This window comes from Aureimonas sp. SK2 (genome assembly GCF_029813115.1).
Classification (GTDB): domain Bacteria; phylum Pseudomonadota; class Alphaproteobacteria; order Rhizobiales; family Rhizobiaceae; genus Aureimonas.
In genome coordinates this window covers 112,450-167,258 of record NZ_JAPZDS010000002.1, presented here as the reverse complement: position 1 = coordinate 167,258, position 54,809 = coordinate 112,450, and the positions used below count along the sequence as shown (strand labels likewise).

Annotated in this window: 55 protein-coding genes and 2 tRNA genes (2 of these 57 only partly in view); 30 read left to right on the top strand and 27 right to left on the bottom strand. The window is 70.2% G+C overall.

Annotated features, from left to right (window positions below):
* Together O5O54_RS03295 and O5O54_RS03290 are read left to right on the top strand one after the other, a co-directional pair.
* Window positions 1-694 carry the 3' portion of a DNA recombination protein RmuC gene (locus O5O54_RS03295; protein WP_279478942.1) on the top strand. It extends 434 nt beyond the left edge of the window, so the window shows 694 of its 1,128 coding nt (coding positions 435-1,128); its start codon lies beyond the left edge, outside the window; the stop codon is at window positions 692-694.
* A gap of 173 nt (window positions 695-867) precedes the next feature.
* Window positions 868-2,355, top strand: a complete 1,488-nt coding sequence (locus tag O5O54_RS03290; RefSeq protein WP_279478941.1) for a serine protease — start codon at window positions 868-870, stop codon at window positions 2,353-2,355.
* Between the two features lie 65 nt (window positions 2,356-2,420).
* Here O5O54_RS03290 and O5O54_RS03285 read toward each other — a convergent pair whose 3' ends face one another.
* On the bottom strand, window positions 2,421-2,789 hold the full coding sequence (locus O5O54_RS03285) for a hypothetical protein (RefSeq protein ID WP_279478940.1): 369 nt from the start codon (window positions 2,787-2,789) through the stop codon (window positions 2,421-2,423).
* A gap of 186 nt (window positions 2,790-2,975) precedes the next feature.
* On the opposite strand from O5O54_RS03285, the gene O5O54_RS03280 reads away from it, so the two are divergent.
* Both O5O54_RS03280 and galE read left to right on the top strand, forming a co-directional pair.
* On the top strand, window positions 2,976-5,000 hold the full coding sequence (locus O5O54_RS03280) for a PhoX family phosphatase (RefSeq protein WP_279478939.1): 2,025 nt from the start codon (window positions 2,976-2,978) through the stop codon (window positions 4,998-5,000).
* Window positions 5,001-5,166: 166 nt separating this feature from the next.
* Window positions 5,167-6,156: a UDP-glucose 4-epimerase GalE gene (gene galE, locus O5O54_RS03275; protein ID WP_279478938.1), complete on the top strand. Its 990-nt coding sequence runs from the start codon at window positions 5,167-5,169 to the stop codon at window positions 6,154-6,156.
* A 9-nt stretch (window positions 6,157-6,165) separates the two neighbouring features.
* Here galE and O5O54_RS03270 read toward each other — a convergent pair whose 3' ends face one another.
* The 4 genes from O5O54_RS03270 to ffh all read right to left on the bottom strand — a co-directional run bounded on the left by O5O54_RS03270 (window position 6,166) and on the right by ffh (window position 10,209).
* On the bottom strand, window positions 6,166-7,455 hold the full coding sequence (locus tag O5O54_RS03270) for a DUF6030 family protein (protein WP_279478937.1): 1,290 nt from the start codon (window positions 7,453-7,455) through the stop codon (window positions 6,166-6,168).
* Window positions 7,456-7,459: 4 nt separating this feature from the next.
* The gene (gene rimM, locus O5O54_RS03265) at window positions 7,460-8,002 is read right to left on the bottom strand and encodes a ribosome maturation factor RimM (RefSeq protein WP_279478936.1); all 543 of its coding nucleotides are present in this window, start codon (window positions 8,000-8,002) and stop codon (window positions 7,460-7,462) included.
* A 157-nt stretch (window positions 8,003-8,159) separates the two neighbouring features.
* Window positions 8,160-8,558 (bottom strand): 30S ribosomal protein S16, encoded by a 399-nt coding sequence (gene rpsP / locus O5O54_RS03260; RefSeq protein WP_279478935.1) that lies wholly within the window; start codon window positions 8,556-8,558, stop codon window positions 8,160-8,162.
* A 91-nt stretch (window positions 8,559-8,649) separates the two neighbouring features.
* The gene (gene ffh / locus O5O54_RS03255) at window positions 8,650-10,209 is read right to left on the bottom strand and encodes a signal recognition particle protein (protein ID WP_279478934.1); all 1,560 of its coding nucleotides are present in this window, start codon (window positions 10,207-10,209) and stop codon (window positions 8,650-8,652) included.
* Between the two features lie 374 nt (window positions 10,210-10,583).
* On the opposite strand from ffh, the gene O5O54_RS03250 reads away from it, so the two are divergent.
* The 5 genes from O5O54_RS03250 to pyrC all read left to right on the top strand — a co-directional run bounded on the left by O5O54_RS03250 (window position 10,584) and on the right by pyrC (window position 17,549).
* Window positions 10,584-10,853, top strand: a complete 270-nt coding sequence (locus tag O5O54_RS03250) for a hypothetical protein (RefSeq protein WP_279478933.1) — start codon at window positions 10,584-10,586, stop codon at window positions 10,851-10,853.
* A 121-nt stretch (window positions 10,854-10,974) separates the two neighbouring features.
* The gene (locus tag O5O54_RS03245) at window positions 10,975-11,592 is read left to right on the top strand and encodes a TetR/AcrR family transcriptional regulator (protein WP_279478932.1); all 618 of its coding nucleotides are present in this window, start codon (window positions 10,975-10,977) and stop codon (window positions 11,590-11,592) included.
* Window positions 11,593-11,654: 62 nt separating this feature from the next.
* Window positions 11,655-12,851, top strand: coding sequence for an efflux RND transporter periplasmic adaptor subunit (locus tag O5O54_RS03240; RefSeq protein ID WP_279478931.1), 1,197 nt, complete (start codon window positions 11,655-11,657; stop codon window positions 12,849-12,851).
* Window positions 12,848-16,351, top strand: a complete 3,504-nt coding sequence (locus O5O54_RS03235; RefSeq protein ID WP_279478930.1) for an efflux RND transporter permease subunit — start codon at window positions 12,848-12,850, stop codon at window positions 16,349-16,351. The genes O5O54_RS03240 and O5O54_RS03235 overlap by 4 nt, the downstream gene beginning before the upstream one ends.
* A gap of 109 nt (window positions 16,352-16,460) precedes the next feature.
* Window positions 16,461-17,549, top strand: a complete 1,089-nt coding sequence (gene pyrC, locus O5O54_RS03230) for a dihydroorotase (RefSeq protein ID WP_279478929.1) — start codon at window positions 16,461-16,463, stop codon at window positions 17,547-17,549.
* An 84-nt stretch (window positions 17,550-17,633) separates the two neighbouring features.
* Here pyrC and O5O54_RS03225 read toward each other — a convergent pair whose 3' ends face one another.
* From O5O54_RS03225 to O5O54_RS03215, 3 genes are all read right to left on the bottom strand, one after another.
* Window positions 17,634-19,022: an ammonium transporter gene (locus O5O54_RS03225; protein WP_279478928.1), complete on the bottom strand. Its 1,389-nt coding sequence runs from the start codon at window positions 19,020-19,022 to the stop codon at window positions 17,634-17,636.
* 17 nt (window positions 19,023-19,039) lie between these two features.
* The gene (locus O5O54_RS03220) at window positions 19,040-19,378 is read right to left on the bottom strand and encodes a P-II family nitrogen regulator (protein WP_055891859.1); all 339 of its coding nucleotides are present in this window, start codon (window positions 19,376-19,378) and stop codon (window positions 19,040-19,042) included.
* A 246-nt stretch (window positions 19,379-19,624) separates the two neighbouring features.
* A complete protein-coding gene (locus tag O5O54_RS03215) occupies window positions 19,625-20,497 on the bottom strand; it encodes an acyl-CoA thioesterase II (protein ID WP_279478927.1) in 873 nt (290 codons plus the stop codon).
* A 155-nt stretch (window positions 20,498-20,652) separates the two neighbouring features.
* Here O5O54_RS03215 and O5O54_RS03210 point away from each other — a divergent pair, with 155 nt between their 5' ends.
* From O5O54_RS03210 to cysN, 7 genes are all read left to right on the top strand, one after another.
* The gene (locus tag O5O54_RS03210) at window positions 20,653-21,900 is read left to right on the top strand and encodes a ubiquinone biosynthesis hydroxylase (RefSeq protein ID WP_279478926.1); all 1,248 of its coding nucleotides are present in this window, start codon (window positions 20,653-20,655) and stop codon (window positions 21,898-21,900) included.
* 177 nt (window positions 21,901-22,077) lie between these two features.
* Entirely contained in the window at window positions 22,078-22,416 is a 339-nt protein-coding gene (locus tag O5O54_RS03205; RefSeq protein ID WP_279478925.1) for a DUF2849 domain-containing protein, read from the top strand.
* Window positions 22,417-22,508: 92 nt separating this feature from the next.
* Window positions 22,509-24,194 (top strand): nitrite/sulfite reductase, encoded by a 1,686-nt coding sequence (locus O5O54_RS03200; RefSeq protein WP_279478924.1) that lies wholly within the window; start codon window positions 22,509-22,511, stop codon window positions 24,192-24,194.
* The gene (locus O5O54_RS03195) at window positions 24,191-24,706 is read left to right on the top strand and encodes a DUF934 domain-containing protein (protein WP_279478923.1); all 516 of its coding nucleotides are present in this window, start codon (window positions 24,191-24,193) and stop codon (window positions 24,704-24,706) included. The genes O5O54_RS03200 and O5O54_RS03195 overlap by 4 nt, the downstream gene beginning before the upstream one ends.
* Window positions 24,703-25,479 (top strand): phosphoadenylyl-sulfate reductase, encoded by a 777-nt coding sequence (locus O5O54_RS03190; RefSeq protein ID WP_279478922.1) that lies wholly within the window; start codon window positions 24,703-24,705, stop codon window positions 25,477-25,479. The genes O5O54_RS03195 and O5O54_RS03190 overlap by 4 nt, the downstream gene beginning before the upstream one ends.
* 47 nt (window positions 25,480-25,526) lie before the next feature.
* Window positions 25,527-26,453: a sulfate adenylyltransferase subunit CysD gene (gene cysD / locus O5O54_RS03185; protein WP_407061654.1), complete on the top strand. Its 927-nt coding sequence runs from the start codon at window positions 25,527-25,529 to the stop codon at window positions 26,451-26,453.
* The gene (cysN, locus tag O5O54_RS03180; protein WP_279478920.1) at window positions 26,453-28,228 is read left to right on the top strand and encodes a sulfate adenylyltransferase subunit CysN; all 1,776 of its coding nucleotides are present in this window, start codon (window positions 26,453-26,455) and stop codon (window positions 28,226-28,228) included. Before cysD ends, cysN begins: the two co-directional genes overlap by 1 nt.
* A gap of 36 nt (window positions 28,229-28,264) precedes the next feature.
* Here the strand turns inward: cysN and O5O54_RS03175 are convergent, their stop codons facing one another.
* The 3 genes from O5O54_RS03175 to trxA form a co-directional block, all read right to left on the bottom strand.
* Window positions 28,265-28,456: a Trm112 family protein gene (locus O5O54_RS03175; protein WP_279479410.1), complete on the bottom strand. Its 192-nt coding sequence runs from the start codon at window positions 28,454-28,456 to the stop codon at window positions 28,265-28,267.
* Window positions 28,457-28,490: 34 nt separating this feature from the next.
* Window positions 28,491-29,171, bottom strand: a complete 681-nt coding sequence (locus O5O54_RS03170; RefSeq protein WP_279478919.1) for an LON peptidase substrate-binding domain-containing protein — start codon at window positions 29,169-29,171, stop codon at window positions 28,491-28,493.
* A 69-nt stretch (window positions 29,172-29,240) separates the two neighbouring features.
* Entirely contained in the window at window positions 29,241-30,221 is a 981-nt protein-coding gene (trxA, locus tag O5O54_RS03165; protein WP_279478918.1) for a thioredoxin, read from the bottom strand.
* A gap of 310 nt (window positions 30,222-30,531) precedes the next feature.
* On the opposite strand from trxA, the gene O5O54_RS03160 reads away from it, so the two are divergent.
* Window positions 30,532-30,606 (top strand) — tRNA-Gly (locus O5O54_RS03160).
* A gap of 60 nt (window positions 30,607-30,666) precedes the next feature.
* Here O5O54_RS03160 and O5O54_RS03155 read toward each other — a convergent pair.
* Entirely contained in the window at window positions 30,667-31,728 is a 1,062-nt protein-coding gene (locus O5O54_RS03155; RefSeq protein WP_279478917.1) for a hypothetical protein, read from the bottom strand.
* Between the two features lie 241 nt (window positions 31,729-31,969).
* Between O5O54_RS03155 and O5O54_RS03150 the strand changes: the two genes are divergently transcribed.
* Window positions 31,970-33,685, top strand: a complete 1,716-nt coding sequence (locus O5O54_RS03150) for a methyl-accepting chemotaxis protein (RefSeq protein WP_279478916.1) — start codon at window positions 31,970-31,972, stop codon at window positions 33,683-33,685.
* A 52-nt stretch (window positions 33,686-33,737) separates the two neighbouring features.
* Here O5O54_RS03150 and O5O54_RS03145 read toward each other — a convergent pair whose 3' ends face one another.
* From O5O54_RS03145 to O5O54_RS03130, 4 genes are all read right to left on the bottom strand, one after another.
* The gene (locus O5O54_RS03145; RefSeq protein ID WP_279478915.1) at window positions 33,738-33,935 is read right to left on the bottom strand and encodes a hypothetical protein; all 198 of its coding nucleotides are present in this window, start codon (window positions 33,933-33,935) and stop codon (window positions 33,738-33,740) included.
* The gene (locus tag O5O54_RS03140; protein ID WP_279478914.1) at window positions 33,932-34,135 is read right to left on the bottom strand and encodes a hypothetical protein; all 204 of its coding nucleotides are present in this window, start codon (window positions 34,133-34,135) and stop codon (window positions 33,932-33,934) included. The genes O5O54_RS03145 and O5O54_RS03140 overlap by 4 nt, the downstream gene beginning before the upstream one ends.
* Window positions 34,136-34,205: 70 nt before the next feature.
* On the bottom strand, window positions 34,206-35,063 hold the full coding sequence (locus O5O54_RS03135; RefSeq protein WP_279478913.1) for an MBL fold metallo-hydrolase: 858 nt from the start codon (window positions 35,061-35,063) through the stop codon (window positions 34,206-34,208).
* A 13-nt stretch (window positions 35,064-35,076) separates the two neighbouring features.
* On the bottom strand, window positions 35,077-35,466 hold the full coding sequence (locus tag O5O54_RS03130) for a hypothetical protein (RefSeq protein ID WP_279478912.1): 390 nt from the start codon (window positions 35,464-35,466) through the stop codon (window positions 35,077-35,079).
* 237 nt (window positions 35,467-35,703) lie between these two features.
* Between O5O54_RS03130 and O5O54_RS03125 the strand changes: the two genes are divergently transcribed.
* A complete protein-coding gene (locus tag O5O54_RS03125) occupies window positions 35,704-36,723 on the top strand; it encodes an LLM class flavin-dependent oxidoreductase (protein WP_279478911.1) in 1,020 nt (339 codons plus the stop codon).
* Between the two features lie 6 nt (window positions 36,724-36,729).
* Here O5O54_RS03125 and O5O54_RS03120 read toward each other — a convergent pair whose 3' ends face one another.
* The 4 genes from O5O54_RS03120 to aroA form a co-directional block, all read right to left on the bottom strand.
* On the bottom strand, window positions 36,730-37,329 hold the full coding sequence (locus O5O54_RS03120; RefSeq protein WP_279478910.1) for a GNAT family N-acetyltransferase: 600 nt from the start codon (window positions 37,327-37,329) through the stop codon (window positions 36,730-36,732).
* A 149-nt stretch (window positions 37,330-37,478) separates the two neighbouring features.
* A complete protein-coding gene (gene rpsA / locus O5O54_RS03115; protein ID WP_279478909.1) occupies window positions 37,479-39,179 on the bottom strand; it encodes a 30S ribosomal protein S1 in 1,701 nt (566 codons plus the stop codon).
* Window positions 39,180-39,436: 257 nt separating this feature from the next.
* Window positions 39,437-40,081 carry a (d)CMP kinase gene (cmk, locus tag O5O54_RS03110; RefSeq protein WP_279479408.1) on the bottom strand — a complete coding sequence of 215 codons (645 nt, stop codon included), beginning with the start codon at window positions 40,079-40,081 and terminating at the stop codon, window positions 39,437-39,439.
* A gap of 440 nt (window positions 40,082-40,521) precedes the next feature.
* Window positions 40,522-41,877, bottom strand: a complete 1,356-nt coding sequence (gene aroA / locus O5O54_RS03105) for a 3-phosphoshikimate 1-carboxyvinyltransferase (protein WP_279478908.1) — start codon at window positions 41,875-41,877, stop codon at window positions 40,522-40,524.
* Window positions 41,878-42,115: 238 nt separating this feature from the next.
* On the opposite strand from aroA, the gene O5O54_RS03100 reads away from it, so the two are divergent.
* The 7 genes from O5O54_RS03100 (at window position 42,116) to O5O54_RS03070 (ending at window position 46,079) form a co-directional block, all read left to right on the top strand.
* A complete protein-coding gene (locus tag O5O54_RS03100) occupies window positions 42,116-42,541 on the top strand; it encodes a TIGR02300 family protein (RefSeq protein WP_279478907.1) in 426 nt (141 codons plus the stop codon).
* 156 nt (window positions 42,542-42,697) lie between these two features.
* Window positions 42,698-42,773, top strand: a tRNA-Ala gene (locus tag O5O54_RS03095).
* Window positions 42,774-43,190: 417 nt separating this feature from the next.
* Entirely contained in the window at window positions 43,191-43,400 is a 210-nt protein-coding gene (locus O5O54_RS03090; protein ID WP_279478906.1) for a cold-shock protein, read from the top strand.
* Window positions 43,401-43,670: 270 nt separating this feature from the next.
* Window positions 43,671-44,165, top strand: coding sequence for a DUF4142 domain-containing protein (locus tag O5O54_RS03085; RefSeq protein WP_279478905.1), 495 nt, complete (start codon window positions 43,671-43,673; stop codon window positions 44,163-44,165).
* 75 nt (window positions 44,166-44,240) lie between these two features.
* Window positions 44,241-44,741 (top strand): ferritin-like domain-containing protein, encoded by a 501-nt coding sequence (locus O5O54_RS03080; RefSeq protein ID WP_279478904.1) that lies wholly within the window; start codon window positions 44,241-44,243, stop codon window positions 44,739-44,741.
* A 34-nt stretch (window positions 44,742-44,775) separates the two neighbouring features.
* Entirely contained in the window at window positions 44,776-45,657 is an 882-nt protein-coding gene (locus O5O54_RS03075; protein ID WP_279478903.1) for a manganese catalase family protein, read from the top strand.
* 131 nt (window positions 45,658-45,788) lie between these two features.
* On the top strand, window positions 45,789-46,079 hold the full coding sequence (locus tag O5O54_RS03070) for a hypothetical protein (RefSeq protein WP_279478902.1): 291 nt from the start codon (window positions 45,789-45,791) through the stop codon (window positions 46,077-46,079).
* A 42-nt stretch (window positions 46,080-46,121) separates the two neighbouring features.
* Here O5O54_RS03070 and O5O54_RS03065 read toward each other — a convergent pair whose 3' ends face one another.
* Window positions 46,122-46,385: a hypothetical protein gene (locus O5O54_RS03065; protein WP_279478901.1), complete on the bottom strand. Its 264-nt coding sequence runs from the start codon at window positions 46,383-46,385 to the stop codon at window positions 46,122-46,124.
* A gap of 126 nt (window positions 46,386-46,511) precedes the next feature.
* Between O5O54_RS03065 and O5O54_RS03060 the strand changes: the two genes are divergently transcribed.
* The 3 genes from O5O54_RS03060 to O5O54_RS03050 all read left to right on the top strand — a co-directional run bounded on the left by O5O54_RS03060 (window position 46,512) and on the right by O5O54_RS03050 (window position 49,418).
* Entirely contained in the window at window positions 46,512-47,012 is a 501-nt protein-coding gene (locus tag O5O54_RS03060; RefSeq protein WP_279478900.1) for a hypothetical protein, read from the top strand.
* A 90-nt stretch (window positions 47,013-47,102) separates the two neighbouring features.
* Complete coding sequence (locus O5O54_RS03055; RefSeq protein ID WP_279478899.1) at window positions 47,103-47,639, top strand: GAF domain-containing protein; 537 nt, start codon at window positions 47,103-47,105, stop codon at window positions 47,637-47,639.
* Window positions 47,640-47,849: 210 nt separating this feature from the next.
* On the top strand, window positions 47,850-49,418 hold the full coding sequence (locus O5O54_RS03050; protein WP_279478898.1) for a DUF882 domain-containing protein: 1,569 nt from the start codon (window positions 47,850-47,852) through the stop codon (window positions 49,416-49,418).
* Between the two features lie 6 nt (window positions 49,419-49,424).
* Here the strand turns inward: O5O54_RS03050 and O5O54_RS03045 are convergent, their stop codons facing one another.
* Genes O5O54_RS03045 through O5O54_RS03025 form a run of 5 tightly spaced genes read right to left on the bottom strand, consistent with a single transcriptional unit; the run spans window position 49,425 to window position 54,180 of the window.
* Entirely contained in the window at window positions 49,425-50,021 is a 597-nt protein-coding gene (locus O5O54_RS03045; protein ID WP_279478897.1) for an ABC transporter ATP-binding protein, read from the bottom strand.
* Window positions 50,014-50,793, bottom strand: a complete 780-nt coding sequence (locus O5O54_RS03040; protein WP_279478896.1) for an ATP-binding cassette domain-containing protein — start codon at window positions 50,791-50,793, stop codon at window positions 50,014-50,016. The genes O5O54_RS03045 and O5O54_RS03040 overlap by 8 nt, the downstream gene beginning before the upstream one ends.
* The gene (locus O5O54_RS03035) at window positions 50,790-51,638 is read right to left on the bottom strand and encodes an ABC transporter permease (protein ID WP_279478895.1); all 849 of its coding nucleotides are present in this window, start codon (window positions 51,636-51,638) and stop codon (window positions 50,790-50,792) included. The genes O5O54_RS03040 and O5O54_RS03035 overlap by 4 nt, the downstream gene beginning before the upstream one ends.
* On the bottom strand, window positions 51,635-52,618 hold the full coding sequence (locus O5O54_RS03030; protein ID WP_279478894.1) for an ABC transporter permease: 984 nt from the start codon (window positions 52,616-52,618) through the stop codon (window positions 51,635-51,637). Before O5O54_RS03030 ends, O5O54_RS03035 begins: the two co-directional genes overlap by 4 nt.
* A complete protein-coding gene (locus O5O54_RS03025; RefSeq protein WP_279478893.1) occupies window positions 52,615-54,180 on the bottom strand; it encodes an ABC transporter substrate-binding protein in 1,566 nt (521 codons plus the stop codon). The genes O5O54_RS03030 and O5O54_RS03025 overlap by 4 nt, the downstream gene beginning before the upstream one ends.
* Before the next feature lie 145 nt (window positions 54,181-54,325).
* Here O5O54_RS03025 and nikR point away from each other — a divergent pair, with 145 nt between their 5' ends.
* The gene (gene nikR / locus O5O54_RS03020; RefSeq protein ID WP_279478892.1) at window positions 54,326-54,760 is read left to right on the top strand and encodes a nickel-responsive transcriptional regulator NikR; all 435 of its coding nucleotides are present in this window, start codon (window positions 54,326-54,328) and stop codon (window positions 54,758-54,760) included.
* 12 nt (window positions 54,761-54,772) lie between these two features.
* Here the strand turns inward: nikR and O5O54_RS03015 are convergent, their stop codons facing one another.
* A protein-coding gene (locus O5O54_RS03015; protein ID WP_279478891.1) for a hypothetical protein crosses the window boundary here: on the bottom strand, window positions 54,773-54,809 show its end. The gene runs 197 nt beyond the window's last position; the window shows 37 of its 234 coding nt (coding positions 198-234); the start codon falls outside the window, past its right edge — the gene reads right to left on this strand; its stop codon occupies window positions 54,773-54,775.

Sequence of the window (54,809 nt, the reverse complement as noted above, 5' to 3'; positions counted from 1 at the left end):
GCAGGCGCGCGGCGCCTTCGGACAGGCGCGGATGGAGGCGATCGTCATGGACGCCCTGCCGCCCGGCGCCTACTCCTTCCAGGCGACGCTTTCCAACGGCAAGCGGCCGGATTGCCTGATACCCATGCCCAACGGCGCGCCGGCCCTGGTGGTGGACGCCAAGTTCCCGCTGGAGGCCTGGACCGCATTTCGCGAAGCGCCGAGCGACGAGGCGCGGGACATGGCCGCCTCGCGCCTGCGCCGCGACATGGAGGTGCATGTGAAGGCCGTGGCGGAGAAGTATCTCCTGCCCGGCGAGACGCAGGACACCGCCTTCATCTTCGTGCCTTCCGAATCGGTCTTCGCCGAGATCAACGAGCATTTCGGCGACATCATCCAGCGCGCGCACCGCGCCCGCGTCGTGATCGTCTCGCCCTCGCTACTGATGCTCTCGATCGAGGTGGTGAAGGCGCTCCTGAAGGACCAGAGGATGCGCCGCGAGGCGGGGCTGATCCAGCGCGAGGTGGTGCTCCTCGCCGAGGACCTCCAGCGGCTGGACGCGCGCGTCGCCGCCCTCAAGACCCATTTCGGCCAGGCGGGGCGCGACATCGATCAGATCCTGATCTCGACCGAAAAGCTGATCCGCCGTGGCGAACGGATCGCGGGCGCCGAACTCGGCACGGACGACGGCGCGGGGCGCCTGTCCGGCTCCTGAGACCACCCGCACACGGTCCCGAAACATTCGGGGCGGAATCGAGCGGTTTTCCACACGTTCGCGAAACCAAGCGGAAAAGCAGCCGATCTAAAGCTTGACAAATCATTAAACGACGGGATCGAAAGCGTGGCTCACGCGTTTCTCCCGGGACTGATTGAACGGGGGCATCAACCATGCGCGGCGTGACGACGGCGGTTCTCGCAGGCCTGCTTCTCTGTGCGGCTCCGGTGGCCGTGACCGCGCCGGCTCATGCCGCGCCGACGGCCGCGCAGGATCTGGCCGCCCTCTACAACGAGCATACAGACCTCGCCTTCCGGACCGGCCTGCAGCACCGCCTGACCTGGACCGGCGACTATGCCGGCCCGTTCGACGGCCGGATCGGACCGCAGACGCTGCGCGCCGTGCGCGACTTCCAGGCCCGCCACGGCCTGGCGGCCGACGGCGTGATGGACGACGCGTTCCTGAAGCTCGTGATCGAGAAGAGCGATGCGGTGCGCGACGGCGTCGGATTCACGCAGGTGACCGACGAGGCGACCGGCGTGCGTCTCGGCCTGCCCGGCGCTATGGTCTCGCCGGTCGGCGAGACGGAGGTCGGCAGCCTCTGGCGTTCGGACGACGGCGGCATCGAGATCGAGACCGTGCGCTTCGCCAAGGAAGGCTACACGCTGGACGGCGTGTTCGGCGTCCTCTCGCAGGCCGGCGGCGACAAGACCATCGCTTCCGCCGAGCAGGCGAACGGCGGCTTCACCATCCGCGGGCACGAGGCAGGTCGCGACTTCCTGATCCGCTTTTCCGGCCGCGGCGCCGACCTGCGCGGCTTCTCCGTCGCCTGGGATGCCGCCCATGCCGAGATGATCGGCCCCTACGCCCAGGTCGCCGCACGGACGGTCGAGCCCTTTGCCGGCGAGCCGCGCTCGGGCGACGTTGGCCCCATGGCTCGCCTTTTCGAGAGCGGCCGGGCGGAAGGCGTGGCCTTCGGCGACGGCGCTTCGGCACCGAAGGCGGAGACGCCCTCGCTCGCGAGCCCCGCTCCGGGCTTCGATTCGTCGGGCACCGGCTTTGTGGTCTCCAAGGACGGCTGGCTGCTCACCAACGCCCATGTCGCCAAGGCCTGCAAGACGGTGCTGGTCGGCGATCTCGGGGCGGCGAGCCAGGTGGTGGTCGACGAGGACCACGACCTCGCGCTCCTCAAGGTCGACGCCAAGGTCGGCAAGCCCCTGCCGATCGTCGCGGGCAAGCCGCGCCTCGGCGAGGACATCCTGGCGCTGGGCTTTCCGCTGCGCTCCATCCTCGCCGACAGCCTGAACGTGACGCGCGGCAACGTGTCGTCGCTGATGGGACTGATGAACGACGCCAACTACCTGCAGATTTCGGCCCCCGTGCAGCCCGGCAACTCGGGCGGCCCGCTGGTCGACCTCGCGGGCCGGGTCGTCGGCGTCGTCACCGCCAAGCTGAACGCGGTGGCCGTGGCGGATCTCACCGGCGACATCCCGCAGTCCATCAACTTCGCCATCCGCCCGGACGCCGCCGCCCGCTTCCTCGAGACCCACAAGGTCTCCTTCGAGACCGCCGACGCCTCGCTGCCGCTGGAAAGCGTGCCGGACGCGACCGCCAAGGTGCAGGAATCGATCTATCCGGTCCTCTGCCTCGGCACGAACTGACCTTCGCGACCAAAAGAAAAAGGCCGGGTCCTTCACGGGACCCGGCCTTTTTCATGGGCGAAGCGTCAGTTGGCCTCGATCGCCTCCAGAAGCGGCGTGACGACGACGCTGGTGCCGTCGAAGGAGGCGCCCTGCATCGGGATCTCGGCGGTCTTGCCACCTTCGCGGTCCACGACCATGAGGCCGGCGTCGGCCGTGTCGCTGGCGGTGCGCACCTCGCGCAGCGTGCCGACCGGCTGGCGGTCCGAACTCATCACCGGCTTGCCGATCCAGGCGGCGGTGTCCACGTCGCCGACGCCCGAGTCGAGCGTTCCCGATTCCGCCGTCACGGAGGGAACGGGGGGCTGCGGCGCGTTGGGGTCCTGCGCGAGCGCCGGGGCTGCACCGAGCGCGAGAAGGGCCGCAAGGGCCGCCGGGCGGAAGTCTGGGATCATGGATGGCTGCTCCGGAACATGGCCGACCGGCGGCCGGCTGGGGTGACAGGGACGCATCCGGCGGCGTCACAGTTCCGGCCGTCACGTCGGCGTGACCACCGACCGCGCCCCTCCCCTGTCATCCCGCTGTGATCTTCGCCGCTTAGGGCACCCTGGAACCATTCCAAGAGACAGGGACCCGTTCCGATGAACGAGCACGTCACTCCGCGCCATGCCGTCTTCCCGACCAGCCGCCTCGAGGAGGCGGAGGGCGAGGGCCTGAACCCGACCGCCAACCGCACGATGGGCGAGATCATCGCCGCGCGCTTCTCGCGCCGCGACTTCCTGCGCGGCTCGCTGGCGGCCACCGCGATCGCGGCGACGGTCAGCCCCATGGCGCTGATCTCGGCCGAGCATGCCCGCGCCGCCACCAGGACCCGCTTCGACTTCACCGAAGTCGAAGCCGGCATCGACGAGCGCCACCATGTGGCCGAGGGCTACGACGCCGACGTCCTCCTGCGCTGGGGCGACGCGTTGTTCCCCGACAGCCCGGCCTTCGACCCCGCCAACCAGACGCCGGAATCCCAGGCGCGTCAGTTCGGCTACAACAACGACTATGTCGGCTTCATCCCGATCGACGGCTCGTCCGAGCACGGGCTTCTCGTGGTGAACCACGAATACACCAACGAGCACCTGATGTTCCCCGGCATCGTGCAGGTGGTGGAGAAGGCCGACAAGAAGGACCCGGCCAAGATGGTCAAGGAGCTGGAGATCGCTCCGGCCGACCAGAAGCGCGTCGACATCGAGATGGCCGCGCACGGCGGCACCGTCGTCGAGATCCGCAAGGAGAACGGGAAGTGGCAGGTCGTGCGCGACGGCGCGAAGAACCGCCGCATCACGGCCACCACCCCGATGGCGATCTCCGGCCCCGCGGCCGGGCATGACCGCCTGAAGACCAAGGCCGACGCGACCGGCACCAAGGTCTTCGGCACGATCAACAACTGCGCCGGGGGCGTCACGCCCTGGGGCACCTACATCATGGCCGAGGAGAACATCCACGGCTACTTCACCGGCTCCCTGCCCGAGGGCCACCCGGAGGCCGGCAACTACAAGCGCCTCGGCATCCCCGAGGGCACCTATGCCTGGGGGCAGTTCCACGACCGGTTCGACGTGTCCAAGGAGCCGAACGAGCCGAACCGCTTCGGCTGGGTGGTCGAGGTGGACGTCGAGGACCCGAACTCCGTGCCGAAGAAGCGCACCGCGCTCGGCCGCTTCAAGCACGAGGGCGCCGAATCGATCGTCGCCAAGGACGGCCGCGTCGTCTTCTATCTCGGCGACGACGAGCGTTTCGACTACGTCTACAAGTTCGTGACCGCCGGCAAGTACAACCCGGACGACCGCGCCGCCAACATGGACCTCCTCGACGAGGGCACGCTTCATGTGGCGAAGTTCGCGGACGACGGCACGATGGAGTGGCTGCCGCTGGTGCACGGGCAGGGCCCGCTCTCGGAGGCCAACGGCTTCCAGAGCCAGGCCGACGTCCTGATCGAGACGCGCCGCGCCGCCGACCTTCTGGAAGCGACGCCAATGGACCGCCCGGAGGACGTCGAGCCCAACGGCACGAACGGCCGCGTCTACGTGATGCTGACCAACAACACGCGGCGCAAGCCCGAGCAGGTGGACGCCGCCAACCCCCGCGCCGCCAACGCCTTCGGCCACATCATCGAGATCCACGAGGACGGCGAGGACTTCGCCGCCACCAAGGGCCGCTGGGAGGTGCTCCTGAAGTGCGGCGACCCGTCGGTGGCCGAGGTCGGCGCCACCTTCTCGACCGAGACCACCAAGAACGGCTGGTTCGGCATGCCCGACAACTGCTCGGTGGACGCCGACGGCCGCCTCTGGGTCTCGACCGACGGCAACAGCCCCAAGGCGACCGGCCGCACCGACGGCCTCTGGGCGGTGGAGACCGAAGGCGAGGGCCGCGGCACCTCGAAGCTCTTCTTCCGCGTGCCGGTCGGCGCCGAGATGTGCGGCCCGCTGATCCTCGACGACATGCAGACGGCCTTCGTGGCGGTCCAGCACCCGGCCGACGGCGGCGAGGACTGGGAAGGCTTCGGCCGCCTGTCCTACTACGAGGACCTCTCGACCCGCTGGCCGGACTTCGACGACGCCATGCCGACCCGGCCCTCGGTCGTCGCCATCACGCGCCAGGGCGGCGGCCGTATCGGCTGACCGATCGAGCCTGCCTTCGGACGAGAAGCGGCCCTGGGAAACCGGGGCCGCCTCGTTTACGCCAGGGAAGCGAGCCCGTGTTTTCGCGCTTGCGAAACATGCCGCGACGGGTAGCATCCGCGCGGCTTCGGGACCGGACGGTCCGGCCTTTCGGAGGACGCTTTTCATGACGGTACTCGTCACCGGCGGTGCAGGCTATATCGGCAGCCACATGGTCTGGGATCTCGTCGACGCCGGCGAGAGCGTCGTGGTGCTCGACCGCCTGTCGACCGGGTTCGAATGGGCCGTGGCGCCGGAAGCCGAACTCGTGGTCGGCGACATCGCGGACATGGACCTCGTCTCGCGCCTGATCGCCGAGAAGGGCGTCCGCGAGATCATCCATTTCGCCGGCTCCATCGTGGTGCCGGAATCGGTGGCCGACCCGCTCGGCTACTATCTCAACAACACCGTCGCCTCGCGCGCGCTGATCGAGGCCGCCGTGAAGGGCGGGGTGAAGCACTTCATCTTTTCCTCCACCGCCGCCGTCTACGGCTCGCCGAAGACGATGCCCGTCGCCGAGACGCAAGCCCCGGCGCCCGAATCGCCCTACGGCACGTCCAAGTGGATGACGGAGTTGATGCTGCGCGACACGGCGGCCGCCCATCCCATCACCTTCGCGGCGCTGCGCTATTTCAACGTGGCGGGCGCCGACCCGAAGGGGCGCACCGGCCAGTCGACCCGCGGCGCGACCCACCTGATCAAGGTCGCCAGCGAGACCGCGCTGGGCAAGCGCCCCTTCCTGCAGGTCTTCGGCGACGACTACGACACGCCCGACGGGACCTGCGTTCGCGACTACATCCACGTCTCGGACCTGGCGGCCGCCCATCGCCGGGCGCTCGACTACCTCAGGGGCGGCGGCGCCTCGCTGATCGCCAATTGCGGCTACGGCCACGGCTATTCCGTGCTGGAGGTCCTGGACACTGTGCGCCAGGTGGTGGGCCGCGACTTCGAGGTGCGCATGGCCGGCCGCCGGCCGGGCGACGCCAGCGCCATCGTGGCGGATGCCTCGATCGCGCGGGAAGCCTTCGGCTGGGAGCCGCGCTACGACGACCTGCCGCTCATCGTCCGGCACGCGCTCGACTGGGAAGAGGCGCTCGGGCGACGCAACGCGCTCTGAAGAAAAGGCTCAAGGCTCTGTCGGCTCGGGTTCGACGGGCTGGGCGAGCCCCTCCGTCCCGCCGACATGCGCGGCCACGATCGCGCTGAGCGCCGCGAGCCGTGCCGCCTGGGCTTCGGCCGCCACCGCCTCCGGCGGCGGGAGGGCGCGGGGAAAGCGCATCAGGAGGTTGAGGCGCTCGACGTCGCCGTGCTCGCGCGTCAGACGGATCGTGGTGCCGTTCGCCTCGTCCTCGAACGGCAGAAGCGTGGCGATGCGATCGCCCAAGGCCCTGCCCCCGTCCCAGCGCCAGCGCTCGAAGAGGGCGGCGACGAGGTTGCCGGCGTCGCGGCCGGCCTCGGCCCGCCAGGCGGGGTCGCCGAGATTGAGCTTGATCCGCAGCTCGGCCAGCGTGTTGCCGCCGCGAAGCACGGCGAAACCGTTGGTCTCGCCTCCCGTACCGTACTGCCGCTCGGCGAGGCATTCCCCCTTGGCGCCGACGAGGCTGCTGCCCCAGCCCTCCGTCGACCACCCGGCGGCCACCAGCGTGGCGCAGGCCTCGGCCGGCGCGCCCGGCACCACCTGGGCAAAACTCGGGATCCCCCCGCGCAGGCTGAGGTCGGCTGGAACGGCCGGCGCCGCCGCCGGCTCGCGCGGAGCCGCGATGCGGATCGTCCGCACCGGGGTGGGTCGCAGCTCCAGGACGGGCGGCTCCCGCTCGGCGATGGGCGGCTCAGGCTCCGTGGGCTGGACGGCTAGAAGGCCCGCATAGAGAGCCCCGCTCGCGGCTGCGACCACGGCCGCCGCCAGTCCGGCCCGCGCGAGGTCCGCCCCCGCCATCCCGAACGCGAAGCGCTTGGCGAGATGCCGGCGAAACCGGGACCGGGCCGGCTCCTCCCAGCGGGACGCGAGCGCGACGGCGAGGGGCTCGGGCTCCCGAGCGGCACTCACGGCAGCCGGCGGTTCAGGCGCGGCGTCCGGCTCCGGCGGCGCTGCGGGAGGCACGAAATCCGATGGGCCGAAGGCCGTCGCGCCGGAAGCGGGTCGGCGGGAGCGGGACTCGGGCTCGGGAGCGGCGGGCTGCGGGTCGCGCGCCTCGCTCTCCATCGCCAGGCCCGCCGCCACGGCGATCGCCGAGGCTTCCCGCATCAGCCGCCGGGCGTCGTCGTTGCGCAGGCCGGGGTTCCGAAGGCGGATCGCGTCGCGCTCGCGCCGTGCCTCGATCAGGGCGCGGGTCCGGGCGAGCGCCTGTGCGGATCGGATCGGCAGCGCGCCGGCCCGTCCGTCCTCCGCTCGATCCTCGTCCCCCGAACCGTTCAAATCCCTATCCTTCGCGCGGCGCATCCTCGTCCGCCGGCACCAGTCCAGCGGCGACCGGCTCCACCAGAATGAAGCCGAGATCGAGATCGACCTCGGGCACGGCGGCTTCCGTGAAGGGGATCATAACGCTGCTTCCCTGGTCCGGCGCTATCTCCAGGATGTCGCCGGCGCCGAAATCATGGAAACCGACGACCTCGCCGATCACGCTGCCGTCCACCGTCCGCGCCACGAGGCCGACGAGGTCGGCCTGGTAGAACTCGTCCTCTCCCTCCTCCGGCAGGGCGGACCGGTTCACGAAGAGCTCGGTGCCGTTGAGGAGCTCGGCGGCGTTGCGGTCGGTCACCTCCTTGAAGCGCACCACCACGACGTTCTTCTGAAGCCGGGCGGACACGACCGTATAGCGGCGCCCCTTGGCGTCGACGAGCGGCCCGTAGGCGCCGACATCCTCCGGATCCTCGGTGAAGGAGCGCAGCCGAAGCTCGCCCTTGATGCCGTGAGCGCCGCCGATCACGGCAAGGAGGACGGGGTCGCGGGCGGGTTCGGTCACGGGCGGCGGTCCTGGAAGCGGAAACGGGACGATGCGGCCGTCACTGGCCCGCCCCGCCCTTCGCGTCAAGCGGCAGGGCTTCGCCGAAACGACAAGCGGCGCCCCGACCGAATCGGGGCGCCGCAAGAGGTGTTTCACGTGAAACGTGAAGAAAGGCTTACTCGGCCGACGCCTCGGCGCCGTCCTTCTCGGCCGCGGCCTTGGCAGCCGCTTCGCGGGCGTCTTCCTCGCGCTGCTTGCGCTCGGCCTCGCGCTCCTGCGCCTTTTTGCCCGGCAGGCCCTTGGTCGGGTTGGCGCGGGCCGGACGGTTCACGATGCCGGCCTTGTCGAGGAAGCGCAGCACGCGGTCGGTGGGCTGCGCGCCCTCGCCGAGCCAATGCTTGATGCGGTCCTCCTTCAGCGTGACGCGCTCGGCGTCCTTCGGCAGCATCGGGTTCCAGGAACCGACCGTCTCGATGAAGCGGCCGTCGCGGGGCGAACGGGCGTCGGCGACGACGACGTGGTAGTAGGGGCGCTTCTTGGAGCCGGCACGGGCAAGGCGCATCTTCAGGGGCATCTTGAGTCTTCCTTCTGCTTCTTCTCTATCGCGGCGCCTTCTTGGGATGCGCCGTCGGGTTGGTTTGATCGGGTGGTCCGGGCCGAAGCCCTTATTTCTTCCGGCCGAGGCCGGGAAGTCCGGGGAAGCCGCCGCCGGGAAGGCCCGGCAGGCCGCCATTTCCAAGGCCGGGGGGCAAGCCGCCGGGCAGGCTGCCGAGCCCGCCCTTCTGCATGGCCTTCGCCATCTCCTCGAGCTGCTTGGGGTCCATCTTGGAGAGGTCCGGCATGCCGCCGCCCATCCCGCCGGGCAGGCCCATCTTGGCGCCGAGCCCGCCCATGAGCTTGCCCATGATGCCGGCGCCCTTGCCGCCCTTGCCGCCCATCGCCTTCATCATGTCCGCCATCTGGCGGTGCATCTTGAGGAGCTTGTTGATGTCGGCGGCGTCCGTCCCCGAGCCGGCGGCGATCCGTTTTTTCCGCGAATGCTTCAGCTGGTCGGGATTGGCGCGCTCCCACTTGGTCATCGAGGAGATGATGGCGAGCTGGCGCTTGAGCAGCTTGTCGTCCATGCCGGCGGCGGCGATCTGGTCCTTCATCTTGGACATGCCGGGCATCATGCCCATCACACCGCCCATGCCGCCGAGCTTCTGCATCTGGCCGATCTGCGCGGCGAGATCGTCGAGGTCGAACTTGCCCGACTGCATCTTCTTGGCCATCGCCGCGGCCTGTTCCGCGTCGATGTTCTCGGCCGCCTTCTCGACGAGCGAGACGATGTCGCCCATGCCGAGGATGCGGTCGGCGATACGGCCGGGATGGAACTCCTCCAACGCGTCCATCTTCTCGCCGGTGCCGATCAGCTTGATCGGCTTGCCGGTGACGGCGCGCATCGAAAGGGCCGCGCCGCCGCGCCCGTCGCCGTCGACGCGGGTGAGGACGAGGCCGGAGATGCCGACGCGCTCGTCGAAGGAGCGGGCGAGGTTCACCGCGTCCTGACCCGTGAGACTGTCGGCGACGAGCAGGATCTCGTGCGGGCGCGTGGCGGACTTGATCTCCGCCATCTCCTGCATCAGCGGCTCGTCGATATGCGTGCGGCCGGCCGTGTCGAGGATCAGGACGTCGTAGCCGCCGAGCTTGGCGGCCTGGGAGGCGCGGGACGCGATCTCGACCGGACCCTGGCCGGCGATGATCGGCAGGGTCGCGACGCCCGTCTGCTCGCCGAGCACGCGGAGCTGCTCCTGCGCGGCCGGACGGCGCGTGTCGAGCGAGGCCATCAGGACGCGCTTCTTCTGGCGCTCCGTCAGGCGCTTGGCAATCTTGCCGGTCGTCGTCGTCTTGCCCGAGCCCTGGAGGCCGACCATCATGATGGTGACCGGGGCGGGCGCGTTGAGGTCGATCGCGACCTGATCGGAGCCGAGCGTCGCCACCAGCTCGTCGTGGACGATCTTGACGACCATCTGACCGGGCTTGATCGACTTGACGATCTGGGCGCCGACGGCCTTCTCGCGCACGCGGTCGGTGAAGGAGCGCACCACCTCCAGCGAGACGTCCGCTTCCAGGAGCGCACGGCGCACCTCGCGCAGCGCCGCCGCGACATCGTTGTCGGACAGGGCGCCGCGGCCGGTGAGGCCGTTCAGGATGGACCCGAGGCGGTCCTGGAGGGATTCAAACATCGGGCGTCTTCCTTGTCCTTCCGGTCGCCCGAAAGAATGGGAACTCGTCGCACCCGATCCAAGCCGAAACGCGACGCCAAACGGAAACGCATCCGCGGGCGACACTCGCTGGCGGATGGGGACCTCCGTGCGGCTTCGCGGGGAAGGGGCACGGTCGGCGGGTCGCGGACGGAAGATCGAACGCTGGATCGGGTGCTTGAAACAGGCTCCGGGCGCCGTGTCAAGCCGCCCGGCCGGCCAAGACGCCCGCCCGGACCGCCGAAATGATTCCGTTAAGCATCTTTCCCAACACTCCTTTCAGGATCCCCGGGTAAGGCTCGATGCACGACCCGCGTCATCTCTCCGGCGCGGGCGGCAACGCAATCGACGGCCCGATGACCATTCTGCGCTTTCCCGAAACACCCCGGCCCGGAGACCGCCCCAGCGGTCCCGCGGAGGAGTCGCGGACGGCCGACAGGACCGGCGCGGCCCCCTCGCCCGACGCGCGCTTCCTCCATTCCCTGGCGGCGCTGAACCGCCCCTTGATCGCCGCCGCGATGAGCCGGCGGCCGCGCGCGCAAGCCGTCCTCTCCGCCTTCAGTGCCGAATGGACCCCGCCGCGCCTGCGGGCTCCGCGCCCCGCCAACGACACGACCACGGCCTGACAGGGCGGAAGACGCTCCGGCGCAGCGTCCGAAAATCCGACGCGACCGTGCTTGCGCTCTCGACAAGTTGAAGTTGCGGCGCTATGAGAACGATCGTTCGCTCTCAGGGCCGGAAGCCGCCATGACCCCTCCTCCGCTCGCCGCCCAGGCTCTCCAGCCGAGCGACGATCGCCGGCGCCAGATTCTGGCGGCGGCGCGCGTCTGCTTTGCGCGGGCCGGCTTCCACGGCGCCTCCATGGGCCAGATCTGCGCCGAGGCGCAGATGAGCCCGGGAGCGCTCTACCGCTATTTCCCGTCCAAGGACGCGATCATCGAGGCCATCGCCGAGGAGGAGCGCGTCGGCGCCGTGGCCTGCATGGAGCATCTGCGCGGTCCCGGCTCGATCGCCGACCGGCTGGTCGCCACCGCCATGGAATATCTCGCCTCGGCCCGCGATCCCGAGAGCGGCGGCCTGATGGTCGAGATCTGCTCCGAATCGCTGCGCAACACCACGGTGGGCGCCCGCTTCTGCGAGTTGGAAGCGATGGTGCGCGAATCGATGCGCGCGGCCATTTCCGAAGCGCGCGATGGCGGCGAGGTCCCTGCCGATCTCGACCTCGACGTGGCCCTCACCATGATCTTCGCCTTCGGCGACGGGCTGATGATGCGCCTCCAGTTCGAGCGCGAGGTCGCACTCTCGGCGATCGAGCCGCATCTCCTGCGCGTCGTGCGCGCCCTTCTGCGGATGGACGAGGCCTGACCTCCATGCCCCGCACCACCACGTTCCTTTCCGCTTCGCCCGCGTCTCACCGGAGGCCGCCCATGTCCGCCCGTTCCGCCATCCTGGCGCTGTTCCTGATCGCAAGCGCCGCGCCCGTCGCCATGGCGCAGGAGCCGGCACCCGCCGCCGCTCCGACCGTCGCGCCCCCGTCGATCAGCGTCGTGAAGGCCGAGCGCCGGCCGATCGTCGCGACCGTCCCGGTCACCGGCACCCTGATCCCGCGCGAGACGGTCAGCGTCGGCGCCGATGTCGAGGGCCTGCGCATCGAGGCGCTGGAGGTGGACGAGGGCGACACGGTGAAGGCCGGCCAGGTCCTGGCACGCCTCGCCACCGACCTCGTGGACGCCGACCTCGCCCGCGCCACCGCCCAGATCGCGCGCGCCGACGCCGCGATCACGCAGGCCGGCGCCCTGGTGGAGGAGGCGCAGTCCGCCGCGACGGAGGCGACCAACGCGCTCCAGCGCACCCGCGCGCTTTCGGCCAAGGGGATCGTCGGCCAGGACGTGCTCGACCAGCGCGTCTCGGCCGCATCCGCCGCGGCCGCGCGCCTCGCCTCCGCCCGGCAGGGCATCGCGCTCGCCGAAGCCGACCGGGCGGCGGCCGAGGCCGACAAGCGCTCGCTCGACCTGCGCCGCTCCAAGGCCGAGATCAAGGCGCCGACGGACGGTCTGGTGCTCTCGCGCGCCGCGCGGCTCGGCGCCGTCGTCTCGGCCGCCGCCGGTCCCCTGTTCGAGATCGCCCGCGACGGGCTCGTGGAGCTCGACGCCGAGGTCAGCGAGACGCAGCTCGGCCGGATCGAGAAGGGCCAGCCCGCCACCGTGCGCCTGCCCGGACGCGACGAGGAGGTTTCGGGCGAGGTTCGCCTCGTCTCGCCCAAGGTGGACCAGGCGACGCGCCTCGGACGCGTGCGCATCGCCCTGCCGCCCTCCGCCGCCCTTCGCTCGGGCTCCTTTGCCCGCGGCAGCGTCGAGACGGCGCGCTCGGAAGGCGTCGTGATCGCGCGCACCGCGGTCCTCACCGACGAGGGCGTCGCCCGGGTGCAGGTGGTCAAGGACGGGCGCATCGAGACGCGGCAGGTCAGGACCGGGCTCGTCGCCGGCGACGAGGTCGAGATCACGCAGAATCTGGAAGTCGGCGAGGACGTCGTCTCGCTGGCCGGCACCTTCGTGCGCGACGGCGACGCCGTCACGCCGATCGCGGCGCAGGGCGAGACGCAGACCGCGGAGGCCGCCCGATGAACTGGAACATCTCGGCCTGGGCGATCCGCAACCCGGTCCCGCCCATCCTCCTCTTCGTGGTGCTCCTGGCGCTCGGGATCATCTCCTTCCTGACCCTGCCGATCACCCGCTTCCCGAACATCGACGTGCCGGTCGTCTCCGTCACGATCCTGGAACAGGGCTCGGCTCCGTCCGAGATGGAGACGCAGATCACCAAGCGCGTCGAGGACGCGGTGGCGGGCGTGTCGGGCATCAAGCACATCACCTCCACCATCACCGACGGACAGTCGGTGACGGCGGCCGAGTTCCGGCTGGAGATCAACACCGACCGCGCCGTCAACGACGTGAAGGACGCGATCGCCAAGATCCGCGGCGACCTGCCGCGCACGATCGAAGAGCCGATCATCCAGCGCGTGGAGGTCGAGAACCAGTCGATCGTCACCTATGCTGCGTCCTCGCCGGGCAAGACGCCCGAGCAGCTCTCCTGGTTCGTGGACGACACGGTGATCCGCGCGCTGCAGGGCTTGAAGGGCGTCGGCCGCGTCGACCGCATGGGCGGCGTTGAGCGCGAGATCCAGGTCCGGCTCGATCCGGACCGCCTCGCCGCGCTCGGCATCACGGCGGCCGGCGTCAACGCGCAGCTGCGCTCCACCAACGTGGACCTTTCGGGCGGGCGCGGCGAATTCGGCGGCCAGGAACAGGCGATCCGCACGCTCTCCTCCGCCCCGACCGTCACCGGCCTCGCCTCGACGCGCATCGCGCTGCCCGGCGGGCGCGAGGTGCGTCTCGACGAACTCGGGGCCGTGCTCGACCGCTGGGAGGAGCCGCGCTCCTTCGCGCGGTTGAACGGCGAACCCGTCGTCGCCTTCTCGATCTACCGCGCCAAGGGGGCGAGCGACACGACGGTGGCATCCGCCGTCGAGAAGCGCGTGGAGGAGCTCGGCGCGCAGCACCCGGACGTGCGCTTCTCGCGCATCGACGACAGCGTCACCTACACCTACGGCAACTTCGAATCGGCCATGGAGACGCTGGCCGAGGGCGCCGCGCTCGCCGTCATCGTGGTGCTTCTCTTCCTGCGCGACTGGCGCGCGACGATCGTCGCCGCCATCACCCTGCCGCTCGCCGCCATCCCGACCTTCTGGGCGATGAGCATGCTCGGCTTCTCGCTGAACCTCGTGAGCCTTCTGGCCATCACGTTGGTGACGGGCATTCTCGTCGACGACGCCATCGTCGAGATCGAGAACATCGAGCGGCACATGGCGATGGGCAAGAAGCCCTATCGCGCCGCCATGGAGGCCGCCGACGAGATCGGCCTCGCGGTCATCGCCATCACCATGACGATCATCGCCGTCTTCGCGCCGGTCTCCTTCATGGGCGGCGTCGCGGGCCAATATTTCAAGCAGTTCGGCCTGACGGTCGCGGTCGCGGTGTTCTTCTCGCTCCTGGTGGCGCGCCTCATCACGCCGATGCTGGCCGCCTACTTCTTCCGCGCGCCGCGCCACAAGGGTCCGGGCTTCGGCCGGCTCCTCAAGCGCTACCTCCTGCGCGTCCTGCCGCTGGCGGGCCTTGCCATCGGCGCCGTGTTCGGCCTCGCGGCCCTTCCCGAGGCGACCGGCGCCGGCAACGGTCTTGCCCGCGCCGTTCAGCCCTACCTCGCCTCGCTGCCCCCCGTCTCCTGGGACGCGGCCGGCCGGCTGGCGGTCGAGATCCTGGCCGGCAGCCTGATCCTGTCGGCGCTGCTCGCCTACCTCAACCGCCCGCATCCGGCCGAGCACCACGACGGACCGCTGATGCGCGCCTATACCGGCTTCCTCGGGATGACCGTGCGCTGGCGCTGGGTGACGCTCGCGGCCGGCATCGGGCTCTTCGCCCTGTCGATCCATTCGATCCAGTACCTGCCGACGGGCTTCATCCCGAAGGAAGACGCCTCGCGCATCGTGGTCTCGCTGGAGCTTCCGCCGGGCGCGACGCTGGAGACGACGCGCCGCATCACCGACCAGGCGGCGGCAAGCGTGCGGGAACTGCCCGAGGTGCGTTCGGTGCTCGTCATCGGCGGCGCCTCGCCGACCGGCACCCTGGAGGTGCGGCGCGCCGCCATGACGGTCGCGCTGACCCGCAAGTTCGAACGCACGCGCTCCCAGGCCGACCTCGAGCCGGTGATCACCGCCAAGCTCCAGGCGATTCCGGACCTTCGCTCCTTCTTCGTCAACGACCGCGGCGAGCGCGAACTCTCCGTCGGCATCCTCGGGCAGGACGGCAAGGCGGTCTCGGAGGCGGCCTCCAAGCTCGAGGCCGAGATGCGGCGCGACCCGATCTTCGCCAATCCGAGCGCCATGGCCTCGTTCGACCGGCCCGAAATCCGCATCCGGCCGCGCCTCGACGAGGCGTCCGACCTCGGCATCGCGCCGGACGCGATCTCGCAGACCGTGCGCGTCGCGACCATCGGCGACCTCGGGGCGAACCTTGCCAAGTTCAACGCCGGCACGCGCCAGATCCCCATCCGCGTCCAGCTTTCGGAGGACGCGCGCAAGGACCTCTCGACCGTCAGCTCGCTGCGCGTGAACACGGGGAGCGGCGCCTCCGTCCCGCTGGAGGCCATCGCCGACATCGATTTCGGCCAGGGTCCCTCCACCATCGAACGCTACGACCGCGAGCGGCTCGTCAAGGTGGGCACCTCCATGGCGCCGGGCCACGAGATCGGCGAGGGCTCCGAGCACATCATGGCGTCCGACGCCGTGAAGACCATGCCGCCGGGGGTTCGCCTCCAGCAGGTCGGCGACGCGGAGATCCAGGGCGAGGTCTTCGCCGGCTTCGCCTCGGCCATGGGCGCCGGCATCATGATGGTGCTGGTGGTGCTGATCCTCCTGTTCGGCTCGGTCTTCCTGCCGATCACCATCCTCGCCTCGCTGCCGCTCTCGGTCGGCGGCGTGGTGGGCGGCCTGCTTCTCACCCAGAACGCCATCTCCATGCCGGTCGTGATCGGCATCCTGATGCTGATGGGCATCGTCACCAAGAACTCGATCATGCTGGTCGACTTCGCGGTGGAGCAGGAGAAGCACGGCATGAGCCAACGCGACGCGATCATCGACGCCGGCCGCAAGCGCGCCCGCCCGATCATCATGACCACGCTCGCCATGGCGGCGGGCATGGTGCCGGCCGCCATGGCGACCGGCGAGGGCGGCGAGTTCCGTGCCCCGATGGCCATCGCGGTGATCGGCGGCCTCCTGGTCTCCACCCTCCTGTCGCTGATCTTCATCCCCTCGCTCTACACGCTGATGGACGACCTCAGCCACGTGACCGGACGCCTGTTCCGCTGGCTCCTGAAGCCCAATGCGGGCGAGGAGAACGGCCACGAAGCGCCGGCACCGGCCCTGCACGGCCCCCCGCTGGCGCCCGTCCACGCCGCCGATCTCGGCCATGGCCCGACCTGGAAGCGCGTGACGGAGTTCGGCGGGCGCGAGGGCAGCAAGGGCGGCGACGAGCGCCTGCCCCCGCCGCAGATGCAGCCGGCGGCCGAATAGGCCGGGAAGCTTTTGGGCTTCTGGAAATCGACGGGCGGCGGGGTTATCGAAAGGCCCCGCCGCCCGTTTTTCGTTTCGGGCATCCGACGCCGCCCCGGAAGGCCCTCCCATGTCCACCGACACGCTCTTCTCCACCGGCGACGAGGCCGGCACGGTTCCCTCCATCACCATCCGCCGGCCGGACGACTGGCACGTCCACCTGCGCGACGGCGCGATGCTGAAGGCCGTCCTACCCTTCACCGCGAACCAGTTCAGGCGCGCCATCATCATGCCGAACCTCGTGCCGCCCGTGACCACGGTCGACATGGCGCGAGGCTACCGGGAGCGAATCCTTGCAGCCCTGCCCGCCGGCTCGGACTTCGAGCCGCTGATGACCTGCTACCTCACGGACCATACGGACCCGGACGAGATCGAGCGCGGCTACGCGCAAGGCGTGTGGATCGCCGCCAAGCTCTATCCGGCCGGCGCGACCACCAATTCCCATGCCGGCGTCACCGACATCGCCAAGCTCGCGCCCGTGCTGGAGAGGATGGAGCGGATCGGCATGGCCGTTCTCGTCCATGGCGAGGCGACGGATCCGGCCATCGACATCTTCGACCGCGAGGCGGCCTTCATGGAGGCCGAGATGCTGCCGCTCCTCCAGCGCCACGAAGGGCTGAAGGTCGTGGTGGAGCACGCGACCACGGCCGAGACCGTGGCGCTGGTGCGTGCCCATGCGGGGCGTGCGGCCTGCACGATCACGCCGCACCATCTCGTGATCAACCGCACCTCGATCTTCCAGGGCGGCCTGCGCCCGCATCTCTACTGCTTGCCCGTCGCCAAGCGCGAGCGGCACCGCCTGGCGCTGCGCGAGGCGGCCACTTCGGGCGAAGCCTGTTTCATGCTGGGCACCGACACGGCGCCCCACCGGCGCGGCGCCAAGGAGGCCGAGTGCTGCTCGGCCGGCGTGTTTGGCGGCGCGACGGCGCTGCAGACCTATGTCCAGGTCTTCGACGAGGAAGGCGCGCTCGACCGCTTCGAGGCCTTCGCCAGCCTCAACGGCGCCCGGTTCCATGGGCTGCCCGTCAACGAGGGCACGATCACGCTTCTGAGGAAGCCCGCTACGGCGCTCGCCGCCGTGTCCGTCGAGGACGAGGACGTCGTGGTCTTCCGCGGCGGCGAGCCGCTGCCCTGGTCGCTGGGCGAGGTGCGCGCCTGACGGGCGCAGCCGCCTTTCCATGAAGAAAGGGCAGGCGGATCGCTCCGCCTGCCCTTTTTCTTGAACCCTGCGACGGGAACCGCCTCAGGAGTGGTAGGCCGCCTCGCCGTGCGAGGTGATGTCGAGGCCCTCGCGCTCGGCTTCCACGGTCGGACGCAGCCCAACGATGGCGTCGACGATCTTGTAGAGGATCGCCGAGACGATGCCGCCGTAGACGACGGTGATCAGCACCGCGACGATCTGCGAATAGACCTGGGCGCCCATCGTGACGCCGTCGAGATAGCCGCCGCCGCCGAGCGCGGTGGAGGCGAAGATGCCGGTGCCGATGGCGCCGATGATGCCGCCGACGCCATGGATGCCGAACACGTCGAGCGAGTCGTCGTAGCCGAACTTCGGCTTCACCACCGCCACGAAGAAGTAGCAGGCGGCGGACGAGATCGCGCCGAGGAAGATGCCGCCGATCGGACCGACGGCACCGGCCGCAGGGGTGACGGCGACGAGGCCGGCGATGATGCCCGACACGGCGCCCAGCATCGACGCCTTGCCGCGCAGGAGCGCTTCGAGGATCACCCAGGCGACGGTCGCGCCGGCCGTGGCGGTGAAGGTGTTGATCATGGCGAGCGCCGCGCCGCCGTTGGCCTCGAGGTTGGAGCCGGCGTTGAAGCCGAACCAGCCGACCCAGAGGATCGAGGCGCCGACCATGGTCAGCGTCATCGAGTGCGGGGCCATGTTGTCGCGGCCGAGACCCGTGCGCTTGCCGACCAGGAACGAGCCGACCAGCGCCGCGATGCCGGCATTGATGTGGACGACGGTGCCGCCCGCGAAGTCGAGCGCGGCGACGCCCCCGGCATGGGCGCCGGTGAAGATCAGGCCGTTCGCGTCCCACACCATGTGGGCGACCGGGAAGTAGACGATCGTGACCCAGAGGATGGTGAAGAGCACGACGGCGCGGAACTTGATGCGCTCGGCGAAGGCGCCGACGATCAGCGCCGGCGTGATGCAGGCGAAGGTCATCTGGAAGGCGATAAAGACGTATTCGGGGATGACGACGCCCGAGGTGAAGGTCGCGGCCATCGTGTCCTTGGTGATGCCGGCCAGGAACAGCTTGCCCGTGCCGCCCCAGAAGGCGCTTTCCGAGCCGCCGAAGGCGAAGGAATAGCCGTAGGTCACGTAGATGATCATGACGACGGCGGTGATCGTCACGCACTGCATCAGCACCGAGAGCATGTTCTTGGCGCGCACCAAGCCGCCGTAGAACAGGCCGAGGCCCGGCAGGATCATGAACAGGACGAGGAGCGTCGACACCAGCATCCAGGCGACGTCGCCCTTGTCCATGACGTCGGCGACGGCCGCCGCGGCGTCGGCGGGGACTTCGGCGGGGGCCGGCGCGATGCCGGTCTCCTGCGCGAAGGCGGCGACCGTGGTGAGGCCCGTGAGGGCCAGGGTCGCGAGGGAGGTCTTCAGAAGGCGCATGATCGTCTCGGGTCCCCTCAGAGCGCGTTCGTGTCGGTTTCGCCGGTGCGGATGCGGACCGCCTGGTCGATGCCGTAGACGAAGATCTTGCCGTCGCCGATCTGGCCGGTCTTGGCGGCGGCCGCGATCACCTCGACGGCGCGATCGACCATGTCGGTCGGCACGGCCATCTCGATCTTCAGCTTGGGCAGGAAGCTCACCGCGTACTCGGTGCCGCGATAGATTTCCGTGTGGCCCTTCTGGCGCCCGTAGCCCTTCACCTCGGTCACGGTCAGGCCCTGGATCCCGACGGCGGTGAGCGCCTCGCGCACCTCGTCGAGCTTGAATGGCTTGATGATCGCCATCACGATTTTCATGTGCACCTCGAATCGTCGCGCGTGTCGGACGCCGACAAGCGCCCCGCTGGATTGGGCGACCCCGCGGCCGAGGCCGGGGGTCACGCCCAAACGAGAATCAAGATGCGTGCCAAATGACCGCCGGCCGCGTTTTCGCCGGGATTGTGCGGCGCGAAAGGGGCAGATGCCGGTTCTGTGATCAGCGTCGCTGGTCGCAGGATGCCCCACATGCTGAAAGTGGCGTCACCCGCCTAGAAATTGAGCAGATCAGGCGCCGGCCGGACGGCGCGGGCGGATCAGCCCTTCCTGAGCGACGGAGGCGACCAGCGTTCCGTCGAGCGCGAACAGGGAGCCGCGCGTCAGACCGCGCCCGCCCGACGAGGACGGCGAGTCCTGCGAATAGAGATGCCAGTCGCCGACCGCTACCGGACGGTGGAACCACATGGCGTGGTCGAGGCTGGCCGCCTGGATGCGCTCGTCGAAGACCGACAGGCCGTGCGCGAAGAGCGCGGTGTCGAGAAGCGTCATGTCCGAGAGGTAGGCGAGCGCGGCGGCGTTCAGCGCCGGGTCGGGACCGAGCGGCGCCGTGGCGCGCACCCAGACCTGCTGGCGGGGCGGAAGGCGGTCGCGCGTCAGGTAGTGGTCGAAGGAGACCGGGCGGAACTCGATCGGGCGCGGCCGGCTCCAGTAGCGCCGGATCGGCTCGGGCGCGCGCTCGAGGATCTCGGCCGTCAGCTCGGCGGCCGAGGGCAGGTCGTCCGGCCGGGGCACGTCCGGCATCGGCATCTGGTGGTCGAGCCCCTCCTCCTGTCGCTGGAAGGAGGCCGAGAGCGTGAAGATCGCCTCGCCGTGCTGGATTCCGTGGACGATGCGCGTCGTGAACGAGCCCCCGTCGCGGATGCGGGCGACCTCGTAGATCACCGGCGCCTTGGGGTTGCCCGGCCGCAGGAAGTAGCCGTGGAGGGAATGGACGGGACGCGTCGCATCCACCGTGCGCTGGGCGGCGACCAGCGCCTGCGCGATGACCTCGCCGCCGAAGGTGCGCTGCCAGCCGACAGACGAACTGACGCCGCGATAGAGGTTCTCCTCCAGCTTCTCGAGGTCGAGCGCCCGGAGCAGCCGGCCCATCGTCTCGTCCATGTCCATCCATCCTCTCGCGACAGCCTGAAGCGCCTTGTCCGGCAAATCCGCCGAGGCCGCAAGGCTGGCCCCCCGTGTGTTGCCCCGGGCCGCCCGCGCGCCTAGATCAGAGCGGAACGACGCGCCGCCCGGCCCGTGATGAGGAAAGCCAGCTCATGTCCGACCTGAACGCGACGCCCGCCCCGTCCGCCCGAGCCGATATCGTGGTGGCGGGCGCCGGCTATGTCGGGCTGGTCACGGCGGTCGCCATCAAACAGGCGGCGCCCGAGCTCGACATCCTCCTCGTGGATGCCGCCCCCGAAGGCGTCTGGGAGCGCGACACGCGCGCCTCGGCGATCGCGGCGGCGGCGGTGCGGATGCTGACGCGGCTCGGCGCCTGGGAGGCGATCGCGCCCGAGGCCGAGCCGATCCGGGAAATGATCGTGACGGATTCCCGGACCGGCGACCCCGTGCGCCCGGTCTTCCTCACCTTCGGCGGCGAAGCCGAACCCGGCGAGCCCTTCGCCCATATGGTGCCGAACGTCGCGCTGAACGGGGCGCTGCGCCAGCGGGCGGCCGAGCTCGGCATCGCCGTCCGGGCGGGCGCGCCCGTGACCGGCATCACGGAGCGCCCCGCCTCGATCGCGGTGGAGCTGGGATCCGAGACGGTGGAGGCGCGGCTGCTGGTGGCCGCCGACGGCGTGCGCTCGGCCATCCGCGACATGGCCGGCATCCGCACGGTCCACACCGACTACGGCCAGAGCGGCATCGTGGCGACCGTCAGGCACGAGCGCCCGCACGGCGGCCGGGCCGAGGAACATTTCCTGCCGGCCGGCCCCTTCGCCATCCTGCCCTTGAAGGGCAACCGCTCGTCGCTGGTCTGGACCGAATCGACCGCCGAAGCCGAGCGCCTGCTGCGGGCCGACGACATGGTGTTCGAGCTGGAGCTGGAGCAGCGCTTCGGCCTGAAGCTCGGGAGCCTCACCGTGGAGGGACGTCCCCGCGCCTTCCCGCTCGGCCTGACGCTGGCGCGCGACTTCGTCAAGCCCCGCATCGCGCTGGCCGGCGACGCCGCGCACGGCATCCACCCGATCGCCGGCCAGGGCCTCAATCTCGGCTTCAAGGACGCGGCGGCGCTGGCCGAGGTCGTGGTCGACGCCGCCCGGCTCGGCCGCGACATCGGCGCGCTGGACACGTTGGAGCTCTACCAGCGCTGGCGCCGCTTCGACACGGTGCAGATGGGCGTCACCACGGACCTCCTCAACCGCCTGTTCTCCAACGACAACGGCTTCGTGCGCGCCGTGCGCTCCTTCGGCCTGTCGCTGGTGGATCGCGCGCCCTTCGCCAAGCGTCACTTCATCGCGCAGGCCTCGGGTCTCACCGGGGGACCCTCACCGCGCCTCCTTCTCGGCCAGCCGATCTGAAACGGGCGGCGGACGGCCCCTTCGCGCAAATTCCTTCCCCGCATTCGTGGCGGATTGGAACGCCCATCGGCGCAACCGCTTGCGCCTTGGCCTATTTAGAACCATGACAGCCAGCCGTGGCGGATTTCGCGTCCGCCCGCGGACGGCGTGCGTGGAACGGGCAGCGGGAAGACGAACATGGCGGGTGACGTCAAGGCGAACGCCAAGACCAAGGGGCCGAAGCTTCCGGTCATCATGACCGCCAACGATCTGCTCGAAGGCGAGGTCGTGTTCCTGACGCGGAGCGGCTGGAGCCTCGATCCGAAGGCGGCCCTCGTCGCCGACGACGCCGAGACGGCCGCCTGGATGGAAGAGGAAGGGCGCCGCGGCTTCCGGGAGAACCGGATCGTCGATCCCTATCTCGTCGAGGTGCGGCGGGACGAGGCGGGCCTGCCCGTCGCCAGCCATTTCCGCGAGGCGATCCGGCAGAAAGGCCCGACCATGCTGCCGCAATACGGCAAGCAGGCGGAATTCTAGGGAGTTTTCCGGCAGCGGGCGGACGCGCCCGGAGCGGCCGAACAAGCGGGGGACCGAGGAGGGCTCCTGCGACAAGGACAAGGACCAGCGGCATGTATCGTTACGACGAATTCGACGAGCGCTTCGTGCGCGAGCGCGTCGCCCAGTTCCGCCATCAGGTGGAACGCCGGCTCGACGGCTCGCTGTCGGACGACGAGTTCAAGCCGCTGCGCCTGAAGAACGGGCTCTATCTCCAGCTCCACGCCTATATGCTGCGCGTCGCCGTACCCTACGGCACGCTGAACTCCAAGCAGATGCGCCAGCTCGCCCTGATCGCCGAAAAGTACGACAAGGGCTACGCGCATTTCACGACGCGCCAGAACCTTCAGTACAACTGGCCGAAGCTGAAGGACGTGCCCGACATTCTCGACCTCCTCGCCGATGTCGAGATGCACTGCATCCAGACATCCGGCAACTGCATCCGCAACGTGACGGCGGACCAGTTCGCGGGCGTCGCCGCCGACGAGGTGGAGGACCCGCGCCCGACCGCCGAGCTGATCCGGCAGTGGTCAAGCCTGCACCCGGAATTCTCCTGGCTGCCCCGCAAGTTCAAGATCGCGGTGACGGGCGCCGAGCACGACCGCGCGGCGATCAAGGTCCACGACATCGGCATCCGCGTGCTCCGGCATCCGGAGACGAACGAGATCGGCTACGAGATCATCGTGGGCGGCGGTCTCGGCCGCACGCCGATGATCGGCAAGGTGATCCGCGACTTCCTGCCGAAGGACGAGCTTCTCGCCTATCTCGAGGCAGTGATGCGCGTCTACAACGCGGAAGGCCGGCGCGACAACAAGTACAAGGCGCGCGTGAAGATCCTCGTCCACGAGATCGGCACGGACGAGTTCAAGGCGCGCGTCGAGCACGAGTACGCGCAGCTCAACGGCCCGACGATCAACGCCCCGGCGGAAGAGGTCGAGCGCATCGCGCGCTACTTCGCGGCCCCCGCTTACGAGACCCTACCCGCGACCTCGGCCGTGCTCGACGCCGCCCGCGCGGCCGACCCGGAGCTCGACCGCTTCGTGGAGCAGAACGGCTTCCCGCACCGCCAGCCCGGCTATATCGCGCTGACCGTTTCCCTGAAGCCCATCGGCGGCGTTCCCGGCGACATGTCGGACGCCGAGATGCGCGCGTTTGCCGACATCGCGGAACGCTACTCGTTCGACGAGTTCCGCGTGACGCACGTCCAGAACCTCGTCCTGCCCCACGTGAAGCAGGACGACGTGCCGGCGGTGTTCGCCGCGCTCAAGGCGGCGGGTCTCGCGACGGCCAATGCGGGCCTCGTGACCGACATCATCGCCTGCCCCGGCCTCGACTACTGCGCGCTGGCGACCGCCCGCTCGATCCCGATCGCGCAGGACATCTCCAACCTCTTCGCCTCGGACGAGCGTCAGAAGGACCTTGGGCCGCTCCAGATCAAGATCTCGGGCTGCATCAACGCCTGCGGCCACCACCATGTCGGCCATATCGGCATTCTCGGCCTCGAGAAGTCCGGCCGCGAGAACTACCAGATCACGGTAGGGGGCGATGCCTCGGAGAACGCGGCGCTCGGCGAGCGCGTCGGCCCCGGCATCGACGGCGACCAAGTGCCCGGCGCCATCGAGGCGCTGGTCGAGGTCTACAAGCGCGAGCGGCAGGGGTCGGAGACCTTTATCGACACGGTGAAGCGCGCGGGACTGGAGCCCTTCAAGGAGGGCTTCACCGCCTATGTCGCACGCGAAACGGCGGGAGAGCCGGCATGAGCCTCCTTCTCGACGAGACCGGCGCCAAGGCCGACACGTTCGCGCGCGTGGAAGAGGTCGCCGACCTGTCGCTAACGGAGGGCGCCGTGATCGTGCCGCTCACCGTCATCGACCAGGCGATCGCCGACCGGCGCAACACGCCGCTCGGCCTCCATGTCGGCGGCGACACGCCGCTCTGCGCGCTGGAAAGCTATCTCGGGACCGTGGACCTCATCTCCGTCGGCTTCCCATCCTTCTCGGACGGGCGGGGCCTGTCGCTCGCCAAGCGCATCCGCCGCGCGGGCTTTTCGGGCACCTTGCGCGCCTCTGGCCCCTTGATCGCCGACCAGTTCCGCGAGGCGCTGGACTGCGGCTTCGACGAGATCGAACTGCCCGATGCGATGGCCGCCCGCCAGCCGGTGGAGCAGTGGATGGCCGCCAAGGACATCGTGCGCGACCACTACCAGACCGGCTACGGCGAGGGGGAGAGCATCCTTCAGAAGCGCCTGGCCGCGCAGCGGGAACGGGCATGAGCGCCGAACTCGACGCGACGGTCGAGGCGCTGAACGCCGCCTTCCCGACGATGAGCCCGCTGGAGCGTCTCAAGCATCTGCGCGAAACCGTGCCCGGCCGCATCGTCTTCATGACCTCGCTAGGGATCGAGGACCAGATGCTGACGCACCTGATCTTCTCCAACGCGTTGAAGATCGAGGTCGTGACCCTCGATACCGGCCGCCTCTTCCCCGAGACCTACACGCTCTGGCAGGAGACGGAGGAGAAATACGGCCGCCGCATCAAGGCCAAGTATCCGCAGGCGGAAGCGCTGGAGACCCTGATCGACGATCAGGGCATCAACGCCTTCTATTTCGCGCCCGAAATGCGAAAGGCCTGCTGCGGCGTGCGCAAGGTCGAGCCGCTGAACCGCGCGCTCGCCGGCGCCGCCGCCTGGATCGCCGGCCTTCGCCGCGACCAGTCGGCCAACCGCGAGAGCATGGAATTTGTCAGCGCCGACACCACGCGCGGTCTCGTGAAGGCCAACCCGCTCTTCGACTGGACGCGCGAGCGGATCGCCACCTTCTGCGCCGAGAACGGCGTGCCGGTGAACGCCCTCCACTCCCAGGGCTTCCTGTCGATCGGCTGCGCCCCTTGCACCCGCGCCATCCGGCCGGGCGAGGTCGAGCGCGCCGGGCGCTGGTGGTGGGAGGACGAGACGCGGCGCGAATGCGGCCTCCATGTCGACGACCCCGTCGCCGTCAGCGACACGGAGGAGGCTCCAGCCGCCGCTTCGGAACGGTCGAGCTTCTGATCCCATTCCGGCCGGGGTCCGACCGGCCAACGACCATCGGGTCCCATGTGGCCCAACCGAAAGCCCACGCCATGAAGCACATGACGCATCTGCAGCGCCTGGAGGCTGAATCGATCTTCATCATCCGGGAGGTCGCGGCGACCGCCGAGAACCCGGTGATGCTGTATTCGATCGGCAAGGACTCGGCCGTGATGCTGCATCTGGCCATGAAGGCCTTCGCGCCCGGCAAGCCGCCCTTCCCGCTCCTCCATGTCGACACGACCTGGAAGTTCCGCGAGATGATCGAGTTCCGCGACAAGATCGCCCGGGATCTCGGCCTCGACCTCATCGTCCACATCAACGAGGAGGGCGTGAAGGCGGGCGTCAACCCGTTCGACTCGGGCAGCCGCGTCCATACCGACGTGATGAAGACGGAAGGCCTCAAGCAGGCGCTGGCGAAATACAAGTTCGACGCGGCCTTCGGCGGCGCCCGGCGCGACGAGGAGAAGTCCAGAGCCAAGGAGCGCATCTTCTCCTTCCGCTCGGCCGAGCACCGCTGGGAGCCGAAGAACCAGCGTCCCGAGCCCTGGCGCCTGTTCAACACCCGCAAGCGGCAGGGCGAGAGCTTCCGCGTGTTTCCACTCTCCAATTGGACGGAAGCCGACGTCTGGGACTACATCGCGCTCGAAAACATCCCCGTCGTGCCGCTCTACTTCGCCAAGAAGCGGCCGGTCGTGGTGCGCGACGGCATGCTGATCATGCGCGACGACGAGCGCATGAAGCTCCTGCCGGGCGAGAGCGTCGAGGAGATGACCGTCCGCTTCCGCACGCTCGGCTGCTATCCGCTCACCGGCGCGGTGCGCTCGGAGGCCTCCGACCTCCAGGGGATCATCTCCGAGATGCGCGGCTCGCGCTCCTCCGAGCGCGAGGGCCGGCTGATCGACAAGGACGGCGGCGCCTCGATGGAAGAAAAGAAGCAGGAAGGCTACTTCTGATGAGCGGCGCGCTGAAGACCCCAGAGACCGGCGAAGACACCGGCGACGCGATCCTGGCCGCCTCCACCAACAGCCGCGCCCTGGCCGAGGACGAGACCTTCGCCGGCCCGGCGCCCGACGGCGCCATTGCCGATGCGCCGGACGGCGGGATCGTCGATCCGCAGGCCGACATGCCGCTCCTCGCCTCGCCGGCCGAATCGCTCCTGCGCTTCATCACCTGCGGCTCGGTGGACGACGGCAAGTCGACCCTGATCGGCCGCCTCCTCTACGACACGAACTCGGTCTTCGACGACCAGCTCGACACGCTGAAGCGCGATTCCAAGAAGTTCGGCACAACCGGCGAGGACCTCGACTTCGCGCTCCTGGTGGACGGCCTCTCGGCCGAGCGCGAGCAGGGCATCACGATCGACGTCGCCTATCGATACTTCTCGACCGGCAACCGCGCCTTCATCATCGCCGACACGCCCGGCCACGAGCAGTACACCCGCAACATGGCGACCGGCGCCTCCCAGGCCGAGCTCGCGGTGATCCTGGTGGACGCGCGAAAAGGGATCCTGCCCCAGACGCGGCGCCATTCGTTCATCACCTCGATGGTCGGCATCAAGTCGGTGATCGTGGCGATCAACAAGATGGACCTCGTCGATTTCGACGAGGCCACCTTCCGCGACATCGTCAAGGGATACGAGGCGATCCGCCCGAGTCTCGGCTTCACCAGCGTCACCTATATTCCGCTCTCGGCCAAGAACGGCGACAACCTCGCCTCGCGTTCGGACCGAGCCCCCTGGTACGACGGGCCGACGCTTCTGGAAGCGCTGGAGCGCGCCGAGCCCGAGACGCTCCAAGCCGGCTCGCCGCTCTTCCGCCTGCCGGTGCAGTGGGTCAACCGGCCGAACCTCGACTTCCGCGGCTTCTGCGGCACGGTCGCGGGCGGGCGCGTGCGCCGGGGCGACGCCGTCCTCTCGCTGCCGAGCCGCCAGCGCAGCCATGTGCGCGCGATCTTCGGCCCGGACGGCGAGGTCGAGGAGGCCGAGGACGGCGAAGCGATCACGCTGACGCTGACCGACGAGATCGACGCCTCGCGCGGCGACGTGATCGTGCGCGAGGGCGATCCGATCGCGCCGCAGACGCGGCTCGAGGCCGAAATCCTCTGGATGGTGGACCGGCCGCTGATCGCGGGCGCGCGCGTCATCGCGCGCCTCGCCTCGGCCCAGACGCCGGCCACCGTCAAGACCTTGCGCGAGGCGATTGATATCCACTCCTACCAGCCGCGCCAGGCCAACGCGCTGCTGATGAACGAGATCGGGCGCGTCACACTCTCCTTCGACAAGCCGCTGGTGGCGACGACCTACGGCGAGAGCCGCGAGCTCGGCGCTTTCATCCTGATCGACCAGCTCACCAACGAGACGGTGGCGCTCGGCATCGTGACCGGCCTGCCGGAAGCCCAGACGACGCTTCTGGGCCTGCCCGCCGCGCCGTCGGTCGCCAGCGTGCCGCCCGAAGAGCGCTCCGCCTTCGACCGGGCCAAGGCCGAATGGCTCGGCCCCTCGCTCGCGAGCGACGCCGGCCGAGCCCGCGGCGTCACCCTGTTCCGCGCGGCCGCCGCCGTGATGATGGCGATCATCGCGGTGCTTCTCGGCCTCCATGTCTGGCAGGCCGTGATCCTCGGCGTCCTCGACTTCGTGCTGCGGCCCTATCTCCGGCGGCTCATGGTGCCGGCCGAGACCGAGGCGCTGCCCGTCGATCCAACGGACGTGCGCGACGGCGCAGGCATCTGAAACGGAAAAAGGGGCGGGGTGATCCCCGCCCTTCGTCTATTCCAGCGGCCGCGCCTCCGACGGCAGCATGATCGGGATGCCGTTACGGATGGGATAGGCGAGCCGCGCCGCCTTGGACACGAGCTCGCCGCGCTCGGCGTCGTAGGTGAGCTGCGCCTTGGTCAGCGGGCAGACCAGAAGCTCCAGCAGCTTCGGGTCGGGGCGGTTGCGCTCGGCTTCGTCCGGCATGGCGCGTCCCTCCGGTTCGGATGTCATGCCGATCCTATTGCAGGATCTGGCCGCCGCCGTCGCTCGAATTCTCGCGCGCCAGCGAGATCTCGGTGATGGCGATCAGCGTCTCCGCCCGCGTCTTGAGGTCGGGCGCTTCCAGAAGGGCCTGCTTTTCCGCCGCGCCGTAGGGCGACATCATCGACAAGGCGTTGACCAGCGTCTCGTTGGAGGCCTTCGACACGGAGTCCCAGTCGGCCTGGAGCTGGTTGGCTTCGAGATACATGCGGAACGCCTTGAGCAGCCCCTCGCGGTCCACCTCGTCCGCCCCGTCGCCCGCGTCGAGATCGGCCGAGAAGGGCGCGATGCGGCAGAGGCGGAAGGGCTCGTCCGTCTCCATCTCCTCCAGGACGCGAAACCGCGCGATGCCCTGGAGGCTCACGACATAGCGCCCGTCGCCACTCTCGGAAAAGGAGGTCAGGCGCCCGAGGCACCCGACTGCGCAGAGTTCCGGCTCGCCGTCGCCCCGCAGGGCGCCGTCGAGGCGCGGCTGGATCATGCCGACCACGCGGTCGCCCGACAGCGCCCGGTCGAACAGGGCGAGATAGCGGGGCTCGAAGATGTTGAGCGGCATCTGGCCGCCCGGCAGGAGAAGCGCGCCCGTGAGCGGAAAGACCGGCACCGTCTCGGGCAGGTCCGCTTCCGTGCGGTAGTTGACGTTTCCGGCCTGGACCACGGCTAAGAGTCTCCCTCGTGTCCCCGCCCAATTGGCGCGCGGGCTCGCCTCGCCAAGGGCGGCGGCCGTTCAGCGGAACAGGAGCGAGGACAACTTGCGGCGACCGTCCTTGGTGGCGGGATCGGTCGGCCCCCAGGCCTCGAAGAACTCGAGGAGCTTGCGCCGGGCGCCGTCGTCGGCGAAGGTCCGGTCGCGCCGGACGATCTCCAGAAGCTGGTCCGCGGCCTCCGCGCGGTCGCCGAGCCCTTGCGCGATCAAGGCGAGGTCGAAGCGGGCCTGGTGGTCGTCCGGGTCGGCCTCGAGGCGCGCGCGCAGTGCCGCCGGGTCGCCGAGGCTCGCGACCTCCTCCAGAAGCTTCAGGCGCGCCTTGACGGCCGCGAAGGCGGGATCGTCGAGAACCGACGGGGGCATCGCGTCGGCCACCGACTGCGCCCGTGCCGTATCCCCGGCCGCGAGGTAGCACTCGGCGAGGCCCGCCGCCGCCCGCGCGTTCTCCGGGTCGTGCTGGAGCACGGCGCCGAAGAGCTGCGAGGCCTGCGCGGCATTGCCCGCCTTCAGGAACTCGCCGGCCTGATCCAATGCCTCGGCGAGCGGATCGCCGCCTGGCGCCGGGCGGCCGGCGGTCAGGCGGTCGATGAAGGCCTTGACCTCGCTTTCGGGCAGCGCGCCCATGAAGCCGTCCACCGGCTGCCCGTCCACGAAGGCGAACACGGCCGGGATCGACTGGACGCCGAGCTGGCCCGCGATCGAGGGATGCTCGTCGATGTTCATCTTGACCAGCTTGACCCGTCCGCCGGCGGCCTGGACGACGCGCTCGAGAACGGGGGTGAGTTGCTTGCAGGGACCGCACCAGGGCGCCCAGAAATCGACCAGAACCGGCTGATTGCGCGACTCGCGCACGACGTCGGCCGAGAAGTTCGCGGTGGTCGTGTCCTTCACCAGATCGCCGGCCGCTGCCGCCGGAGCCCCGGGGCGGCCTGTCGCGGCGCTCCCGCTCGTCGTCTGCGCGCCGTAGCCGCCGAGCGGCGAAGCATAGGGATTGTTGCTCATGGAGACCGTCCGCGTCGCTGGAGGCGCCCCGCCGGCCGCGCCCGCGAGGGGTCGCGGCCGGCAGGGGCCGAAACATCGTCAGGGCGACCGGCATGGCCGCCCGGCCCATCGGGGATGACAGGTCGCCATATCGTGCGCAAGCGCCGCGCCATCAAGAACCGCGCCGTCCGTGACACACGGCCTTCGAGCGCCGACGCCGAATTCGTCGTCTCCCCGTCATTTTCCCTGTTGCATTCGCCCGCCCCTTGGGCCATAAGCCGCTCACCGCAGACGCCGAGGCGAACAGCCCAGCGGCGGAAGCGAGGAGCGGGCGGGCGTAGCTCAGGGGTAGAGCACAACCTTGCCAAGGTTGGGGTCGTGGGTTCGAATCCCATCGCCCGCTCCAGTTTTCTTCCAGTTCAGATTATGGTCCGATCGACGGCGGCACTGCGCCTTCGCGGCTGCGTCAGTCGGCGCGGCGGGTCGGGCGGCGGTCGGCCTTCAGGACCTTGCTGTCTTCCGAAAGGATGCGGCGGGTCGCGGGATCCCATTCGATGGCGATCGTGGCGGCGCCCGAGGCCGTCTTGCCGCGCGCGTCGCTTCTCGCATGCCAGTCGACGACGGCCTCCACCCGGCAGGTCGCGGCGCAGCGCACCCGCTCCGAACCCGGCCGCAGGGCATAGGCGCGGACCGGCCAGCGCCGGGCGAAGGCTTCCTTCTCCTTCAGGATGGCGGCGCGCGTCGCCGTCTTGCCGAAATAGGACACGCGGTCCGCATAGGCGGTGCGGGTGAAGGCCATCGCCTCGCCGTTGGAACCCGACCAGGCCGCGTGATAGCGGTGAAGGAAATCGAGGACATCCCCCGGCCCGCCGCCCCTCCCGCCGTCGTCCGGATCGCCGGCGCCCTGCACAGGCGCGGGCGCGGGACCGGGCGTCGCCGCAGCGATCTCCCGCTCGCCCTCCGTGGTGACCCGGAAGCGTCGCATCTCGCCCGCCGTGAGATAGCGCATGTCCGAGCTTTCGGTGGACAGGCTGAGCTGCAGGAGCTGGGGATCGACGCCCATCTCGATCATGTAGCTCATGATCTCGGCCGTCAGCGCCTGGACCGCCGCCACCGCGCTGTGCCCCTCGATGCCGGCGTCGCCGGAGAACGAAGCCTGGTGCACGCCGATCGCGCCGGGCTCGGCGAAGCGGTGGACGCCGCCCATGAAGACCAGCGTGCAGGCGGACGCGCAGTCCGACGAGCGGAGCTGAAGGGTGGAGAGGTTCATCTGCCGGATGGCGCGCCCGAAGCGCATGGCCGCCACGACGTTTCCGCCGCCGGAATCGAACGAGACCAGCATCGGCTGGAAGGCGGAGACCTCGGCGGCGAGCGTCGCCGGGTCGTCCGAGAACTCGAAGGTTCCCCGGACGATCAGAACGCGCCCGTCGCCCATGTCGGCCCGCTCGAAGGTGACGGCGCCCCAGGCCGGTGCGGAAAGGCCCATCAGGCAGGCCGCGATCCATCCGCAAAGGCCACGGCGCATCATTCCCTCCAGCCTCCAGACGACAGACTTCGAAGGAAGCCATGCGGCCGACCTGTTGTAAACGGTCGACGAGCCGCGCGGCGAGCGTGAATCTCTCCCGCCAAAACCCTCTAGGGCACTCTCCGAGGTTTCAACCCTTCAACCGAAACATTCTGCTGGGAAGCGTTTTGTTAACCACACATCAACGTGAACGGGCGATCATGGAACCTCGGCGCGAGCGCAGGGCATCGCGGGGAGAAACATCATGGGACTCGGCGTATTCGGCAGCTCTCGCTCGGGCGACGTTCGGGCGGCATTGGAAGGTTTGAGCGCCAACGTCATGCTGGCGGATGCCGACCTGCGCATCACCTTCGTCAACGCGTCGCTGACCAAGCTCCTGCAGGAGGCGGAAGCGGACCTGCGCAAGGAGCTGCCCAACTTCTCCGTCGCCAAGCTGATCGGCAGCAATATCGACATCTTCCACAAGACGCCCTCGCACCAGCGCAACCTCCTGGGCGCCCTCCAGTCGCGCTACAACGCGACGATCCGAGTGGCCGACTGGATCTTCGATCTGGTGGTGACGCCGCTGCGCAAGGACGGCCGGACCTTCGCCTTCTGCGTCGAATGGGCCGACGCCAAGGTGCGCCTCGCCAACATCGACTACACGTCGCAGATCGCCGCCATCAACCGGTCGCAGGCGGTGATCGAGTTCCGCACCGACGGCACGGTCATCACGGCCAACGAGGCCTTTCTCAAGGCGACGGGCTACCGCCTCGATGAGGTGGTGGGCCAGAACCATTCGCTCTTCGTGGACAGCGCCTACCGGGCGGGTCCGGACTATGCCCGCTTCTGGGAGGAGCTGCGCGGCGGCCGGTTCCAGAGCGGCGAGTTCCGCCGGGTCGCCAAGGGCGGCGAGGAGGTCTGGATCCAGGGCTCCTACAACCCGATCATGGACGCGAAAGGCAAGGTGGCCAAGATCGTGAAGTTCGCGGTCGACGTGACGCCTCGCGTCAAGGCCGTGGGCCAGATCGGCGCGGCGCTTGGCGCGCTGGCCGAGGGGCGGCTCGACCAGGAGCTGACCGTTCCCCTGACGCCCGAGCTCGACCAGCTCCGCATCGACTACAACCGGGCGCGCAGCACGCTGCGCGATACGATCCAGGAGGTGCAGAACACCTCGGCCCGCATCGCCGAGGGCATGTCGGAGATCTCGGTCGCCGCCGGCGACCTCGCCCAGCGCACCGAGCAGCAGGCCGCGGCGCTGGAGGAGACCTCCGCCGCCATCAGCCAGGTGACCCAGGGCGTGCGCGAGACGACCTCGGAGGCGAGCCAGGCCCAGAAGACGGCGAGCGTCGCCCTGCGCAACGCGCAGAAGGGCGAGGAGATCGTCGCCTCCGCGATCAAGACCATGGGCGCGATCAAGCAGTCCTCCGACATGGTCGGCAAGATCATCGGCGTGATCGACGAGATCGCCTTCCAGACCAACCTTCTGGCTCTCAATGCGGGCGTCGAGGCGGCGCGCGCCGGCGAGGCGGGCCGAGGCTTTGCGGTCGTGGCGCAGGAGGTGCGCGGGCTCGCCCAGCGCTCGGCGGAAGCCGCCAAGGAGATCAAGGATCTGATCGAGGCGTCCGGCACGCATGTGGAGGCGGGCGTCGACCTCGTCACCTCCTCGGGCCGCAGCATCGCCGAGATCGTCGAGCAGGTCGGCGAGATGAGCCGCGTCGTCAGCGCCATCGCCCAGAAGGCGCAGGAACAGTCGGTGAGCCTGTCGGAGGTCTCGGCCGCCGCGGGCCAGGTCGACAAGGTGACCCAGCAGAACGCGGCCATGGTGGAGGAGACGACGGCGGCCACGCAGACGCTTCTGGCCGAGACGGCCAAGCTCTCCGAGCGCGTCGGCTACTTCCGCACCGACGGCGCCGGCAACGCCGCGGCCCCGGCGGTCCACCGCCTTCCCGCGCGGCGCGCGGCGGGCGGGCGCTACTGAGACTTGGCCGCCGTCGCGGGACCGCCGGTCCCGCGACGGCGCATCCCTGCGCTCATTCGGCGGCGGGCTGTCCGTTGGTCGCCGTGCCCCGCTCGTTGGACGAGCCGGCGCTGTTCGTGGGTCCGTCGCCGCTGCCGGCCTTCTGGCCGGCCGAGCCGTTGCAGGCCGCGAGCATCAGCGCTGCGGACAGAAGCACGGCGGATCTCAAGGCCGGGCGGGCCGACCGCCGCTTGATCTTCCCGAGTGTCATGACGGGTGCGCCTCGCTTTCCTCGATGTCGCTCTCGCTAGGCTGGTCGTTGATGCCCAGCGCCGCCGCGATGCGGGCGGCCTCGGCGTCCTCGACCATGATCGGCTGGCTGGAATCGTCGGGGAACCCGCCGGCACTCTGGCCGATGGGCGCCTCGCGCGGATGGTCGTTGAGCCCGTCGGTGAGTTTGGGATGATTCATGTCCATGTCTCCTTTGCGGGAGGAACGCGGGTAGCCGGAAATGGGATGCCGCGCGTTTGGCCGCAGGCCTTCAGGATGCGCCGCCCGCCGCTCGGCGGAGGCGTTCGGGCGGGGCGATCGCCTCGAACCCGTCGGCCAGCCGCCGGAGGGCGCCGCGCATTGCGGGGCCCGCCACCGCGCGGCCGTGACCGGTCACGAGGAGGTCCGGCTCCAGTGCCGCCAGGAGCCGGACCGAGCGGGCGGCGCTGTTCCAGTCGGGCGTGAAATAGCGCGGCGGGCCATGCATCTCCGGCGCCTGCGCCGCCACCTCGTAGGCCGATTCCTGCCCCGTCGTGATCACGGCGTCGCCGGCCAGGAGGGTGCGGTCCCCTTCGCGCCAGAGCGAGACGTGGCCCGGCGTGTGGCCGGGCGTGTGAAGCCAGCGCCATCCCGGCAGCTCCTCGATGCCGCCGTCGTCGCCCAGGGGCTTCAGCCGACGAGAGACGTCGACGGGTGAGCGCGGAAAAAGCGGCGCCAGCTTGGGCATGATCCCGCCATCGGCGGCCGTGTCGGGCGGCGGATAAGCCTCACGCCCGTCGAGGAAGGGGTGTTCCAAAGGATGCGCCAGGACAGGCACGTCCCAGCCCTCCGACAGGGCCTCCAGCGCCCCGACATGGTCGAAATGTCCGTGCGTCTGGACGATCGCGGCGGGCCGCGCGCCCTCGCCGAACCGCGCCGCCGCGGCGGCGACGATCGCCTCGCGCGCGCCGGTCACCCCGGTGTCCACCAGCACCCAGCCCCGGTCGCCTGCCCCCGCGGGGCCGATCATCGCGACGTTGACGATCGCGGTGCGCAGGTAGGCAAGGTCCGGACGCACCTCATGGATATGAGCCTCGCCGAGACGCTCTGGCGCCAGGGCTTCGGCCCTAAGCGGAATCTGGACCGTCATGGCGTCGTTCTCCTCACCGCGTCTCGTCGCCCTGAAGGGCGATGCAGAGATCCAGAAGCGTGATGGCGGCGACCGCCGCAAAGGTGCCGGCTCCACCCGCCCGGTGCGGGTTGTCGCGGTTGAGGGTCGGCGCGAGGACGGCGAGGTCCGCGACGTCGCCGACGACCCGCGCCCAGACCATGGCGACCGGCCGGCGCGCGGCCAGAATGGCCACGCCTGTTGCGATCTCGCGCCAGCCGAAGGCGCGCACGAGCCCGGTCGGTGCAGGCGCGCCTGTCTCGTCCCGAATTCGACGGGGGGCGGCGAGTTCGGCAAGGCCTAGGGCGATGGAGAACCAGCCGAGGCCGCGCGCTATGGCCTGGGCGTCGGTGTTGGGGTGCATGGGTTCGTGCAGGGCATGCATCGGGCGTCTCCTGTTCGGGGCCGAAATGCCCCAAGGCCCCTTCCCGTTCGCCGCGAAATCCGTGGGCGGCTCGCAAGACCGGCCCCGGACAGCACGATTTCGGAGACGCTGAGGTCACCGTCCGCCGGCTCGACACCGCGCCCCGAACGGGTGCAGGAGGAACGCACGTTTTGGCGGCCCCCTATCGGCCGCCCCATCGTCCTCCGGCCCGTCGCGGCCGTATTCGGAGACGCTTCGATGACGAAGTCCATCGGCTTCCTGTCCTTCGGCCACTGGTCGCCCTCCACCCGCTCCGGCACCCGCTCGGCCGCCGACGTGCTTCTCCAGTCGATCGAGCTGGCGGTCGCGGCCGAGGAACTCGGGGCAGACGGCGCCTATTTCCGCGTCCACCATTTCGCCCGGCAGCTCGCCTCCCCCTTCCCGCTGCTGGCGGCCGTCGGCGCCAGGACGAGCCGCATCGAGATCGGTACCGGCGTCATCGACATGCGCTACGAGAACCCGCTCTACATGGCCGAGGACGCGGGTGCGGCCGACCTGATCTCCGGCGGACGCCTGCAGCTCGGCATCAGCCGCGGCAGCCCCGAGCAGGTGATCGACGGCTGGCGGCACTTCGGCCATGTGCCCTTGCCCGGCGAGAGCGACGCCGACATGGGGCGGCGCCATGCCGAGATGTTCCTGGAGGTGCTGAAGGGCGAGGGCTTCGCCGAGCCGAACCCGCGCCCGATGTTCCCGAATCCGCCGGGCCTCCTGCGCCTCGAGCCGCATTCGGAGGGGCTTCGCGAGCGGATCTGGTGGGGCTCCGCGTCCGACGCCACCGCCGTCTGGGCGGCGAAGATGGGCATGAACCTCCAGAGCTCGACCCTGAAGGCGGACGAGACGGGCGAGCCCTTCCATGTGCAGCAGGCCCGACAGATCCGGGCCTATCGTGCCGCCTGGACGGAGGCGGGACACGCCCGCACGCCGCGCGTCTCGGTGTCGCGCTCGATCTTCGCGCTCGTCAGCGATCTCGACCGCGCCTATTTCGGCCGCGACGCCTCGCACGACCAGGTCGGCGTGATCGACAACATGCGCGCCGTGTTCGGGCGCTCCTATGCCGACGAGCCCGACCGGCTGGTCGAGGCGCTGGCCCGCGACGAGGCGATCGCGGAGGCCGACACGCTGCTCCTCACCGTGCCCAACCAGCTCGGCGTCGCCTACAACGCGCATGTGATCGAGGCGATCCTGACCCATGTCGCGCCGGCGCTCGGCTGGCGCTGAGCCGCGCTAGTCGAAGATCGGAACGTGCGGCGCGGCGTCGCGCGGCAGGAGGCCGGCCAAGCGCGGGTCGTCGTTGATCTCGACCTCCTGGGCGACCGCCTTGAAGCCCGAGCGGGCGTAGAAGGCGAGCGCGCGCGGGTGGTCCATCGTGTTGGTGTGGAGCCAGAGCCGCGTCGCCCCCTTTGAAAAGGCGGTGCGAATCGCGTGGTTCATCAGGCGGCGCGCGGCGCCCGTCGCCTGCCGTGCGGCCGTGACGCCGAAATACTTGATCTCGCAGATCCCCCCGCCTTCCGACCAATCCAGTTCGAGAAGCCCTTCGAGCCGCCCGTTCACGCGCTCGCCGAAGACCTCCGTCGTCGGGCTCGCGAGCGTCGCCTCCAGCGCTTCGCGCGTCATGAACAGGCGTGTCAGCCAGAGATAGTCCTGGCCCACGCGGCGGAAGAGGTCGAGATAGTCGTCGGCCGAGATGCCCTCCAGCGAGACGACCTCGCCGTCCAGACTGTCCGGTTCCGCGCGCGGCGGCGCCTCCTCGCGCATCTCCAGGGTGGTCGCGATCGCGGCGATCTTGCCGCGGCCGATCGGGGTGAAGCGGGGGCTGTCGCTCATGAGGGTCCTGCGCAAACGTCCTTCCGGCCGGATGCCACGGCGCCCGCCCCGGGGCAAGGCCGCATACGAAAAGGCCCGCCCCGGTCTCCCCGGGCGGGCCTTTTCGTTTCACGTGTGTCCGGGCGCCCGAAAACGCCCGGGGTCCGAGATTACTCGGCGTCGCGCTTGTTCATGGCGGCGGCGAGGATGTCGCCCAGCGAGGCGCCGGAGTCGGTCGAGCCGTACTGGGCGACCGCTTCCTTCTCCTCGGCGATCTGCAGCGCCTTGATCGACACGCCGACGCGGCGGGCCTTCTTGTCGAACTGCGTGACGCGCGCGTCGACCTTCTGGCCGACCGAGAACTTCTCGGGGCGCTGGTCGTCGCGGTCGCGGCCGAGGTCGTTGCGGCGGATGAAGGCGGTGAGATCGGTGTCCACGATCTGGACCTCGATGCCGCCCTCGTTCACCGACGTGACCTCGCAGGTGACGATCGCGCCGCGACGCAGCTCGCCGGACTCGGCGGCCTGGGCGAACGAATCGCCGCCGACCTGCTTGATGCCGAGCGAGATGCGCTCCTTCTCGACGTCGACGTCGAGAACCTGGGCGCGCACGGTGTCACCCTTGTTGAACTCGTCGATGACCTGCTCGCCCGGACGCGACCAGTCGAGATCCGACAGGTGGACCATGCCGTCCACGTCGCCCTCGAGGCCGATGAACAGGCCGAACTCGGTCTTGTTCTTGACCTCGCCCTCGACGATCGTGCCGACCGGGAACTGGTCGCGGAACGCTTCCCAGGGGTTCTGGAGCGTCTGCTTGAGGCCCAGCGAGATGCGGCGCTTGACCGGATCGACCTCGAGCACGACCACTTCGACTTCCTGCGAGGTCGACAGGATCTTGCCCGGATGGACGTTCTTCTTGGTCCAGCTCATCTCCGAGACGTGAATCAGGCCTTCGATGCCCGGCTCCAGCTCGACGAAGGCGCCGTAGTCGGTGATGTTGGTCACGCGACCGGAGACCTTCACGCCCATCGGGTACTTGACGCCGATGCCCTCCCAGGGATCCGCCTCGAGCTGCTTCATGCCGAGCGAGATGCGGTGGGTTTCCTGGTTGATGCGGATGATCTGCACCTTCACCGACTGGCCGATCTGGAGGATCTCGGTCGGGTGGTTGACGCGGCGCCAGGCCATGTCCGTCACGTGCAGCAGGCCGTCGATGCCGCCGAGGTCGACGAACGCACCGTAGTCGGTGATGTTCTTGACCACGCCGTCGACGATCTGGCCTTCCTCGAGGTTCTGGACGATCTCCGAGCGCTGCTCGGCGCGGCTCTCTTCGAGAACCGTGCGGCGCGACACGACGATGTTGCCGCGGCGCTTGTCCATCTTGAGGATCTGGAACGGCTGCGGGGTGTTCATCAGCGGGCCGACGTCGCGGATCGGACGGATGTCGACCTGGGAGCGCGGCAGGAAGGCCACGGCGCCGTCGAGGTCGACCGTGAAGCCGCCCTTGACCTGGTTGAAGATCTGGCCTTCGACCTTTTCGCCGGCGTTGAACTTGACCTCGAGCTTGACCCAGCTCTCCTCGCGGCGCGCCTTGTCGCGCGACAGGACGGCTTCGCCGAGCGCGTTCTCGATGCGCTCGACATAGATGTCGACCACGTCGCCGACCTTGAGGGTGGACTCGCCGCCCTTCTGGCCGAATTCCTTGAGGGCGACGCGGCCCTCGACCTTCAGGCCGGCGTCGATGACGGCCATGTCCTTCTCGATCGCGACGACCGTTCCCTTGACCACGGCGCCTTCGGCGACATCGTTCTCATGGAAGGACGCTTCGAGAAGCGCGGCGAAATCGTCGCGCGAGACTGCTGCGTTGGACATTCGTTCTCCTTGGGACCCCGCCTCTATCCGAGGCTCGGGGCATCGCGCCGGGGGTTCGTCGCTACGGGGCCGTCCGGCCGGTTCCGCCTCCGGCCGCGCCCGCGCGTTGCGGGTGGGCTGGGGGCACGGGAAGCCCGGCCTCAGATGGCGGGAAACCCGTTTCGGCGCGAGGAACCGGCGGCCGGCGGTGAATTCAAACCTGGAAACGCATGCGGGCCGCCCTGCGGCTGGCCCGGGGGCCGGTCGATGGACGGCGTCTACGCTCCGTTCCGTGGATGTGGCGACGCGTCGACGATACGACAAGCCGCCTGGAACGCTTCCTCTATATCGAGTTCGCTCGTGTCCAGCAAGGCGGCGTCGGGCGCGGCCCTGAGAGGGGCTGCGGCGCGGCCCGAATCGCGCTCGTCTCGCGCGCGCACCTCGGCGAGGATCGTCTCGTAGTCGACCGCCCGGCCCTTGGCGAGAAGCTCGTCCGTGCGGCGGCGCGCGCGCACCTCCGCCGAGGCGGTCACGAAGATCTTAACCTCGGCCTCCGGGCAGATCACGGTGCCGATGTCGCGCCCGTCGAGCACCGCCCCGCCCGGCCGACGCGCGAAGCCGCGCTGGAACTCGGTCAGCGCCGCGCGCACCGGCGCGTGGATCGCGACGCGGGAGGCAAGCTCGCCCGCCTCCCGGCCGCGTAAGGAACCGTCGTCGAGGACGGCGGGGTCGAGCGCGCGCGCCACCTCTCCCATCGCGGCCGCGTCGTCGAGATCGAGGCCGCGCTCGTGCGCCACACGGCCGATCGCGCGGTAGAGAAGGCCGGTGTCGAGATAGGCGAAGCCGTAATGGGCGGCGAGCCGCTGGGCGATCGTGCCCTTGCCGGCCGCCGCGGGTCCGTCGATCGCCACCGTGAACCCCATGCGCCCGCTCTCTTGCCCGTCCGCTTCCGATCCGTCCCTTTTGAAGCCTCGCGCCCCGAAGCTCAACGGATCGTCGCGGGTCGCCGAAAATTTCCCCATGCAGGCGAAGAGGGTGCCGAGAAGGCGCCCGAGAACGAAGGGGATGGTGACGAAGAACAGGATCGCCGCGAGCGAGCCGAGGAACCAAAGGAGGGAAAGGAGGGTCGCCAGCGTCCGGCTGCCCGCAGCCGCCTGCCAGTCGGCAAGATCCGATCCCGACAGGCGGAGTGCCAGCGCAAGGCCGAGGACCAGGGGCCAGACGAGCTTGGGCAGCGCCGTCGCCGCCACCGAGCGACCGCGCGCGCTCGCCCCCGCCTGCACCCGCCCCGCGAAGGAGCGGGCGTAGATGAAGGCGAGCGGCGAGAAGAAGAGAAGCGCGAGAAGGGCGGCGAGCCAGCCGTTCAACGCGTCGCCGGCTCCAGCGTGCCGCCGAGACCCGTGACGAGGCCCTCGAACTCGGGAAAGCTCGTGGCGATCATGGTCGCGTCGTCCACCGTCACCGGCTTCTCCGACGCGAGGCCCATGACGAGGAAGCTCATGGCGATGCGGTGGTCGAGATGGGTCTCGACTGTGCCGCCGCCGAGGCCCCGGCCGTCCGGACGCCCGGTGACGGTGAGCCAGTCGGGGCCTTCCTCGTGAGCGACGCCGTTGGCGGCAAGACCCGCGGCCACCGCCGCGAGGCGGTCGGATTCCTTCACGCGCAGCTCGTCCAGCCCCTCCATCCGCGTCGTGCCCTCGGCAAAGGCGGCGGCGACCGCGAGCACCGGATACTCGTCGATCATGGACGGCGCGCGGGCGGCGGGCACGGAGACCCCACGCAGCGCGGAGTGGCGGACATGCAGGTCGGCGACGTCCTCGCCGCCCGACAGGCGCGGGTTCACGATCTCGATGTCGGCGCCCATCTCGCGCAGCGTCTCGACGAGGCCGGTGCGGGTCGGGTTCATCAGGGCGTTCTCGACCACGACATCCGAGCCGGGCACGAGAAGGGCCGCGACCACCAGGAAGGCCGCCGAGGAGGGATCGCCCGGCACCACGAAGTCGGGCACGCCCTTCAGCTCGCCCTGCCCCTGAAGGCGGATGGTGCGCACGCCCGCGCCGTCGGTCTCGACCGAGACGCTGGCGCCGAAACCTTCCAGCATCTTCTCCGTGTGGTCGCGCGTCATCACCGGCTCGATCACGGTGGTGACGCCCGGCGTGTTGAGACCGGCGAGGAGCACGGCCGACTTCACCTGCGCGGAGGCCATGGGCACGCGGTATTCGATCGGGGCGGCGATGCGCGGACCGCGCAAGGACAGCGGCAGGCGGTCCTTGCAGCGGGCCAGAACCTGGACGCCCATCTCGCGGAGCGGATCGAGGACGCGCGCCATGGGCCGGCGCGAAAGGGAGGCGTCGCCGACGAAGGTCGTGGTGAACTCGTAAGTCCCGACAAGGCCCATGGTGAGGCGCGAGCCGGTGCCGGCATTGCCGAAGTCGAGCACGCCCTCGGGCTCCAGGAGCGCGCCGTTGCCCACGCCGTCGATCACCCAGGCCTCGCCGTCCCGCTCGATGCGGGCGCCCATCTGGCGCATGGCGCGGCCGGTGGCGAGCACGTCCTCGCCCTCCAGAAGGCCGGTGACGCGCGTGCGGCCCGAGGCGAGCCCGCCGAAGAGAAAGGCGCGGTGCGAGATCGACTTGTCTCCGGGCACGCGCACCCGGCCCCGGAGGGCGCCGGTGCGCCGGCTGGTCAGGGGGCGGGGGGCGGAGGCGTGGCCGGACATGGAGTTCCTCGGACGAGCGGTCGACAGGACGGATCGGGCGGCCGCTGGGCGGCCGCTTCGGCGCAAGGCCCTATCATGGGCGACGCGGGGCGTCACGCATGCATGGCTCCCCCGCTCCCGCGCGCTTTGACAAGCGGGGGTGCAGGCCGTAAGGGACCACCGATTTTTCGGCGGGAACGATCGGCCCATCGCCGCCCTTTCCCGTCCTCCTCGAACCGCTCCCACGAGGCCCCCCGCCATGGCAAAGCCCGAACTCGGCACCAAACGCATCGACCCGGAAACGGGCCGCAAGTTCTACGACCTGGGCAAGGACCCGATCGTCTCGCCCTTCACCGGCAAGAGCTACCCCTTGTCCTTCTTCGAGACGGTCAAGGCGTCTTCGGCCCGCGCCGCGCGCGTCGAGGAAGAGGAGGAGCAGGAGGAGGTCGAGGTGACGGAGGTCGCCGATACCGACGAGGAGACGGTGTCGCTGACCGACGTCGCGGAGGACGAGGACGGCGGCTCGTCGTCCGACCTGCCGAACGTCGACGGCAACGAAGATGACGACGTCATCGACGACGACGATTCGGACGACGACGACACGTTCCTCGCCGACGACGAGGACGAGGACGACGACATGACCGACATCATCGGCGGCGGCCGGGACGACGAGGACGACGTCTGACCAGGCCGGAATGCGGTGCCACGAGGGGCGGTGAGGGAAATCCTCCCGCCCCTTCTTTTTTCGCTTGATCTCCCGTCCGCATTGTCATACCTAGCCGCCACACCGGTCGCGGGGCCTGCCCAAGGGTCCCGACGGAATGTCCGCCTCGGCGGCGATGGGGCCATAGCTCAGCTGGGAGAGCGCTACAATGGCATTGTAGAGGTCAGCGGTTCGATCCCGCTTGGCTCCACCACTTCCCGAAGTCCGAGGCGATGGATCGCACGGCTTCTCTCCGTTTCTACCGACGATCGTTCTTCAACCGGCCCGATGTCGCTGCGCGGCGCCGTAAGGTCTGGACCTCGCCTCCCGTCCCCGGCCCGACAGAAAGCCATCCGTTCCTGCCGCGATGCCGGACGGGATGCCGGATGACCGCTTGGCGACCGCGCGAAGCGCTCGTCTCGCGTGTCGCGACAGGATTTGCAAGAATCATTTTTGGTTGCCGGTTGTTATTTCCACAATAAACACATAGGTTCTGCAGATCGAACTTTGTCGGTCGATCCTATTCCCGGCGCTGATGCGCCCGAACGATCCTCTTCTGCACTGTCGATTTCTGTATCGCTTCGCATTCGGCGCGGCGAGCAATTTGCGCGTGTCTTGAAAGGGCATCGTCATGACCAACGGAACCGTGAAGTTCTACAACGAAACCAAGGGCTTCGGCTTCATCGCACCGGACGAGGGCGGCAACGACGTCTTCGTCCACGCCTCGGCGCTTGAGCGCTCGGGGATGCGGGGCCTTGCCGAGGGCCAGAAGGTCAGCTTCGAGGTGGTCGCCGACCGCCGCTCGGGCAAGAACGCCGCCGAAAACATCAAGGCTCTCTGAAGACCGCACCTTCCCTTGCGACCGCGGATGTACCGGCGCGAGGGAACCGGTCTTCGGAAGGAAAGGCTGGGCATCGCCCGGCCTTTTCGCGTTTCAGACCTTTGATATGGAAATACTTGGCAGGCGATATTTGCCCGGCGAAATGCATAGGATGTTTCGCGGCAAAACATAACCCGGCTCCAGCCAAGTAAAGAGCCGCTTCCGAGGGGGAACGCCACCGGTCCCCACCGCTTTCTGAGCCATGACGGACGCTCGGAAAGGACAGCGGACATGAACAGACGACAACTGGCCGGCGGCCTCCTCGGCGCGGCGGTGCTCAGTGCGGCCCCCGGCCTTGCCTTGGCCCAGCGGCGCGCCCCGGCCGACCGGATGAAGATGCCGATCCTGATGGGCGGCGACTTCTCCACCGCGACCAGCAAGCTCGCGGCGCGCATGGCGCGGAGCCCGGCGGTGCGCGAGTTCGCCAAGCTCGAGATCACAGAGCAGGCCGCCGTGGCCCAGGCCTTCGGTGCCCGCCCGGGCGCTGCCGGCCTCAGACCCGACCAGGCCGCGATCGTCGCCGAACTCGAGGCGGCACGCGGCTCCATGTTCGACATGATGTATGTCGACGGCCAGATCGCCGGCCACCGCGAGCTTCTCGACCTCCATCGCCGCTATGCCCGGAACGGCTCCGACCCGATGGCGCGCGGCGCCTCCATCGTCGGCGTCACCGGCATCGAGACGCATCTGTTCCTGCTCCAGAACATCCGGCGCCAGATCGCCTGATCGGCTTCCGTGCCCCTCGCCCTGCCGGCCGGCCGGGCGAGGCCGCCCCTCTTCGCTTCAGACAAGGACCACCCGATGGCCAGAGAGAAGACCCTGAACGACGCCTTCTACGAGACCCTCAAGGACGTCTACTACGCTGAGAAGGCGTCCGTGCGCGCGCTCAAGAAGTCCGCCAAGGCCGCGCAGGCCGACGATCTGCGCGACGCCTTCGAGACACACGCCGAAGAAAGCCAGGGCCAGGTTGAGCGGCTTCAGCGCGTGTTCGAGATCATCGGCAAGGCGGCGCGGGGCAAGACCTGCGAGGCGATGCAGGGCCTCACCGCCGAGATGGAGGAGGACCTCGAGGACTTCGGCGAGACCGACGCCGCCGACCAGGTGCTGATCGGCTGCGCCCAGGCGATCGAGCACTACGAGATCGCCCGCTACGGCCTTCTGAAGTCGTGGGCGACCAAGCTCGGCTACGACGAGGCCGCTGATCTCCTCGACCAGACCCTCCAGGAGGAGAAGAAGACCGACGATCTCCTCAACCAGATCGCCGAGGGCCTCGCCTACGAGCGCTCCGAGGCTGCGGCCTGAGCCGCGCTTCCCCCATACCGAAAGGGACGACCCCATGTTCTACACCGATGGCAAGCTGCAATATCCCGTGCGTGTCGAGCGCCCCAACCCGCATTTCGCCCGCGCCCTCCAGCAGGCGATCGGCGGCGTGGAAGGCGAGATCCGCGTCGCCCTCCAATACATGTTCCAGGCCTTCGGCGCGCGCGGGCCGGCCAAGTACCGCGACATGCTTCTCAACACGGCGACCGAGGAACTCGGCCATATCGAGATGCTCTCCACCGCCGTGGCGCTCAACCTCGAGAACGCCCCCCTGTCCTTCCAGGAGGAGGTCTCGGCGGACGCCATGGGCGGCGCCGTGCTGAACGGCATGGACATGCGCCACATCCTGTCGACAGGCCTGGCCGCCCTGCCGTCCGACGCCAACGGCGTGCCCTTCGACTGCTCGCACGTCTACGCCTCGGGCAACCTTGCCGCCGACATGTACGCGAACGTGACGGCCGAGAGCTCGGGCCGGGTGCTCGCCGTGCGGCTCTACAACATGACCGACGATCCCGGCATGAAGGACATGCTGAGCTTCCTGATCGCCCGCGACACGATGCACCAGCAGCAGTGGCTGGCCGCGATCGAGGACATGGGCGGGGCGGCCGAGAACCTGCCGATCCCGAACTCCTTCCCGCAGTCGCAGGAAGCCGGCGAATACAGCTATGCCTATTTCGGGCACATGGTGGACGGCTCCATCCCGGAAGGGCGCTGGAGCGCCGGCCCGTCGATGGACGGGCGCGCGGAGTTCTCGGCGATGAAGTCCGCGCCGATGGGCGACAAGCCCGCCCTCGCCCCGGCGCGGCCCGACGGCGGCGCGCAGGCGCGGCAGAGTTCCAAGTCCGGCACCACCGGCATCCTCGGCAAGGTCGAGGGCGCGATCGAGCGCAACCTCTGAAGCCCTCCGGCCTCGCTTGAACGCGGGCGGCGGGTGCCGTGACGGCGCCCGCCGCCCTTGCCGTCGAAACGCGGATCGCTATGGATGGGGGCGAAGCCGGCTCCATCCGGCGCGTTCCGCAAGGACCAGCAATGCCCACATCCGACGATACGATCCGTGTCATGGCCGGCGCGGTGATGAAGCTGCAGGCGCAGCTCCAGGCGCAGGATCTTCTCCTGCGCGGCCTTTATGCCGAGCGCGCGCTCCAGCGCGGCACCTTTCCGCAGGAGGCGGCCGAGGAGGTGCTCGGCCTCGGCGCCGCGCTCTCCGCCGACGAGGAGGACGGTTTTGAGGGCCACGACCGGCACCTGGCCGACGTACGCGCCGCCCTCAACGCCTTCGCCATGACGCTCCGGGCGCAGCTCGACGAGAGCCGGCTCTGAAGAGACCGGTCCGGCGGGCGTGCCCGCCGAACCAAATGCGGCTCAGACCACCGTTCCCAGCGTCTCGTCGGCGTCCGTGTCCGGATTCTCTCCCGACGGCGCGGGGTCCGCGTCCGTCGCGAGGCCCGTGCCGCCGGTGCCGCCCGGCTGGGCGGCGGGCGTGCCCTGGCCGGGGTTCTCCGACGTCCGGTCCAGGGGCTGGCGGCCGATGTCGCCGATGCCCCCGCCGTGGTCGGCTTTGTCCTGAGCAGCCTTGTCCCGAGCGGCCGCCTCGCTGTCTTCCATCGCCTTCGTCTCATTCGCCATGGCATGTCTCCTTCGGCTGGGAGACGCGCCAAGGTCCGCCGCCGTTCCGACGAAGCGTTTTGCCGGCACCGGATCGACAGCCCGCCGGGTCCGCCTTATCTCTGTTCTGCGGTTTGGGAGGCTTCGATGAAACGTCTTCTGGTGCTCGGGTTCGCCCTTGTCGGCCTGTCGGGCTGCGTATCGGACTATCCGGTCTACGACGACTACCCTGTCTACGAACCGCGGCCGCGCATCTACGACGCCCGGCCGGTCGTGGTCTACGAGGACCGCTATCGCCCGCGGCCCGTCTATCGCCCCGGCCGCGACCCCTATTGGCGCGACGATCGCCGCTTCGGGCGCTACGACCGGCCGCGCTACCGCGAGGACCGTCGCTTCTACGACGGTCCGCGTGACCGCGGTCCGCGCTACGACAGGCCCGACCGTCCCCGCTTCGATCGGCCGGCGCCCCCGCCGCCGCGCATCGCCGAATCGCCCCCGGTCCGCAACCCACGCCTCGATCCGCCGCCGCCGCGCGCGGTGGAGGGCGGACAGCCGGGGATCGATGTCGGCCGCGCCTTCGGCGGTCGGGCCGTGCCGGCAGCCGGCGGCCCGCCGCGCCCCTACATTCCGCCCCAGCCGGCGAACTAGCGGCGGTTTCCGCGGCCCGCCGGAAGCCGCCTGACTTTCCCATGCCCGGCGCCCCGGCGCCGGTATTCCCGAGACATTCGAGGATCGCGCATGCCGTCCACCCCTTCGCCCCAAGCCTGTGCCACGGATGAGGCGCGGCTTCGCACGCTCCACGAATACCGCGTGCTCGATACCGAGCCCGAGGCCGGGTTCGACGCCATCGTGCGCGAGGCCTCGCTGGCCTGCGCCGCGCCCGTCGCGCTGGTCACCCTGGTGGACAGAGAGCGGCAGTGGTTCAAGGCGCGCCACGGGCTCGACCAGACCGAGACGGTGCTGGACCAGTCGGTCTGCGCCCATGCGCTCGGCGGTCGCGACCTCCTCGTGATCCCCGATCTCAGCCAGGACCCACGCACGGCCGCCAACCCGCTGGTCACCGGCGGCTCGCACCTGCGCTTCTATGCCGGCGCCCCGCTGGTGGCGCCCAACGGTCATGTGCTGGGAACGCTCTGCGTGGTGGACGACGTGCCCCGGCCCGCCGGCCTGTCGCCCGAGCAGGCCGAGCGGTTGCGGGCGCTGGCCGACGACGTCATGCGCCATCTGGAGACGCGGCGCCGGGCAGCCCCCGCCGGGGACGCCGCCCGCCGGTGACGCGGCCCGGATCGGGCCTGATTCTCCACGCCGGGCGGGCGGCGCCGCTTCGACGCCCGTATGGGCCGCGATGCACGCCACCGTTGCGGACGCATCCAGCTTCACGCAACCCATGCCCTCGTGCCGACGCAATCGCTGTGTCATGATGGCATCACGGAAACGAGAGCGGGGCGACAGGGTATGGCCGGAGGGGGATCGGTGCGACCGCGCATGCGCCTGAAGCACGCGGCCGCGCTGGCGGCCGGCCTGATGGGCGTGGCGCTCGGCACCACGGCCACCGCGCGCCCCGAGACGCGCACCCTGCGCCTCTACCACATCAACCTCCACGAAGCGTCCGAGATCACCTTCAAGCGCGACGGCAAATATCTGCCGGACGGGCTGAAGAAAGCGAACTGGGCGCTGCGCGACTGGCGCCGCAACCAGCCGACCACCATGGACCCGCGTCTTCTCGACCTCCTCTGGGAGGCCTACCAGAAGAGCGGCTCGCACCTGCCGATCCATGTGATCGGCGGCTTCCGGGCGCCCGAGACCAACAAGATGCTGCGCTCGCGCTCGGCCCATACGGGCGTCGCCGAGCATTCCCAGCACATGCTCGGCAAGGCGGTCGACTTCTTCATCCCCGACGTGCCGCTCGCCAAGCTGCGAGAGATCGGCCTCAAGATGCAGATCGGCGGCGTCGGCTTCTATCCGCGCTCGGGCGCGCCCTTCGTGCATTTCGACGTCGGCTCCGGGCGCTACTGGCCGCGCATGAGCCGGCAGGAGCTGACGCGCATCTTCCCCGACGGCAAGACGATCCACCTGCCGGCCGACGGCAAGCCGCTGCCGGGCTATGCCGAGGCCATGGCCTCCTACAAGAAGCGCAAGGGCGCCTCCGACCTCATGGTGGCCGATTCCGGCTCGACGGCGCCGCGCCGCTCGTTCCTCGCCGCCCTGTTCGGCGGCGGGCGCGACGAGGCGGAGGACGAGGCCGATACGGAGGCCGCGCCGATGCTGGCCAAGAAGGCCGCGCCGCCGCCGCCGGCCGCGCCCGAACCGGTTCCGGCAAAGCCCGCCGAACTGCCGCCGGGTGTCGCCATGGCCGATGCCGGGGCCTTCGACGCCTCCGCGCCCAAGGGTGCCGCCGCCGTTGCGGTCGCGGCCCTGGCCACCCCGGAGCGCGTGCCGCTGCCGACCCATGCCCCGGCCCGCACCCCCGAGCCCGAGGCGGCCGAGCCCGACCCGATCAACGCGGTCCTGGTGGCAGCGCTGGCGGAAGATGCGGCCACGCCGGCCGCCCTGCCGCACGCCATCCCGATGCCCCACGAGCGGCCCGCCGCCTCGACCGCGGCGTCCGAGATCGCCGCCGAGCTGGCCGCCGCCGCTCCGGCCCCGGCGCCCGAGCCCACGGTGCTGGCGGCGGCCTTCGCCCCGGCCCTCCATGCGCCCATGCCGCACGCCCGGCCTCCGGTCCTGGAAGCCTCGCTCGACCGGCGCGCCCCGCCGGCCGCCGTCGCCAGCCCGACCGGGCGCGGCGGGCGCGTCGCGGGAACACCGAAGCCTCAGAAGCGTGTCGCCGCACGGCCGCACGGCTCGCAGTTCGCCATCGCCGCGCTTCTCGCCGATCCCGAGCGCCGCGCGCTGGAGGAGGCGCCCGCCCTTCCGAGCGCCGAGAAGCTGGTGGCCGACCGGCCGCACGACGTTCTCGCCCTCGGCTTCGCGCCGACCGGCGCCAAGCCCGGCAGCACCGCGCGCTTCACGGGCCGTGCGGTCAACTTCCTGCCCGTCCGGCACATCGACTGATCGCGGTCAGCCGCCGAGCACCACCTGGCGTGAGGCGACGCGCGTCAGCAGCGCGGCGTCGTGGCTGATCGCCAGGATGCCGAGGCCGCGCTCGGAGCAGAGCCGAAGCAGCAGGCGCCAGATTTCGGCTTGCGCGATGGCGTCGAGCGGCGCCGAAATCTCGTCGGCCACCAGGAAGCGCGTGTCCGGGCGAAGGGCGCGCAGGAGCGCGACGCGCTGCAACTGGCCGCCGGAGAGCTCGTGCGGAAAGCGCCGCGCCCAGCCGGGATCGACGCCGAGCCGCTCGGCAAGGTCTGGATCGGGCACGCCGGCCTCGCTCAAGATCCGACCGACGCGCCAGCGCGGGTTCATGTCGAGCACGGGGTGCTGCGCGCCGTACTGGACCGGACGGAAGCCTCGGGATGCCAGCGGCCGGCCGTCGAGATGCACCGCGCCGGCCTGGGGCCGGAGGCGACCGGCGAGAAGGCGGCCGAGGGTCGTCTTGCCGATGCCGGAGTGGCCGGACAGGCCGACCACCTCGCCCGGCGCGACGCGAAGCGAGACGTCCCGCAGGACGGGTTCGCCCGGCCGGTGGGCGAAGGTCAGGCTGATCCCCTCAAGCATTCCGCCCGAAACCGTTCTGCGGCAGAGCCTGCCAGAGTTCCCGCCCGAACGGGCTGGCGATCGCCTCCCCCGTCCCCGTGAAGCGGTTCGCCGGCTCGATGCCGGCCAGGCGCCCATCGCGCAGGAGCGCGATGCGCCCGGCATGGGGGAGGACGGAGACGAGGTCGTGGGTGATGAGGATGACGGCGCCGCCCCGCCGCGCGACACCCTCCAGCGCTTCGAGAACCACCGCCGCGCTTTCCGGGTCGAGATGGTCGGTCGGCTCGTCGGCGAGCACGAGGTCGGGCTCGCCCGCCAGCGCCGCCAGCGTCAACACGCGGCGCGCCATGCCGCCGGACAGCGCGTGCGGATGGGCGGCGCGCAAGGCGGGGTCGAGGCCGAAGCGCCGGAAGCCCTCCGGCCCCGGATCGGGCGCACCGGCGCGCCGGGCGGCGAGCGCCACCTGGGCGCCCGCGGGCATCAGCGGATCGAGATGGGTCACGGACTGCGGCAGGAGCGCGATGCGCCGCCCGCGCAAAGGTCGCAGCGAGGCGGCGTCGAGCCGGATCCCCTCGAAGCGGATTTCGCCAGACATGATGGCGCCCGGCGGCAGGAGGCCGAGGACGGCGTGAGCGAGAAGGCTCTTGCCGGCGCCCGACGTGCCGACCAGCGCCAGGATCTCGCCGCGATCGAGGTCGAGCGACAGGTCCCGCAGGACGGCGGGCGTCGCCTCCCGGCCATCTCGCGCGGCAAAGCCGAGCGACATGTTGCGGACCGACAGGAGAGGGCTCACCGCGCGCCTCGCGGGTCGAGCCGGCGCCGCACGGCCGAGCCCAGCGCCTCGAAGCTGAGGGTGAGGACAAGGAGCGCCAGCCCCGGAAACAAGGCGAGCCACCAGCGCCCGGCGCTCAAGGTTCGCATCGCGTCGGACAGGAGCACGCCGATCGCGGGCTTCGAGGGCTCCAGGCCGAAGCCGAGAAAGGTCAGCGCCGCCTCGTGCAGGATGGCGTGCGGAAACAGGAGCACCAGCCCGACGCCGAGCTGCGGCAGGAGATGGGGCAGGACATGGGCGCGGGCGACGAAGAGGCGCGAGCGCCCGAATCCCCGCGACGCCGCGACATAGTCGCTGGCCAGCACGCCGAGGAGCTCGGCGCGCAGGATGCGGGCAAGACGCGGCCAATGCGTCAGGGCGACGGCGGCCGCCACCGCCTCCGCCCCGCCGTCGAGCGCGAAGGCGATCAGGATCAGGGCGACGAGATGCGGCAGGCTGAGCGCGGCGTCGATCAGAAACGAGACGGCGGCGTCCGCCGCGCGCGACAGGGTGGAGAGGAGCGCCAGGGCCAGCGCGATGGCGGCGGAGACGGTGGCTGCCAGGAGCCCGATCCGCAGGCTGACCGACAGGCCCTGGAGCGTTCGGGCCAGCATGTCCCGGCCGAGCGCGTCGGTGCCGAACGGGTGGGCTGCCGTCGGCGGCAGGAGCCGAGCGGTCAGGTCGGGCGTCAGGCCGTGGCTGCCGAGAAGGGCAGGCGCGAGGGCCGCGAGCGCGATCGGCAGGAGCGCCAGCGCGGCGAGCGGGAGGCGCCGCCCTCCCGAGGCGCGGACCGGCACCGCCGGGGTGTCGAGCGGCACGGCGCTCATGCCGGCCCCTCGCCCGCCCGCAACCGCGGGTCGACATGGGGATAAAGGCGGTCGGCCGCCCAGTTGCCGCCGGCGACGAGGGCGGCGGCGAGGAGCGTCAGCGCGAGAAGGAGCGGCACGTCACCCCCGACGCCGGCCTCCACGGTCGCGCGGCCGAGGCCGGGATAGGCGAAGACCTCTTCGGCCAGGATCGTGCCCCCCAGGATCTCGCCGATGGAGGCGCAGAGGATCGTGAGGGCGGGCGTGAGCGCCGCGCGCGCGCCGTGGCGCCAGGCGACGTCCCGGCGGCTCGCCCCTTGCGCGAAGGCGAAGAGCGCGTGGTCGGAGCGCATGACCTCGGCGACCTTGGCGCGGGTGTGGAGCGTCACCTGCGCGGTGCCGAAAAGCGTGAGCACCGTGAGCGGCAGGGCGAGATGGGCAAGCGTCTGCCCGAGCGTGACCGCGTCCGGCGTCACGCCGATCGGGCCGGAGCAGCAGAGCGGCGCCCAGCCGAGCCCGACGGAAAACACGGCGAGGGCAACGATCGCCAGCCAGAAGGTCGGCGTCGCCGCCAAGACATAAGCGTAGAGCCGCACCGCGCGGTCGAGCCGGCCCCCTTCCCGCGCCCCGGCCATGAGGCCGAGCGCGAAGCCGAGGAGGCCGGACAGGACCAGGGCGGGGAGCGCGAGGCGCAAGGTCGCCCCGCCCCGCTCGGCGATGACCGCGGCGACGGGCGCGTTGTGGCTGGTGCTCCAGCCGAGGTCGCCCGAAAGGACATGGCCGAGCCAGCGCCAGAACTGGACCGCGGCCGGCTGGTCGAGCCCCCAGGCCGCTTCCAGCGCCGCGCGCTGCTCCGGCAGGAGGCGCGCGATGCCGGGGCCGAGATAGGCCGCGACGGGATCGACCGGCGACAGGCGCAGGAGGGTGAAGGCGGCGAGCGCGACGGCAAGAAGCAGCGCGACGAGGCGCAGGAGGCCAAGGGCGGGTCGGACGATCGTCAATCGCAGGTCCATGTCCAGGAGGCGATGGAGGCGGTGATCGGCCAGCCGTGGCCGTGCGGCTCGATCTGCGGGCGGCCGACGTCGAGGCAGCGGTTCACGAAATAGACGTGGTCGAGGTTGACGAGCCAGGCCCAGGCGGCGTCGCCCTTGAGGCCGTATCCCGTCCGCCCGTCGAAGGCGGCCTGCGACCAAAGGGGATAGGAGGCCTCGAGGCTCGGTGCCCCTTGCGCCTGCGCGAACAGGGCGTCCACCGTGGAGTTCGCGTAGTAGGTAGGGTTCTGGTACTCCACCCCGCCGAGCTCCGACTGGTAGAGGCTGTAGAGCTGGTAGGGCGAATGGCTGCCGAAGCCGAAGATCACCGGCTCAGCGTGCATCACGCGCCCGATGGCGTCCCAGGACGATCCCTTCGGCACCGCCTCGATCCCGAGCGGCTGGAGGAGCGCGGCGACGGTTTCAGCCAGCGCCTGGCGCGTCGCGTCGGAGGCGGGGTAGTGGATCGGGAAGGCCGCGCGCACGCCCCCCTTCGCCCGCACGCCGTCCGCGCCGGGCACCCAGCCGGCGGCGTCGAGAAGTCCGCTCGCCGCGTCGAGGTCGTAGGACACCCTGTCGTCCGCGCCCGCCCAGGGCAGGCCGTCCACCGGGCCGTAGGCCGGCGTGCCGTGGCCGTGGAGCGCGACCTCGACCACCGCCTGCCGGTCGAGCCCCCGATTGATCGCGTGGCGGATGGCGGGGTCGGAGGTCACCGCGCTGCCGATGCGGCCGCCACCCGGCGCGGTGCGCCCCTCGTCCGGCTGGAAAGGCAGGCTGAGGCCGCGATTGTCCACGGTCTTCACCGGCAGGGCGGCGAAGCCCTCCGGCACGGCGTCGGCCAAGGGTGCCGGCACCGACACGAGGTCCACCGCGCCCGCCCGCGCGGCGGCAAGCCCCGCGTCGTCGCCCGTGAACAGGAAGGTGACGCGCTCGAAGGCGGGCTTCGGCCCGTAATAGCCCAGGTTGCGCTCGACGATGAGCTGCTCGCCCTCGCGCCAGGACAGGAGGCGGTAGGGGCCGGAGCCGACCGGCCGGCGGGCGTAGTCCGGCCCGTAGGATGCGGCGGGCACGATGCCGAGGGTGAAGAAGGTCTCGGTGAAGGTGATCCAGGGCTTCGTCAGGCGGATGCGAACGGTGGTGTCGTCAATCGCCTCGGCGCCCGCCAGGACCGACAGGTCCAGCGCGCCGGCCGTCTCGCGGCCCCGGAGATAGGTGAAGGCGACGTCGCGCGCCGTCAGCTTCGTCCCGTCGGAGAAGACGGCGTCGGGGCGGATCGTGACGGTCCAGGTCAGCCGGTCGTCCGAGAGGGACCAGGCGGTGGCGAGGTCCCCTTGCGTCTCGAGGTCCGGCCCGCGCTTGAGCAGCGTCGACTGGAACAGCGGGTGGCCGTAGCCCCCCCAGCCGAAGAGCGGGTCGAAGCCGGTTTCCGGCTCGCCGCCGATGGCCAGCACGAGGTCGGTCTTGGGCGCGGCGAGCGCGGGCGCCAGAAGGCACAGAAGCGCGACGCCTGCTCTCAGGACGTGTCCCATCATGCCTTACCCTCGTGGTCCGTTCCCCGAATCGGCGCGATCCTATGGGACGAGGAGTATGACGTCTATTCGGATTCGTCATACCCTGTCGCTTCCGTCATGGCTTGGTCTAGAAGGGGCGGACTTCAGGAACGGAGGGAGCCCTTCCATGCAGCGCGTGACGGTGACGCTCGACGACGAGCTGATGACGGAGATCGACGCGATCATGGCCGCACGCGGCTATGCCAACCGGTCGGAGGCGATCCGCGATCTCGCCCGTGCGGGCCTCGCGCGCTCGCGCGCCGAGACGGGCGAGGGCCGGTGCGTGGCGGCGCTGGTCTATGTCTACGACCACGCCGCGCGCGACCTGTCGCGCCGGCTGACCCATGCCCATCACGACCACCACGACCTTTCGGTCTCCAGCCTCCACGTCCATCTCGACCAGGGGACCTGCATGGAAGTGTCGGTGCTGAAGGGCGCGATCGGGGAGGTCCGCCATTTCGCGGATGGCGTCATCGCCGAGCGCTCGGTGCGGCACGGCGAGCTGGTGCTGATCCCCGACGGGGCGGTCGCGGACAAGCCGCACGGGCACGGGCACGACTGACGCACGCGCGCCTCAGGCGGCGCTGCGCATGTCCAATTCCGGCCGCTCG

Excerpts from the sequence above, each read along its gene's own strand:
- O5O54_RS03290 (WP_279478941.1), top strand. The coding sequence starts at position 868 with ATGCGCGGCGTGACGACGGCGGTTCTCGCAGGCCTGCTTCTCTGTGCG.
- O5O54_RS03285 (WP_279478940.1), bottom strand. The coding sequence starts at position 2,789 with ATGATCCCAGACTTCCGCCCGGCGGCCCTTGCGGCCCTTCTCGCGCTC.
- O5O54_RS03280 (WP_279478939.1), top strand. The coding sequence starts at position 2,976 with ATGAACGAGCACGTCACTCCGCGCCATGCCGTCTTCCCGACCAGCCGC.
- galE (WP_279478938.1), top strand. The coding sequence starts at position 5,167 with ATGACGGTACTCGTCACCGGCGGTGCAGGCTATATCGGCAGCCACATG.
- rpsP (WP_279478935.1), bottom strand. The coding sequence starts at position 8,558 with ATGCCCCTGAAGATGCGCCTTGCCCGTGCCGGCTCCAAGAAGCGCCCC.
- ffh (WP_279478934.1), bottom strand. The coding sequence starts at position 10,209 with ATGTTTGAATCCCTCCAGGACCGCCTCGGGTCCATCCTGAACGGCCTC.
- O5O54_RS03250 (WP_279478933.1), top strand. The coding sequence starts at position 10,584 with ATGACCATTCTGCGCTTTCCCGAAACACCCCGGCCCGGAGACCGCCCC.
- O5O54_RS03245 (WP_279478932.1), top strand. The coding sequence starts at position 10,975 with ATGACCCCTCCTCCGCTCGCCGCCCAGGCTCTCCAGCCGAGCGACGAT.
- O5O54_RS03240 (WP_279478931.1), top strand. The coding sequence starts at position 11,655 with ATGTCCGCCCGTTCCGCCATCCTGGCGCTGTTCCTGATCGCAAGCGCC.
- O5O54_RS03235 (WP_279478930.1), top strand. The coding sequence starts at position 12,848 with ATGAACTGGAACATCTCGGCCTGGGCGATCCGCAACCCGGTCCCGCCC.
- pyrC (WP_279478929.1), top strand. The coding sequence starts at position 16,461 with ATGTCCACCGACACGCTCTTCTCCACCGGCGACGAGGCCGGCACGGTT.
- O5O54_RS03225 (WP_279478928.1), bottom strand. The coding sequence starts at position 19,022 with ATGCGCCTTCTGAAGACCTCCCTCGCGACCCTGGCCCTCACGGGCCTC.
- O5O54_RS03220 (WP_055891859.1), bottom strand. The coding sequence starts at position 19,378 with ATGAAAATCGTGATGGCGATCATCAAGCCATTCAAGCTCGACGAGGTG.
- O5O54_RS03215 (WP_279478927.1), bottom strand. The coding sequence starts at position 20,497 with ATGGACGAGACGATGGGCCGGCTGCTCCGGGCGCTCGACCTCGAGAAG.
- O5O54_RS03210 (WP_279478926.1), top strand. The coding sequence starts at position 20,653 with ATGTCCGACCTGAACGCGACGCCCGCCCCGTCCGCCCGAGCCGATATC.
- O5O54_RS03205 (WP_279478925.1), top strand. The coding sequence starts at position 22,078 with ATGGCGGGTGACGTCAAGGCGAACGCCAAGACCAAGGGGCCGAAGCTT.
- O5O54_RS03200 (WP_279478924.1), top strand. The coding sequence starts at position 22,509 with ATGTATCGTTACGACGAATTCGACGAGCGCTTCGTGCGCGAGCGCGTC.
- O5O54_RS03195 (WP_279478923.1), top strand. The coding sequence starts at position 24,191 with ATGAGCCTCCTTCTCGACGAGACCGGCGCCAAGGCCGACACGTTCGCG.
- O5O54_RS03190 (WP_279478922.1), top strand. The coding sequence starts at position 24,703 with ATGAGCGCCGAACTCGACGCGACGGTCGAGGCGCTGAACGCCGCCTTC.
- cysN (WP_279478920.1), top strand. The coding sequence starts at position 26,453 with ATGAGCGGCGCGCTGAAGACCCCAGAGACCGGCGAAGACACCGGCGAC.
- O5O54_RS03175 (WP_279479410.1), bottom strand. The coding sequence starts at position 28,456 with ATGCCGGACGAAGCCGAGCGCAACCGCCCCGACCCGAAGCTGCTGGAG.
- trxA (WP_279478918.1), bottom strand. The coding sequence starts at position 30,221 with ATGAGCAACAATCCCTATGCTTCGCCGCTCGGCGGCTACGGCGCGCAG.
- O5O54_RS03155 (WP_279478917.1), bottom strand. The coding sequence starts at position 31,728 with ATGATGCGCCGTGGCCTTTGCGGATGGATCGCGGCCTGCCTGATGGGC.
- O5O54_RS03150 (WP_279478916.1), top strand. The coding sequence starts at position 31,970 with ATGGGACTCGGCGTATTCGGCAGCTCTCGCTCGGGCGACGTTCGGGCG.
- O5O54_RS03145 (WP_279478915.1), bottom strand. The coding sequence starts at position 33,935 with ATGACACTCGGGAAGATCAAGCGGCGGTCGGCCCGCCCGGCCTTGAGA.
- O5O54_RS03140 (WP_279478914.1), bottom strand. The coding sequence starts at position 34,135 with ATGAATCATCCCAAACTCACCGACGGGCTCAACGACCATCCGCGCGAG.
- O5O54_RS03135 (WP_279478913.1), bottom strand. The coding sequence starts at position 35,063 with ATGACGGTCCAGATTCCGCTTAGGGCCGAAGCCCTGGCGCCAGAGCGT.
- O5O54_RS03130 (WP_279478912.1), bottom strand. The coding sequence starts at position 35,466 with ATGCATGCCCTGCACGAACCCATGCACCCCAACACCGACGCCCAGGCC.
- O5O54_RS03125 (WP_279478911.1), top strand. The coding sequence starts at position 35,704 with ATGACGAAGTCCATCGGCTTCCTGTCCTTCGGCCACTGGTCGCCCTCC.
- O5O54_RS03120 (WP_279478910.1), bottom strand. The coding sequence starts at position 37,329 with ATGAGCGACAGCCCCCGCTTCACCCCGATCGGCCGCGGCAAGATCGCC.
- rpsA (WP_279478909.1), bottom strand. The coding sequence starts at position 39,179 with ATGTCCAACGCAGCAGTCTCGCGCGACGATTTCGCCGCGCTTCTCGAA.
- cmk (WP_279479408.1), bottom strand. The coding sequence starts at position 40,081 with ATGGGGTTCACGGTGGCGATCGACGGACCCGCGGCGGCCGGCAAGGGC.
- aroA (WP_279478908.1), bottom strand. The coding sequence starts at position 41,877 with ATGTCCGGCCACGCCTCCGCCCCCCGCCCCCTGACCAGCCGGCGCACC.
- O5O54_RS03100 (WP_279478907.1), top strand. The coding sequence starts at position 42,116 with ATGGCAAAGCCCGAACTCGGCACCAAACGCATCGACCCGGAAACGGGC.
- O5O54_RS03090 (WP_279478906.1), top strand. The coding sequence starts at position 43,191 with ATGACCAACGGAACCGTGAAGTTCTACAACGAAACCAAGGGCTTCGGC.
- O5O54_RS03085 (WP_279478905.1), top strand. The coding sequence starts at position 43,671 with ATGAACAGACGACAACTGGCCGGCGGCCTCCTCGGCGCGGCGGTGCTC.
- O5O54_RS03080 (WP_279478904.1), top strand. The coding sequence starts at position 44,241 with ATGGCCAGAGAGAAGACCCTGAACGACGCCTTCTACGAGACCCTCAAG.
- O5O54_RS03075 (WP_279478903.1), top strand. The coding sequence starts at position 44,776 with ATGTTCTACACCGATGGCAAGCTGCAATATCCCGTGCGTGTCGAGCGC.
- O5O54_RS03070 (WP_279478902.1), top strand. The coding sequence starts at position 45,789 with ATGCCCACATCCGACGATACGATCCGTGTCATGGCCGGCGCGGTGATG.
- O5O54_RS03065 (WP_279478901.1), bottom strand. The coding sequence starts at position 46,385 with ATGGCGAATGAGACGAAGGCGATGGAAGACAGCGAGGCGGCCGCTCGG.
- O5O54_RS03060 (WP_279478900.1), top strand. The coding sequence starts at position 46,512 with ATGAAACGTCTTCTGGTGCTCGGGTTCGCCCTTGTCGGCCTGTCGGGC.
- O5O54_RS03055 (WP_279478899.1), top strand. The coding sequence starts at position 47,103 with ATGCCGTCCACCCCTTCGCCCCAAGCCTGTGCCACGGATGAGGCGCGG.
- O5O54_RS03050 (WP_279478898.1), top strand. The coding sequence starts at position 47,850 with ATGCGCCTGAAGCACGCGGCCGCGCTGGCGGCCGGCCTGATGGGCGTG.
- O5O54_RS03045 (WP_279478897.1), bottom strand. The coding sequence starts at position 50,021 with ATGCTTGAGGGGATCAGCCTGACCTTCGCCCACCGGCCGGGCGAACCC.
- O5O54_RS03035 (WP_279478895.1), bottom strand. The coding sequence starts at position 51,638 with ATGAGCGCCGTGCCGCTCGACACCCCGGCGGTGCCGGTCCGCGCCTCG.
- O5O54_RS03025 (WP_279478893.1), bottom strand. The coding sequence starts at position 54,180 with ATGATGGGACACGTCCTGAGAGCAGGCGTCGCGCTTCTGTGCCTTCTG.
- nikR (WP_279478892.1), top strand. The coding sequence starts at position 54,326 with ATGCAGCGCGTGACGGTGACGCTCGACGACGAGCTGATGACGGAGATC.